Consider the following 57,671-nt stretch of genomic DNA (forward strand, 5'->3'; position numbering starts at 1 on the left):
GGCGTTCGGAGAGCGCGCCGATTTCGGCAATCGCCAGGGCCAGATTATCCGCCGCCATCGCCACCGGTTCGGCGTGGAAGTTTCCCCCGGAGACCACGTCGTTTTCGGCCGCGAACACCAGCGGGTTATCGGAAACGGCGTTGGATTCAACCAGCAATACCTCTGCCACCTGGCGCATCTGGGTCAGGCAGGCGCCCATCACCTGCGGCTGGCAGCGCAGGGAGTACGGGTCCTGCACTTTGTCGCAGTTGTGATGCGATTCGGCAATGGCGCTGGTATCGGTCAGCACGTGACGGAACAGCGCCGCGGCGTCGATCTGCCCGCGCTGGCCGCGCACGTCATGAATACGGGCATCGAACGGACGGCGGGAACCGAGCACCGCTTCGGTGGTGAGCGCCCCGCAGACAACCGCCGAGGCAAACAGATCTTCGGCTTCGAACAGGCCTCGCAGGGCAAAAGCGGTGGAAGCCTGGGTGCCGTTCAACAGCGCCAGCCCCTCTTTTGCCGCCAGCGTGACCGGGGCAAGCCCGGCTTTTTGCAGGGCGGTGGCGGCCGGTAGCCATTCCCCACGGTAACGGGCTTTGCCCTCGCCAAGCAGGGTCAGGGACATGTGCGCCAGCGGGGCCAGGTCGCCGGACGCGCCGACCGAACCCTTGGCCGGGATCCACGGATAAACCCCGGCATTGACCAGCGAGATCAGGGCCTGAATCACGCTCAGGCGGATACCGGAGAAACCGCGCGCCAGGCTGTTAATTTTCAGCACCATCATCAGACGCACAATGTTGTCATCCAGCGGCTCGCCGACACCCGCCGCATGGGACAGCACCAGTGAACGTTGCAGATTTTCCAGGTCGTGGGTGGCGATACGCGTCTGCGCCAGCAGGCCAAAACCGGTGTTGATCCCGTAGGCGGTGCGCCCCTCTGCCACTATCGCTTCCACGCAGGCCACGCTGTCGTTAATCGCCTGGTGGGCTGATTCATCAAGCGTCAGCTGCAGCGGCTGTTGCCAGACCTGGCGCAGCTGGGCCAGCGTCAGTGAACCGGGGATCAGGGTTAAGGCGTTCATCAGTGCTTTCCTTCTCTGGAGGTGATCATCGGCAGGTTCAGGCCCTGCTCTTTCGCGCAATCAATCGCGATGTCATACCCGGCATCAGCATGGCGCATTACGCCTGTCGCCGGATCGTTGTGCAGAACGCGGGCAATACGGGCTGCAGCTTCATCGGTGCCGTCACAGACGATCACCATCCCGGCATGTTGGGAGAAGCCCATCCCTACCCCGCCGCCGTGGTGCAGCGAGACCCAGGTCGCGCCGCTGGCGGTATTGAGCAGGGCGTTCAGCAGCGGCCAGTCGGATACTGCGTCGGAACCGTCCTGCATCGCTTCGGTTTCGCGGTTCGGGCTGGCAACCGAGCCGGAATCAAGATGGTCGCGACCGATGACGATTGGCGCGGAGACTTCCCCGCTGCGAACCATTTCATTGAAGGCCAGGCCCAGCTTCTGGCGCCACTCCAGTCCCACCCAGCAGATACGCGCCGGTAAGCCCTGGAAGCTAATGCGCTCGCGGGCCATATCCAGCCAGTGATGCAGGTGCTCATCATCGGCGACGATCTCTTTCACTTTGGCGTCAGTTTTGTAGATATCTTCCGGGTCGCCTGAGAGCGCCACCCAGCGGAACGGGCCGATGCCGCGGCAGAACAGCGGGCGGATATAGGCAGGGACAAAGCCCGGGAAATCGAAGGCGTTGGTCACCCCCATCTCTTTCGCCATCTGGCGAATGTTGTTGCCGTAATCGAAAGTGGGCACGCCCTGCTGGCTGAAGGCCAGCATCGCGCTGACGTGCTCGGCCATCGAACGCTTCGCCGCCAGAACGGTGCCTTCAGGATCCTGCTGGGCTTTCTGCTGATACTCTTCCCAGCTCCAGCCTTTTGGCAGGTAGCCGTGCAGCGGATCGTGGGCGCTGGTCTGGTCGGTGACCAGGTCCGGGCGCACGCCGCGCGCCACCAGTTCCGGCACGATATCGGCGGCGTTGCCGCACAGGGCAATCGAGACCGCTTTGCCTTGCTGGGTGTATTTATTGATACGTGCGAGGGCGTCATCCAGCGAGTCGGCCTGCTCATCGACGTAACGGGTGCGCAGACGGAAATCGATGCGGCTCTGCTGGCACTCAATGTTCAGGGAGCAGGCACCTGCCAGGGTCGCTGCCAGCGGCTGTGCGCCCCCCATCCCGCCTAAGCCTGCAGTCAGTACCCAACGTCCTTTCAGGGAGCCGTTATAGTGCTGGCGGCCCGCTTCGACAAAGGTCTCGTAGGTGCCCTGGACGATGCCCTGGCTGCCGATATAGATCCAGCTGCCCGCGGTCATCTGGCCATACATTGCCAGCCCTTTCGCATCCAGCTCGTTGAAGTGTTCCCAGGTCGCCCAGTGCGGCACCAGGTTGGAGTTGGCGATCAGCACGCGCGGGGCGTTTTCGTGGGTTTTGAATACGCCGACCGGTTTGCCGGATTGCACCAGCAGGGTTTCGTCGTTTTCCAGTTCGGTGAGGGCGGCAACTATCGCGTCATAACAGGCCCAGTTACGCGCCGCGCGGCCAATCCCGCCATACACCACCAGCTCGTGAGGATTTTCCGCCACGTCGGGATCGAGGTTGTTCATTAACATGCGCAGCGGGGCTTCGGTGAGCCAGCTTTTGGCATTTAACGTGGTGCCACGGGGGGCGCGGATCTCTTGCTGGCGATACTTACCTGACGACATTGTGTGCTCCTCATTGGGGACAGAATATACAGTAAGATATACTTGTATAGACAAGTGCACACAAGGCTGGTTTTAACAATTACGATACATTTTTGTTATATTGCGTCAGCAATCACGCTTTTGGCTTATGACATGAAATGGCCCTGCAGCCGGTAGCGGTTGCCCGGGAACAGCAATCTGGCGTGGGAAACGATGTGCGAGGCTGACCAGGTGCGGCGGTGGATCAGCAGGCAGGGATCGTGCTCTTTAATGCGCAGCAGCTCGCACTCCTGTGGCGTGGCGCGTACCGCTTCAACGATATGCTCCCCTTCCGTCAGCGGCGCAACCTGCGACAGCCAGGCATGAGGCGTGGTGACGGTGTAGTCCTGTTGCAGATAGTCCGGCACCAGCGTGGCGTTTACACAGCGATCTTCTATCTGGACCGGTACGTCGTTTTCGTAGTGCAGCATCAGGGAGTGGAAGATCAGCGTGCCCTCTTTAACATTCAGCGCCACGGCCTGCACGGCGTTGGCCTGCGTCTCTTCGAGGAGCAATACCTCACAACGGTGCTGATGGTTGCGGGAGGCGATCTCATCGGCAATGCTGCGGATCTCAAACAGCGCCGACTGCCCCTTCGGCTCGGCCACAAACGTGCCGACCCCCTGCAGACGCACCAGCAGTCCCTCATCGGTTAGCTCCCGCAGCGCGCGGTTAATGGTCATCCGGCTAAAGCCGAACTGCGCCACCAGCTCGGCTTCAGACGGGATGCGATCGTGCGGACGCCAGACGCCGGTGGCGATCTGATGGCTGATCGCCTGTTTTACCTTTTCATAGAAAGGGGCTGGCGTATTGGCCTGCTGCTGCGGGGCGCGAGAAAACATAGCAATTCCTTAAGCCGGAAGAAAAAGTCGAGTATATACAGCCTTTATGCCCACCAGTGAGCTATTTGCCAGGCAAGCCGCGCGGCGAGCTTCGCGCCCTGACCGTCGCGGTCGAAACCGGGGCTGAACTCCACCAGATCGGCCGCCTGCAGTTTGCCGCTGCGGCAGACCCGCTCAATGACCGGCAGCAGATCCCGGGCGGGAACGCCCAGCGCAGCAGGCGCGGACACGGCGGGCATCTCCCCGGCCGGCATCACGTCAAGGTCGATGGTGAGATAGACCCGATCCGCCTCGTTCAGGATGTTCTCAACTACCCGTAACGCCTGCTGAGGGAAGTCAAGATCCTCGACCAGGGTGACGTTAAGACGGGCCGCTTCATCCCAGAGTGCCCTGGTATTTGCCGCCCGGCTAACCCCCAGGCAGGCATAGTGAAACTCACGCTGCTGTTCCGCGCAGTACATCGCCAGCTGGCGGAAGGGTGTCCCGGAGGTGGCCTGGCTGGCGTTTCGCAGATCGAGGTGCGCATCCAGGTTGATAATCACTACCCGCTCGCCGGGAAAGGCATCCAGCACGCCCCGGCCATGCGCCCAGGCGGTTTCATGCCCGCCGCCAAACACCAGGGTGCGCATTCCCGCCTGCTGACAGGCGGTCACCGTCTTACTCAGCGCCTGCTGGGCGGCCTCCAGCGCCTCCCCTTCAACGCGAATATTGCCCATGTCGGTCAGCCGCTCATGGCCCTCATGGCTTGCCATATTCCCCAGCGCCCGGCGTAACGTATCCGGGGCCTGTGCGGCGCCGGTCCGGCCCTGATTGCGTCTCACCCCTTCGTCACAGGCGAAGCCGATCAGGGCGATGCCGTTCCCGGAAGGCTGCTGCGTGTCGCTTTGCCGTACGGTCTGGAACAGGCGCAGGGCATTGCTGGCCTCGTGACGGTCGTCGCGCCCCTGCCAGATGTCAGGTGAAACGGGCTGCCACAGACTCATTGTACTTTTCCTCTGAATACGCGCTGATAAAGCGGGTTACGCCCCGGCTCATACACCATCTCAACCGGGCTTTTCGCATCCCAGATCGCCAGATCGGCGACAAACCCGGCCTTCAGCTGGCCGTGCGTTTCGCCGCGACCGAGCGCCTGCGCGGCGTGCCGGGTCACCCCTGCCCACGCCTCTTCCGGGGTCAGACCAAACTGGACGCAGGCCATGTTCATCGCCAGATGCAGGCTGGCAAACGGGCTGGTGCCGGGGTTGTAATCGGTGGCGACGGCCATCGGCACCCCCTGCTGGCGCAACAGCGCAACCGGCGGACGCTGGCGCTCCTGTAAGAAATAGAAAGCACCGGGCAGCAACACCGCCACGGTGCCGCTTCGGGACATCGCGCTCACCCCGGCTTCATCAAGATATTCAATGTGATCGGCAGATAGCCCCTGGTAACGGCTCACCAGCGCGGTGCCGCCGAGGTTCGAGAGCTGTTCGACGTGGCCTTTTATCGGGATCCCCCGGGCCTGTGCCGCCTGAAACACCCGCTCGCTCTGTGCTGGGGTAAAGCCGACATTCTCGCAAAACACATCCACGGCTTCGAAAAGCCCTTTTTCCCACAGCTGCGGCAGGGTGTGCTGACAAACATGGTCTATATAAGCATCGGGATCCTGGCGGTACTCTTTCGGCACCGCGTGAGCGGCCAGCAACGTCGGGCTGATCTCAATGGGATGGGTATGCGCCAGACGCTGGACCACGCGCAGCATCTTCTCTTCCGTTTCGTCGTTCAGGCCATAACCGGATTTGATTTCGAGGGTGGTGACGCCTTCGCGCATCAGGCGCTGTAAACGCTGCTGCGCCAGCTGCTCAAGCTGCTCTGGCGTGCTGTTCCGGGTGGCGGTCACCGTGGCATTAATCCCGCCGCCCTGGGCGCTGATGGTCTGATAGGAGACGCCGTTCAGCCGCTGCTCCCACTCGGCGGCGCGCTCGCCGCCGAACACCAGATGGGTGTGGCAGTCGATCAGGCCCGGCGTGACCAGCCGGCCCTGTAAATCGTTGGCATTGGGCAGATCCGCAGGCAGGTCAGATTCAGGCACGATCGCCAGGATGGTCTCACCGCGCACAATTAACGCCCGATTCTCCAGCAGGCCATAGGCTGTGCCGTGGGCAGGATCCAGGGTCGCGAGGCGCAGGTTACGCCAGATTACGTCGTCGGGATGAAGTTGCAGCATCGGGCTTCCGCTTGTCATGAGTTGTATAGACATTTATTTTCATTCCCGGCGGCCTGTCAATCGCCTTTACCGAAATTGTTATTTATTTGTGACAACTTTCCCGCTAAGCGTGGGAAGAAAAAGTAACTTTTTGCCTTTTCATCTTCCCGTTTCGCTCAACTTAGTATAAAAAAGCAGGCTATTTCAGTTATCCCCCTATTGATATGCTTAGCAGGAGCTTCCCTTGAACATTTCCAGGATTTCTCGTCTGGCGCTGGCCCTCGCATTTGGCGTGACGTTGTCTGCGTGCAGCTCTACGCCGCCGGATCAACTGCCTTCAGAGCAGGCCGCGCCAGGCACGGCTTCCCGCCCGATCCTTTCCGCTGATGAAGCGAAAAACTTCCAGCAGGCCCGCTACTTCACGGCCATGGATCCGAACGCGGCGCCGTGGAGTCCTTATGCCATTCGCCTGCCTGCACAGCCAAACTTTGTTGTTGGCCCGGCGGGAACCCAGGGCGTTACGCATACCACTATCCAGGCGGCCATCGATGCAGCCATTGCTAAGCACAGCAGCTCCCGCCAGTACATCGCCATTTTGCCCGGCGAATACGAAGGGACGGTGTATGTACCTGCCGCGCCAGGCAGCGTGACCCTGTACGGTACGGGCGAAAAACCCATTGATGTGAAAATTGGTCTGGCGATCGACTCCGAAATCGATACCACCACCTGGCGTCGTCTGGTTAACCCGGGCGGTAAATACATGCCTGGCAAACCAGCCTGGTACATGTTTGACCGTTGCCAGAGCAAGCAAAGCGCCACCATCGGCGTGATGTGTTCCGCGGTCTTCTGGTCGCAGAACAACGGCCTGCAGCTGCAGAACCTGACGATTGAAAACAATCTGGGTGACAGCGTCGATGCCGGAAACCACCAGGCCGTAGCCCTGCGCAGCGATGGCGATCAGGTGCAGATCGACAAGGTGAATATTCTGGGTCGTCAGAACACCTTCTTCGTCACCAACAGCGGTGTCGAGAATACCCTGAAAAACAACCGCATCACTCGCACCCTGGTGACTAACAGCTACATCGAAGGCGATGTGGATATTGTTTCAGGTCGCGGTGCGGTGGTGTTTGATAATACCGATTTCCGCGTGATGAACAGCCGTACGCAGCAGGAAGGCTATGTCTTCGCACCGGCTACCCTGTCGAACATGTTCTATGGCTTCCTGGCGGTAAACAGCCGCTTTACCGCGATGGGTGATGGTGTGGCGCAACTGGGCCGCTCGCTGGATGTCGATTCTGCCTCTAACGGCCAGGTGGTGATCCGCGACAGCGTGATCAACGAAGGCTTTAATATGGCAAAACCCTGGGGCAACGCCGCGATTTCTCAGCGTCCGTATGCGGGTAACACCGGTGCGGTGGATGATAAAGGCAACGTGCAGCGTAACCTTAACGACGCTAACTTCAACCGCATGTGGGAATACAACAACCGCGGTGTAGGCAGCAAAGTTATCGCCGAACCAAAGCAGTAAGATTCTGGTAACAAGGGGGAGTGACTCCTCCTTATTGCTGCGGCTGGGCACGTCAGGCACCGCGCCTCTGATACGCATCCAGCCGTTGCAAAACAGCAACCCTGCTTATAGCGCATCAGCTCGGGATTAATAGTGGGGTTGATGTTTTCGGTGTGCTCACCCGGTTACCTCCGGGCATAAAAAAACCTCGCATTGGCGAGGTTTTTTATTTTATCGGCCTTAGTGCGCGTTAACCACCACCCACATTGGCCCCTGGCCGACAGCATAACGCCCCTTCTCTTCCAGCAGGCCCTGCTCGCCCTGAATCTCATACAGGGCGATATGGTGCGATTTCTGTCCCGCCGCAATCAGGAATTTACCGCTGTGATCGACGTTAAAGCCGCGCGGCTGGGTCTCGGTTGGCTGGAAGCCTTCGATTGCCAGCACGCTGCCGTCTTCAGAGATGCTGAAGATGGTGATCAGGCTTGAAGTACGATCGCAGGTATAGAGGTGGCGTCCGTCAGGGGTGATGTGAATATCCGCACCCCAGCGCGTATCGGTGAAGTCCGTCGGCATCATGTCCAGGGTCTGCACACACTCGATGTTGCCGTGCGGATCGCGCAGCGCCCAGACGTCCACAGAGCAGTTCAGCTCATTCACGACGTAGGCGTACTGCTGATTCGGGTGGAAGACCATGTGACGCGGGCCAGCGCCTTCTACAGTGGTCACTTCCGCAGGCGTTTGCGCCGCCAGCTTGCCGTCGTCGCCAAGAGTAAACAGGCAGATACGATCCTGTTTCAGCGCCGGTACCCACAGGGTGCGGTTATCCGGGGAGATGTTGGCTGAGTGGCAACCTTCCAGACCTTCAACCACCTCTACGGTCTCGGTCGGAATGCCGTCATCCAGGCGGGTCACGCTAACGCAACCGGCATTGTAGGAGCCGCTAAAGATAAAGCGACCTTGCAGATCGGTTGAGATATGAGTTGGGCTACCCGGCAGGGCGGCTTCGGCCGTCCAGGTCAGAGCGCCATCGTCAGGAGAGATACGGTACGCAAGCACACGGAATTCCGGGCGCACGCCCACATACAGGAAACGTTTATCCGGGCTGATCACCATCGGCTGAACCTGGCCGGGAACATCGACGACCTGTACCAGGGTGAGTGTGCCTTCGGGATTCAGACGCCAGACATGGATCTGCTGGCTTTCAGGACTGGCGGTATAAACGGTTTGTTTCATGAATGCTCCTTTCCTCACTGCGCGTAAAAGTAATGTACCAGGATAGTCTTTTTTAACGGTGAATGCTGAATTTTAATCAGGAATTTTGCAGCGTTAGTTGTGCGGTGTACCATCTGCTCATTCTGCCATTTCAACATTAACCCGGAATATCAAATGACCTCGCGTGTGATTGCACTGGATTTAGACGGTACGCTATTAACCCCGCAAAAAACCCTGCTCCCCTCTTCCCTCGACGCCCTGAAGCGCGCCCGGGAGGTGGGATATCAACTCCTCATCGTGACGGGTCGACATCACGTTGCTATTCATCCTTTTTATCAGGCACTGGCGTTAGATACACCTGCAATTTGTTGTAATGGCACTTATTTGTATGATTATCAAGCTAAAAAGGTTCTGGAAGCCGATCCTTTACCGGTTACGCACGCGCTGCAATTGATTGATCTGCTCGATGAACATGACATTCACGGCCTGATGTATGTTGACGACGCGATGATGTACGAGCGCCCGACCGGCCACGTTATTCGCACCAGCAATTGGGCGCTGTCGCTGCCGGAAGCGCAGCGTCCGGTGTTCACCCAGGTGCCGTCGCTGGCGCAGGCGGCCCGGGAGGTTAACGCCATCTGGAAATTCGCCCTGACCGGTGAAGACACGGTAAAACTGAATACTTTCGCAAAACATGTCGAGCAGACGCTTGGGCTGGAGTGCGAATGGTCCTGGCACGATCAGGTGGATATCGCCCGCAAAGGCAACAGCAAGGGCAAACGCCTTGCGCAGTATGTCGAATCCATCGGCGGATCAATGAAGGATGTGATTGCTTTTGGCGATAATTACAATGATATCAGCATGCTCGAAGCGGCGGGTACAGGGGTGGCGATGGGCAATGCTGACGACGCGGTGAAAGCGCGCGCCAATATCGTGATTGGCGACAACACGACCGACAGCATCGCTCAGTTTATCTATACCCATCTGGTGTAATCAGGTGGTGATCGACACGCTCTTGATTTGCGCGTAAAGCCAGAGGCCAGGTTTGATCCCCAGCTCATCCCTGGCCCACGGGCTGATGCGCGCCCACAGCGTGCGGCTGCCAATTTCCAGTTGGACCTCAACCTGGCCGTTATCGTCGTAACATTGGGCCACTTTGGCGCGCAGAATGTTACGGATACTGCTCTGTAACGGCGGCTGAAGCACCAGCGAAACATCCGACGCCTGAATGCGAATGCGCACGCTGCTTTGCAGGGGTTTATCCAGCTTATTGACCCACACATGCTGATCGCCGATCGCCAGCGCAGTCATTGCGTAGTGCGGATGATGCTCCAGCACGCTCACCTTCAGTATGCTGCTCTGCTGCTCCTGCGGCAGCCACGGATGCATCACGCTGCTGCCCCACACCTCTTCCAGATTCCCGAACGCTTTAACGCTACCGTTTTCCAGCACCAGCACCTTATCAGCCAGATGCAGGATCTCATCCAGCGAGTGGCTGACGTAAAGCATTGGAATATTAATTTCGCGCGCCAGACGTTGCAGGTAGGGCAGTAGCTCACGCTTGCGGGGGATGTCGAGCGAAGCCAGCGGCTCGTCCAGCAGCAGCAGCTCCGGGGCGGTGAGTAACGCCCTGCCTATCGCCACGCGCTGTTTTTCTCCGCCCGACAGCGAGGAGGGCAACCGGTCAAGGAGGTGCTCAATCCCCAGCAGGGCCACCAGCTTATCAAACTGTCCGGCCATGCTTTTCGCCATGCCATAACGCAGGTTACCCAGCACTTTGTAGTGAGGAAACAGCCGCGCATCCTGGAAGACATAGCCAATCCGGCGCTTTTCTGGTGCCAGGTAGATGCGCTTTTCGACGTCATTCAGCACCCGATCGTTGAGCACGATGCGGCCGGACTGCGGCCTGGTCAAGCCGCTTATCGCGTTGATCAATGAGGTTTTCCCCGCCCCGGAGACACCAAAGATGGCGGTGATCCCGCTGGCTGGCAGGGTTTCGTTAAGGGTCAGGCAGTGCTCGCCCAGAGTCTGGGTAAAATTGAGTTCCAGCATGATTATTTTCCCATCCGTTCACGGCTCAGGCGGGCCAGCCACTCAGACACCAGCAGCGAGGCCATCGCCAGCACAATGGAGAGAATGCAAAGACGCGCGGCGGCCCCTTCACCACCGGGCGTCTGAATCAGGGTGTACATCGCCGACGGGATGGTGCGTGTTTCACCGGGGATATTGGAAACAAAGGTAATGGTCGCGCCAAACTCACCCAGCGAACGGGCAAACGCCAGTACGGTACCGACAATAATGCCCGGCAGCGTCAGGGGAAGCGTGATGGTCATAAATACGCGCCAGCGCCCGGCACCCAGCGTGCGGGCCGCCTGCTCGAGTTTGAGATCCACCCCTTCCAGCCCCAAACGGATCGCCCGCACCATTAGCGGGAATGACATTACCGCCGCCGCCATGACGGCCCCGCGCCAGCTGAAGGCAAAGCTGATGCCAAACCACTCGTACAGACGCTCACCGATAAACCCGCGACGCCCCATGGCGATGAGGAGCAAGTACCCTACCACCACCGGCGGTAGCACCAGCGGCAAATGCAGAAGACTGTCGAGCAGCGCTTTGCCGGGGAACTTACAGCGAACCAGTAACCAGGCGAAGAAGATCCCAAAGGGCAAACTGAATGCAACTGCCAGGGAAGAGACTTTCAGGCTCAGCAGCACGGCCTGCCATTCAGGATCGGTTAATATCATTCGTAAGTCGTAAATCCGTAACGTTTAAAGATGGCAGACGCCTGCGGCCCCTTCAGATAGTCGTAAAAGGCGCTGACGGTTGCGTTTTTATGTCCATCGACGATGGCCACAGGATATTCTACTTTCTTATGGGAGTCTTCCGGGAAGGTCCCCACCACTTTTACGCCTTTTCCGGCGACCGCATCGGAACCGTAGACGATCCCCAGCGGGGCTTCGTTGCGCTCCACCAGCGCCAGGGCACCACGCACATCTTCGGCTGGTGCCAGTTTAGGTGACAGCGTCTCCCAGGCACCCAGTTTTTGCAGCGCCTCTTTGGCATAAATGCCTGCCGGAACGTGTTCCGGGTCACCCACCGCCAGCCGCCCCTCTTGCAGCAGGCTGGTCCATGGGGTCTCTTTATTGATGGCAATCTCGCCCTGAGCACTCTCTTTCGGTGCCACAACCACCAGGCTATTGCCCAGCAGGGTTGCGCGACTGCTGTTATCCATCGATTTTTTCTCGACGGCATAATCCATCCACTTCTGATCGGCAGAGATGAACAGGTCGGCAGGTGCCCCCGCTTCAATCTGACGCGCCAGGGTGGAGGAAGAGGCAAACGACGAAACCACCTCGACGTTTTTCTCTTTTTTATACTCCGCAGCAATATCGTGCATCGCATTCGTCAGGGAGGCCGCCGCGAAGACGGTAATTTTGCCCTCATCCGCCAGTGCATGTCCGGTCAGGGTGAGGGCCAGCGTTGCCCCTGCGAAAAGGCGTAACCATGTACGTGCCATTTTGTAGCTCCTGTTGCGTTTCGTTATATACATCGCAATATAACGATAACCCCAGGATTTTCCCAGCGGTAAATCGTACCGATGAGTGAGTAGATCAAATTGATGCCATAAATAATATCGGCGCGGAGGGGGGAAACTTGAGAGCAAAACGCCCGGCGGAACCGGGCGTTTTTAAAGGGAATTAATTCTGTTTTTTCGGCTGTTTTCTGTGGCCGACATTGGAAAAGATGTTGAACACCTCACCCAGACCGTAGATGGCACCGAGGATGATAGCCATCACCACTGGTACCATGATCACGGCGAATACCAGACTTTTCAGCAACTCTAACATGGCTTTCTCCAGACAATGTGAATGCTTTATTCTAACCGGAAAAGCGAGAAATACATCCCCTTTTGTGCGGTACAGTTTGCGCATAAAACGAATTACGTCACAATAGTCCTTTTGCCAGGACATTGTTATGCAGGCCGAAATTCTCCTCACCCTACGTCTTCAGCAAAAATTGTTTGCCGATCCCCGTCGCATCGCCCTGCTCAAACAGATTGCGCAAACCGGCTCCATCAGCCAGGGAGCCAAAAACGCCGGCATTAGCTATAAAAGCGCCTGGGATGCCATCAACGAAATGAACACCCTGAGCGAACATCCCCTGGTCGATCGCGCCACCGGCGGCAAAGGCGGCGGCGGCGCGATCCTGACGCGCTTCGGGCAACGCCTGATCCAGCTCTATGATCTGCTGGCACGGATTCAACAGAAAGCCTTCGACGTCCTGAGCGACGACGATGCCCTGCCGTTAGACAGCCTCCTTGGTGCTATTTCGCGTTTCTCTTTGCAGACCAGCGCCCGTAACCAGTGGTTTGGTACCGTCACCGCCCGCGACAACGACCATGTGCAACAGCATGTGGAGGTTTTACTCGCGGACGGCACCACCCGCCTGAAAGCGGCCATTACCGCCCAGAGCGGCGAACGACTGGGGCTGAATGAGGGCAAAGAGGTGCTGGTGCTGCTGAAAGCGCCCTGGGTCAGCATTACCCGGGACAGTGCAGCGGCGCAACAGGCAGATAACCAGTTACAGGGGATCATCAACCATATCGATCGCGGCGACGAACAATGTGAAGTGCTGATGACCCTGCCCGATGGCCAGACGCTCTGCGCTACCCTGCCGCTGGCGCAGAGCCAGGATTTAGAAGAAGGTGCTAAGGCAACGGCATATTTTAATGCTGACCGGGTGATTATCGCCACGTTGTGCTGAGCGCATTGACATTCGCGCCGACAGTGCGTATCCCTGATGCTTATTGCTGCAAAAAATGGGATAAATCATGTCATCATTGCAAATTTCGCAAGGCACGTTTCGTCTTAGCGACACCCGAACGCTCACGCTCGCAAATTTTACGCTGAATGCCGGCGAAAGCTGGGCATTCGTTGGCAGTAACGGCAGCGGCAAGTCAGCCCTCGCCCGGGCGCTGGCCGGGGAGCTGACGCTGCTGAAGGGCGAACGCCATAGCACTTTTACTCGCCTGACCCGCCTCTCGTTCGAACAACTGCAAAAACTGGTCAGCGACGAGTGGCAGCGCAACAACACCGATCTGCTCAGCCCCGGCGAAGAGGATACCGGCCGTACGGCAGCTGAAATTATCCAGGACGAGATTAAAGATGACGCCCGCTGCCGCCAGCTGGCGGAGCAGTTCGGCATCGCTCACCTGCTGGATCGACGCTTCAAATACCTCTCAACAGGGGAAACCCGCAAGACGCTGCTGTGCCAGGCGCTGATGGCGGAACCCGAACTGCTGATCCTCGATGAGCCTTTCGACGGCCTCGATGTGAAATCCCGCGGGCAGCTGGCGGATCTGCTGGCCTCGCTCAATCAGCAGGGTTACACCCTGGTGCTGGTCCTGAACCGTTTTGATGAAATCCCCGACTTTGTGCAGAACGCCGGCGTCCTCGCGGATTGCACCCTGACGGCCGTAGGCAAAAAAGCGGACCTGCTGAACCAGGCGCTGATTGCCCAGCTGGCGCACAGTGAAAAACTGAATGGCGTTACCCTGCCCGAACCGGATGCCCCTTCGGCGCGTCATGGGCTGCCGCAGAATGAACCGCGTATTGTGCTCAATAACGGCGTCGTGTCGTATGACGATCGGCCGATCCTCGACCAGCTGAGCTGGACGGTGAATCCCGGCGAGCACTGGCAGATTGTCGGCCCCAACGGTGCCGGTAAATCGACCCTGCTGAGCCTGATTACCGGCGATCACCCCCAGGGCTACAGCAACGATCTCACACTCTTTGGCCGCCGTCGCGGCAGCGGCGAAACCATCTGGGATATCAAAAAGCATATCGGCTACGTCAGCAGCAGCCTGCATCTCGATTACCGCGTCAGCACGACGGTGCGCAACGTCATTCTGTCGGGTTATTTCGACTCGATTGGAATTTATCAGGCGGTCTCAGATAAGCAGCACAAGCTGGCGCAGCAGTGGCTGGATATTCTGGGGATGGACAGCCGGGTCGCGGATGCGCCCTTCAGCAGCCTGTCGTGGGGTCAGCAGCGGCTGGCGCTGATCGTTCGCGCCCTGGTCAAGCACCCGACGCTCCTGATCCTCGACGAGCCTTTGCAGGGGCTGGATCCCCTCAACCGCCAGCTCATTCGCCGGTTTGTGGATGTCCTGATTAGCGAAGGCGAAACGCAATTGCTGTTCGTGTCCCATCATGCGGAAGATGCCCCCGCCTGCATCACCCACCGGCTGGAGTTTGTTGCCGACGGCGAGGGCTACCGCTACCAGACGAGCCGGGTCTGATATCCTCACGGGGGCCATGCCCCCGTTTTTTTCGGATAACCTGCAACATCCCACCCCAGGCGCTTTGATCTACAATCGTTTTTTAGCCAGAGAGCTGCTGCGTTTCATACAGTGTAAACGATTCCACTATTTTATCCCATGTCACACTTTCCAGCTCTCTGTTATGCTAGGATTATCTCATACCATAAGCCTAATGGAGCGAAAAATGCGAGTTCTGGTAACAGGTGGTAGCGGTTACATAGGAAGTCATACCTGTGTGCAACTGCTGCAAAATGGCCACGATGTCATCATCCTTGATAACCTGTGCAACAGTAAGCGCAGCGTGCTGCCGGTTATGGAACGCCTGGCCGGTAAACAGCCTGTCTTTGTCGAAGGCGATATTCGTAACGAAGCGCTGATGACGGAGATCCTCCACGATCACGCTGTTGATACAGTGATCCACTTTGCCGGGCTGAAAGCCGTGGGCGAGTCGGTGTCGAAACCGTTGGAGTATTACGATAACAACGTCAACGGTACCTTGCGTCTGGTTTCTGCCATGCGCGCGGCAGGCGTAAAAAACTTCATCTTCAGCTCCTCCGCCACTGTCTATGGCGATCAGCCGCAAATCCCATATGTCGAAAGCTTCCCGACCGGGACGCCGCAAAGCCCGTACGGCAAAAGCAAGCTGATGGTGGAACAGATCCTGACCGACCTGCAAAAAGCGCAGCCGGACTGGAGCATCGCCTTGCTGCGTTATTTCAACCCGGTGGGCGCGCATCCATCCGGGGATATGGGTGAAGATCCGCAGGGTATTCCGAATAACCTGATGCCTTATATCGCTCAGGTAGCGGTAGGCCGTCGTGACTCGCTGGCGGTATTCGGCAACGACTACCCGACCCCTGACGGCACCGGCGTTCGCGACTACATCCACGTCATGGATCTGGCCGACGGTCACGTCGCAGCCATGCAGCAGCTGGCGGATAAACCGGGCGTTCATATTTATAACCTCGGTGCCGGTGTCGGCAGCAGCGTGCTGGATGTGGTTAACGCCTTTAGCGCTGCCTGCGGCAAACCGGTGGCATATCACTTTGCCCCACGTCGCGACGGCGACCTGCCTGCCTACTGGGCGGATGCCACTAAGGCCGACAAAGAGCTTAACTGGCGTGTCTCGCGCACGCTCGATGAAATGGCACAGGATACCTGGCGCTGGCAGTCTCGCCACCCGCAGGGTTATCCAGACTAAGGATCTGTCATGACCCAATTTAATCCCGTCGATCACCCGCATCGTCGTTTTAATCCGTTAACCGGGCAGTGGATCCTGGTCTCTCCGCATCGCGCCAAGCGCCCCTGGCAAGGGGCGCAGGAGACGCCAGCGAAACAAACGCTGCCGCAGCACGATCCAGACTGTTTCCTCTGTCCGGGCAATACCCGCGTGACCGGGGACATTAACCCTGATTACACAGGCACCTACGTTTTCACTAACGATTTTGCCGCCCTGATGACCGACACGCCGGACGCGCCGCAGAGTGACGATCCGCTGCTGCGCTGCGAAAGCGCGCGCGGCACCAGCCGGGTGATCTGCTTCTCGCCGGATCACAGCAAAACCCTGCCGGAGCTGAGCGTTGAGGCCCTGACCGAGGTGGTGAAAACCTGGCAGGAACAGACTGCCGAGCTGGGGCAGAGCTATCCCTGGGTGCAGGTTTTTGAGAACAAAGGCGCGGCGATGGGATGTTCCAACCCCCATCCGCACGGCCAGGTGTGGGCCAACAGCTTCATGCCTAACGAAGTCGAGCGGGAAGATCGCCTGCAAAAAGCCTATTTCGCTGAACAGCAGTCGCCAATGCTGCTGGACTATGTTCAGCGCGAGCTGGCCGACGGTAGCCGCACCGTGGTCGAGACCGAACACTGGTTAGCGGTGGTGCCGTACTGGGCGGCGTGGCCGTTCGAAACCCTGCTGCTGCCGAAAGCGCATGTTCTGCGGATCACCGATCTGAGCGAAGACCAGCGCAGCGATCTGGCCCTGGCGCTGAAAAAGCTGACCAGCCGTTATGACAATCTGTTCCAGTGCTCTTTCCCCTATTCCATGGGCTGGCACGGCGCACCTTTTAATGGCGAAGAGAATCAACACTGGCAGCTGCACGCCCACTTTTATCCGCCGCTGCTGCGCTCCGCCACTGTACGTAAGTTCATGGTCGGCTACGAGATGCTGGCGGAAACCCAGCGCGACCTGACGGCTGAACAGGCCGCAGAGCGCCTGCGTGCAGTCAGTGACGTTCATTTTCGCGAATCTGGAGAATAACAATGAGTCTGAAAGATAAAACCCACGCCCTGTTTGCTGAAAAGTTCGGCTATCCCGCCACTCACGCTATCCAGGCGCCTGGCCGCGTTAACCTGATCGGCGAGCACACTGACTACAACGACGGATTCGTGCTGCCCTGCGCCATTGATTACCAGACGGTGATCAGCTGCGCGAAACGCGATGACCGCAAGGTGCGCGTGCTGGCGGCCGATTACGACAACCAGATCGACGAGTTCTCGCTGGATGCGCCTGTTGTTGCGCACGACAGCCAGCAGTGGTCCAACTACGTTCGTGGCGTGGTAAAACACCTTCAGAAGCGTAACAACAACTTTGGCGGCGCAGATCTGGTGATCAGCGGCAACGTACCGCAGGGCGCGGGCTTAAGCTCATCCGCCTCGCTGGAAGTGGCGGTCGGCACCGTTTTCCAGCAGCTGTATCACCTGCCGCTGGACGGGGCGCAAATCGCCCTCAATGGCCAGGAGGCCGAGAACCAGTTTGTCGGCTGCAACTGCGGCATCATGGATCAGCTGATTTCGGCGCTGGGTAAAAAAGACCACGCCTTGCTGATCGACTGCCGTTCACTGGGCACCAAAGCGGTCAGCCTGCCGAAAGGTGCGGCGGTGATCATCATCAACAGTAATTTCAAACGCACCCTGGTGGGCAGCGAGTACAACACCCGCCGCGAGCAGTGCGAAACCGGCGCGCGCTTCTTCCAACAGCCTGCGCTGCGTGATGTCTCGCTCACTGAGTTCAATAAAGTCGCGCACGAGCTGGATCAGGTGGTGGCAAAACGTGTTCGCCACGTGCTGACCGAAAACGCCCGTACCGTGGAAGCGGCGGCTGCGCTGGAGAAAGGCGACCTGCATCGGATGGGGGAACTGATGGCTCAGTCACACGCCTCCATGCGCGATGACTTCGAAATCACCGTGCCGCAGATCGACACCCTGGTAGAGATTGTCAAAGCGGCGATTGGCGAACAGGGCGGCGTGCGCATGACCGGCGGTGGTTTTGGTGGCTGCGTGGTTGCGCTGGTGCCGGAGGCGTTAGTCCCGGTTGTTCAGCAAGCCGTTGAGCAGCAGTACGAAGCCAAAACCGGTATCAAAGAAACTTTCTACGTCTGCAACGCCTCACAAGGAGCTGGCCAGTGTTAAACGAAACCCCTGTTCTCGCCCCGGACGGCCTGCCGTACCGCCTGATTACCTTGCGCAATAGCGCAGGGATGGTGGTGACGCTCATGGATTGGGGCGCCACCTTACTCTCAGCCCGCGTCCCGATGAGTGACGGCAGCGTGCGCGAGACCCTGCTCGGCTGTGCATCGCCTGAGCAATACGTTGAACAAACCGCGTTCCTCGGTGCCTCTGTGGGCCGTTACGCCAACCGTATCGCTAAAAGCCGCTTTGAGCTGGACGGCGTGCCTTATGCGCTGCTGCCTAGTCAGGGTGAAAACCAGCTGCACGGCGGCCCGGACGGCTTTGATAAGCGTCGCTGGCGCATTATCAAACAGAACGATGGCGAAGCGCTACTGTCCCTCGACTCGCCGGATGGCGATCAGGGCTATCCGGGTAATTGTGCGGCGACCGTGCATTACCGCTTAACGGATGATAACCGGATCGCCATTGAGTACCGCGCCACGGTAGATAAACCCTGCCCGGTCAATCTGACCAACCACGCTTACTTCAACCTCGACGGCGACTGTAGCGACGTGCGCAACCACAGACTGCAACTGCTGGCGCAGGCGTATCTGCCGGTGGATGAGATGGGGATCCCGCATGAAGGGTTAAAAGCGGTGGCGGGCACCAGCTTTGATTTTCGCACCACCAAAGCCATCGCCCAGGATTTTCTGGCAGATGACGATCAGCGCAAGGTGAACGGTTACGATCATGCGTTCCTGCTTGATGCAGAGGGCGATGTCAGCCAGCCAGCGGCGCACCTGTGGTCTGCCGATGAGAAGCTACAGATGACGGTTTATACCACTGCCCCTGCCTTGCAGTTCTACTCCGGGAACTTCCTCGAGGGTACGCCCGCGCGTGAAGACGGAGAGTACCGTGCCTGGCAAGGCCTGGCGCTGGAAAGCGAGTTCCTGCCGGACAGCCCGAACCATGCGGAATGGCCGCAGCCCGACTGTATTCTGCGCCCTGGCGAAGAGTATGTCAGCGTCACGGAATATCACTTTATTGCTCAATAAAAACTGGCCCTCCCACCGGAGGGCTTTTTTTTGCCCAGCTTGCTGAAAATAGCGCCACTCACAGACAAAATCACAACCCCTCATTCACAAGCATCTTACACTGAGACACTATTTTCGCTATGGTTAGGGTTAAGCGTTGCCCGCGGCTTCCCCGCGGCAATATAATGAGAATTGTTATCATTCAAATAATGCTTGTTCTGGAGGAGTAAAATATGGCTGTAACTAAGCTGGTTCTGGTACGTCATGGCGAAAGCCAGTGGAACAACGAAAACCGCTTTACCGGTTGGTATGATGTTGACCTGTCCGAGAAAGGCGTTGGCGAAGCAAAAGCGGCAGGCAAACTGCTGAAAGACGAAGGCTTCAGCTTCGATTTTGCTTATACCTCCGTGCTGAAACGTGCCATCCACACCCTGTGGAACGTACTGGACGAACTGGATCAGGCCTGGCTGCCGGTTGAAAAATCCTGGAAACTGAACGAGCGTCACTACGGTGCGCTGCAGGGTCTGAACAAAGCCGAAACCGCAGAAAAATACGGTGACGAGCAGGTTAAACAGTGGCGTCGCGGCTTCGCGGTAACCCCACCAGAGCTGACCAAAGATGACGAGCGCTACCCGGGCCACGACCCGCGTTACGCGAAACTGACCGATGCTGAACTGCCACAGACTGAAAGCCTGGCGCTGACCATCGATCGCGTTGTGCCTTACTGGAACGAAACCATCCTGCCACGCCTGAAAAGCGGTGAGCGCGTGATCATCGCGGCTCACGGTAACTCCCTGCGTGCGCTGGTGAAATACCTGGACAACATGGGTGAAGACGAGATCCTCGAACTGAACATCCCTACCGGTGTGCCGCTGGTATACGAGTTCGACGAAAACTTCAAACCAATCAAGCACTACTATCTGGGTAACGCTGATGAGATCGCGGCTAAAGCTGCGGCCGTTGCGAACCAGGGTAAAGCCAAGTAATAAAAAAGCCCGGTCGTGATGACCGGGCCTTAGATACAGAATGCCGGATGCTAATCCGGCATTTTTTTAGCCGCGACGGGCTTTTACGGCATCCGCCAGCTGGCGCAGGACCGTTTCGGTATCGTCCCAGCCGATGCAGGCATCGGTGACGCTCTTACCGTAAACCAGCGGCTCGCCGCCTTCCAGATTCTGATTGCCTTCCACAAGGTGGCTTTCAATCATCACCCCGATAATCGCCTTTTCACCGCCCGCAATCTGCTGGCAGACATCGGTGCCGACATCCATCTGCTTTTTGAATTGCTTGCTGGAGTTAGCGTGGCTGAAGTCAATCATGACCTGTGCAGCCAGACCCGCTTTGTCCAGACCCGCCTTCACTTCCGCAACATGTGCCGCGCTATAGTTAGGCTCTTTGCCGCCGCGCAGAATGATATGGCAGTCGCCATTTCCGCTGGTGTTAACAATGGCGGAGTGACCCCATTTGGTCACGGAGAGGAAGCAGTGCGGCGCCCCGGCAGCATTGATGGCGTCGATCGCCACTTTGATGGTGCCATCGGTGCCGTTTTTAAAGCCCACCGGACAGGAAAGCCCTGATGCCAGCTCACGGTGAACCTGAGATTCAGTGGTACGTGCGCCAATGGCACCCCAGCTCATCAGGTCTGCCAGATACTGTGGGGTGATCATGTCGAGGAACTCACCCGCCGCAGGCAAGCCGCTGTCATTGATATCCAGCAGCAGCTTACGGGCAATGCGCAGACCGTCGTTGATCTGGAAGCTGCCGTCCATATGCGGATCGTTGATCAGCCCTTTCCAGCCTACAGTGGTGCGTGGCTTTTCAAAGTAGACGCGCATGACGATTTCCAGCTCATCCTTCAGCGTCTCGCGCAGCGTCAGCAGACGCGCTGCGTACTCTTTCGCCGCTGCGGGATCGTGAATGGAGCATGGCCCGATCACCACCAGCAGACGATCGTCATTACCTTTCAGGATCTTGTGGATCGCTTTGCGGGCATGAGAAACGGTGTTGGCGGCTTTTTCAGTGGCAGGAAACTTCTCAAGGAGTGCGACAGGGGGTAATAACTCGTTGATCTCTTTAATACGTAAATCGTCATTCTGATAATTCATGTTCTTTCCAGCGTTGCCATATTTTTATAAACGAATGCAATCCCTTCAATCTATCTTGTCAGTCAGGAAGTGTAAACTGGCTTTTACACTTCGCACAGATAAATCCTGGAATTCGCTTAAAAAACCTCACAAAGTAGCGAAAAGCAAGATACAACCTAAACTTTTTAACTGTATGCACTGCATTTATTACGTTTATCACGATTCCATACTGATCTAAGTAGGGATCATGGCATCTTTGACCACTGAGCACCGTATCGATTTCGCATATGCACTGTGGAAAGAAGTTATCCAGAACATAACGACCAGAACAGGAGCAGCATGATGAAAATGACTAAACTCGCAACCCTTTTCCTGACCGCTTCCCTCACCATGGCAAGCGGTGCTGCGCTGGCCGCTGATTCTGCCGGCGGCTCTGACAGCAATAACGGCCAGGCGAATGCCGCCGCTGATGCTGGTGCGGTAGCGCCAGATGCACGCCAGAATATTGCGCCAAATAATACCGGCAACAGCCAGATTAATACCGGTTCTGGCACTACGGGTACAACCAGCAGCGGCGGCAGCGGGACTATGTTAAATCCTGACGGTACTAACGCCACCACTAACGGATCAACTACCGGTAGCGGTAATAGTTCTACCACCGGCGGCTCCAATTCCATCATGGGTAATGACGACCCAAGCAAGATGGGCAATGACGGCATGACCAAGGACGATCAGCACAAAAATTCTATGTGTAAAGACGGTAAATGCCCGGATCAGTCCGGTAAAGTGGATTCCGAAAGAACCCCACAAGAGCAGAAAACTGACGGCACTACCCAGTAATTACCGGTAATGCGATGATGATGAAGGAGAGCTAAGGCTCTCCTTTATTTTTTGTGCAAAATGTTAAAAACTCTACACTTACAATAATAATGGACCGGGACATCATTCATGGCGCACACCCACTCACACGCCCCTTCTTCACAGGATGGAAATGCTAAACGCTTAATGCTGGCGTTCGGCGTCACTGCCGCCTTTATGATTATTGAGGTGATTGGCGGCCTGGTTTCCGGCTCGCTGGCGCTACTGGCCGATGCGGGCCATATGCTAACGGACGCAGCGGCACTGCTGTTTGCGCTGCTGGCGGTAGTATTCGCCCGCCGCCCGCCCAGTCACGGACGCACCTTTGGCTGGCTGCGTCTGACGACCCTTGCTGCTTTCGTCAACGCCATCGCGCTGGTGTTGATCACCATTTTAATTGTCTGGGAAGCCATTCAGCGTTTCCGCTATCCGCAGCCTGTCGCGGGCGTCACCATGATGGTGGTAGCCGTCGCCGGGCTTATCGCCAATATCCTGGCGTTCTGGATTTTGCATCGCGGCAGTGAGGAGAAAAACCTTAACGTGCGGGCGGCGGCGCTGCACGTCCTGGGGGACCTGCTGGGATCGGTAGGTGCCATCGTCGCGGCGCTGGTGATCCTGTGGACGGGCTGGACACCGATAGATCCGATCCTGTCGATTGTCGTCTCCTGTCTGGTGTTGCGCAGTGCCTGGCGATTACTGCAGGAGAGTGTGAATGAGCTGCTGGAAGGCGCGCCAGCGACGCTGGATATTCCGGCGCTGAAACGCAACCTGACGCGCTCTATTCCAGAAGTCCGCGACGTGCATCATATTCACGTCTGGATGGTGGGAGAAAAACCGCTGATGACGTTGCATGTTCAGGTCATTCCTCCCCACGATCACGATGCGTTACTGGGGCGTATCCAGCATTTTCTGGAGCATCATTACGCTATCGCGCATAGCACTATCCAGATGGAGTACACCCCCTGTAACGGGCCGGATTGCCACCTCAATGAGATCGCCTCCGGCCACGCCCATCATCATCACCATTAACGTGCCAGCGCGTGGGAACCTCGTTCCCGCGCGCTGTTAATCCACATCCTGCTGCCGTTGAGGGCAATAAAGGTAAGGATCATATACTCCAGCGACATGGCATAGACGCCCTGCAGAGCAAAGATCACCACGCTTATCACATTAATGATCACCCACAGCAGCCAGTTTTCGACATATTTTCGGGTCATCAGGATCATGGCGGCAATCGACAGAACCATCATGCACGAATCCCAGAACGGGAAGGCGTCAGGCTGTAGATCTGGCATGGTAACGTTCAGTCCGAGGCTGCTCATCACCGATACCGCCACGCGGGTCAGGAAGGCAAACACCGGGTCGATATAGACCGTCATCAGGCCGATAGCGACCACGCAAGCTGCCAGCCAGCCGATGGCTTTAGGCAACGGCAACCAGCGGATCTGCAGTTCCGCCTCCTGCTGGCTGTTCTGCCGCGACCAGGCGTACCAGCCATAGATATTGGCCACGAAGAAGAACAGCTGCAACAGCAGGCTGGCATACAGCTGGATCTGAAAGAAGATAATGGCGAACAGCGTGACGTTCACCAGGCCAAACGCGTAGTTGACTATCTTCTCCAGACTGGCGAGCCAGATACAGAGCAGACCCGCAATTGTCCCGACGGCTTCAATCCATGACAAGTCATAGCCGCCGGCACCAATCGGTATATGTACCAGAATGTTTTGCGTGCTAAAAAAATCCATCTTTTTCCCTCAGCGTTACGTTACGTTGCTTAAGCACGTAGTGTAGCCGCAAAATCCAGCATCCGGTTAAGCGGAATTAGCGCCCCTTCACGCAGCGCCGCATCCACATGGATCTCATGCGCCGCGCCGCCGGACTCCAGCCCTTCGGCAATCGCCTTGAGCCCGTTCATCGCCATCCAAGGACAGTGCGCACAGCTGCGGCAGGTTGCCCCCTCGCCCGCCGTTGGCGCTTCCAGCAGCTCTTTCTCCGGCACTGCCTGCTGCATTCTGTAGAAGATGCCGCGATCGGTGGCGACAATAAGCTGACGATGCGGCAGCGTTTTCGCGGCAGCGATGAGCTGGCTGGTTGAACCTACGGCATCCGCCATGTTGACGATCGCCTGCGGTGATTCCGGGTGGACCAGTACGGCGGCCTCCGGGTAAAGACCTTTCATGCGCTCCAGGGCCTGGGTTTTGAACTCGTCATGAACGATACAGGCCCCCTGCCAGCACAGAATATCTGCCCCGGTCTGCTTCTGAACGTAGTTGCCAAGATGTTTGTCTGGTGCCCAGATAATTTTCTCGCCCAGGCTGTCGAGATGCTCGATTAACTCAACAGCGATGCTGGAGGTTACCACCCAGTCGGCACGCGCTTTTACCGCGGCAGAGGTGTTAGCGTAAACCACCACCGTTCTGTCGGGATGGGCGTCGCAGAAGGCGGTGAATTCGTCGATCGGGCAGCCTAAATCCAGCGAGCATTCTGCATTCAGGGTTGGCATCAGGATGGTTTTTTCCGGGCTGAGGATTTTTGCCGTCTCGCCCATAAAGCGGACCCCGGCTACCAGCAATGTCGACGCGGGATGTTTTGCACCGAAGCGCGCCATTTCAAGCGAGTCAGAAATGCAGCCGCCGGTCTCTTCTGCCAGCTGCTGGATTTCCGGGTCAGTGTAGTAATGCGCCACCATCACCGCATCGCGTTCTTTGAGCAAGCGCTTGATCTTTTCGCGGTAAAACTGCTTTTCGTCGAGGCTCAGCGGGACGGGTTTAGGCGGGAAAGGATAGATGGCGGCTTCAGGATCAAACATCACACTCATTTTGGCTTCTCGTTTTACTGGCTTAACAAGTTTGCCGTTATTTTTTGGTGGAAACCAAAGTAATGGCAATTGTGTTTTATATACTAAACAAGATAGCGGATTTGGGAGTCAAAGTCACACCAAAAGCGTGCCAGTAGCATTTGTGGTTGAGTCGTGCGGTGAATTGCTTTTGTAGGCCTGCTAAGCGAAGCGCCATCAGGCATGTTTTTCAGACGCAGGAATAGCAGATAGCAAAAAGGCGCCTTTAGGGCGCCTTTTTACATTGGTGGGTCGTGCAGGATGACTTGCTCCGCTCGCCCTTAGGGCCGTCGCCTTATGGCTCCGGTGCCTCACTGCGTTCGGCCCGAACCTGCTGCAGGTTCGAATCGTTCATATCGCAGATAGCAAAAAGGCGCCTTTAGGGCGCCTTTTTACATTGGTGGGTCGTGCAGGATGACTCGCTCCGCTCGCCCTTCGGGCCGTCGCCTTACGGCTCCGGTGCCTCACTACGTTCGGCCCGAACCTGCTGCAGGTTCGAATCGTCCGGATCGCAGATAGCAAAAAGGCGCCTTTAGGGCGCCTTTTTACATTGGTGGGTCGTGCAGGATTCGAACCTGCGACCAATTGATTAAAAGTCAACTGCTCTACCAACTGAGCTAACGACCCCTTGCGGGATTTACTGCTTATTCTTCGAAGTGGTGGGTCGTGCAGGATTCGAACCTGCGACCAATTGATTAAAAGTCAACTGCTCTACCAACTGAGCTAACGACCCATTCGGGTACTGACTTCGAAGATAATTTTTACTCGGTACCAATCAAAAGATTGGTGGGTCGTGCAGGATGACTCGGCTTCGCCTCGCCCTTTGGGCTGTTGCTAAAGCAACGTTATCCTTCACGTTTAATATCTGAGTAAGACATTATAGTGGTGGGTCGTGCAGGATTCGAACCTGCGACCAATTGATTAAAAGTCAACTGCTCTACCAACTGAGCTAACGACCCGAGTGGTGGGTGATGACGGGCTCGAACCGCCGACCCCCTCCGTGTAAAGGAGATGCTCTACCAACTGAGCTAATCACCCACTCTGTACTGCCGGAACTGCTTTAAGTGGTGGGTCGTGCAGGATGACTCGGCTTCGCCTCGCCCTACGGGCCGTTGCTGACGCAACGTTATCCTTCACGTTAAACTATCGCTATCCACCTAACGATTGGTGGGTCGTGCAGGATTCGAACCTGCGACCAATTGATTAAAAGTCAACTGCTCTACCAACTGAGCTAACGACCCACTATTTTGGCTGCTTTTGGGCTGTTTGATATCCCTTGGCAACGGCGGCATATATTACTGATTTAAGAATTCCGCGCAACTAATATTTTGATGAATATCACTTAACTGCTTAGGAAGTATGCGGCAAGACCAGAAAAAACGCGATTTCTGGTCATCCGGCAATCATCCCATCGCAGCAAGACGTTTTTGCGCTTGTTTCGCACCTTCAGTGCCCGGGAATTTAGTGACCACCTGCTGGAAAACGGCCTTCGCTTTCGCGGTGTCGCCTTTGTCCTGCATGATCACCCCGACCTTATACATCGCATCAGGGGCTTTCGGTGATTTTGGATAATTTTTTACCACGGAAGCAAAATAGAACGCCGCGTCGTCTTTTTTACCCTTGTTGTAATTCAGCTGTCCCAGCCAATAGTTCGCATTGGGTTGATAGGTTGAATCAGGGTATTTCTTCACGAAGTTCTGAAACGCTGCCATCGCGTCGTCCTGGCGTGATTTATCCTGCACCAGGGCAATTGCCGCATTGTAGTCCGTGTTCGCATCACCGCTCTGTACAGGCGCGCCTGTCGAGGCTGAGGCATCAGCCTGAGGCGTTGCCGCTGCACCAGCTGCGCCACTTTGATCGCCTGCGGCGGGTTGCGCTGCTGCGCCGCCATTATTCAGGCTATCCATCTGCAGCAGGATCTGCTTCTGACGCTCCACAACCTGATTGAGCTGATACTGGCTTTCCTGAATCTGTCCGCGCAGTGAGTCAATATCGGTTTGGTTGTCAGAGAGTTGCTGCTGAAGTTGGGTTAAAAGCTGGCTGTGAGCATTAGAAATACGCTCGAGTTGGGTGACCCGGTCTTCTACCGAGCCTGAGCCGACACTACTGATTGGTGCCTGAGCAAAAGCGGCCCAGGGGGCCGCTATACCAACCAGTAACGACAGACTCAACAGATGATGTCTGAAGTTACTGCTCATGCAATTCTCTTAGTAAACCAGTACGGCACGACGGTTTTTGGAGTAAGCCGCTTCGTCGTGGCCCAGTACTGCAGGTTTTTCTTTACCGTAAGAAACGATGGAGATCTGGTCAGCAGAAACGCCTTTACCCTGCAGGTACATTTTAACGGCGTTAGCACGACGCTCACCCAGGGAGATGTTGTACTCAGGAGTACCACGTTCGTCCGCGTGACCTTCTACGGTGACTTTGTAAGACGGGTTGCTACGCAGGAAGTTAGCGTGTGCATCCAGCATTGCAGCGAAGTCAGAACGAATGTCGAACTTGTCCAGATCGAAGTAAACAATGTTGTTCTGCTGCAGCTGCTGCATCTGAAGACGCGCCTGCTCTTCAGAAGACATATTGCCGTTGCCGTTTGCGTCCATACCAGTGCCGGCACCCATCATGCCTTCGCCGCTCTGGTCGTTGCTGGCGTTCTTGTTAGAAGAACACGCTGCGATTGCCATAACAGGCAGAGCGATCATCAGCCCTTTCAGCACTTTGTTCAGTTGCATTTCTATGATTCCTATATTATTCAATTAATTATTATTACAGGTACGGCGACCAGGCAGGTGATTTTACCTGTCCATCAGTTGCCGGAATACGCGCTTTGAAACGCCCATCGGTAGAAACCAGATTCAGCACGGATCCCATCCCCTGAGAAGAGCTGTAGATAACCATAGTGCCGTTAGGTGCCAGACTTGGCGTTTCATCCAGGAAAGTCGACGACAGAACTTGTACGCCGCCCCCGCCCAGATCTTGTTTAGCAATGTGCTGCTGACCACCGGCCGAGCTAACCATTACCATAAACTTACCGTCAGCACTCACGTCTGCGTCCTGGTTCTGAGAACCTTCCCAGGTGATACGCTGCGGAGCACCGCCGTTAATATTGACTTTATAAACCTGTGGACGACCGGCCTGGTCAGAGGTAAAGGCCAGGTTTTGGCTGTCCGGGAACCAGGTTGGTTCGGTGTTGTTGCTACGACCATCGGTCACCTGACGGATCTGGCCGGAGCCGATGTCCATCACGTACAGGTTCAGGCTACCGGTTTTAGACAGCGCAAACGCCAGTTTAGAGCCGTCTGGTGAGAATGCCGGCGCCCCGTTGTGACGCGGGAAGGAAGCCACCTGCCGAACCGCACCGTTAGACAGCGTCTGGATTACCAGTGCTGAACGGCCGCTTTCGAAGGTTACGTAAGCCAGTTTTGAACCGTCCGGCGACCAGGCTGGAGACATCAGCGGCTGCGGTGAACGGTGAACGGTGAACTGGTTGTAGCCATCGTAGTCAGAGACGCGCAGCTCATACGGGAACTGGCCGCCGTTGGTCTGCACGACATAAGCGATACGGGTGCGGAATGCGCCTTTGATGCTGGTCAGCTTCTCAAATACTTCATCACTTGCGGTGTGACCGGCATAACGCAGCCATTGCTTGTTCACTTTATAGGTGTTCTGCGCCAGTACAGTACCCGGTGCGCCACCGGTATCTACCAGCTGGTAAGCAACGGTATATCCACCGTCCGGGTTAGGGGTAACCTGACCCACAACCACTGCATCAATACCCAGTCCAGACCATGCAGCAGGCTGTACTTCCTGCGCGCTGCCCGGCTGCTGCGGCAGACGAGAACGATCTAATGGGTTGAATTTACCGCTGTTGCGCAGGTCAGCGGCAACAATGCCACCAACATCTTCCGGCGCAGCGCCTGGCCCTTTCCACTGGAACGGAACCACACCAATCGGACGTGCCGAGTCCACCCCCTGGGTGATCTCGATACGCACTTCTGCGTGCAGCACCGCTGCCCACAGCACTAAGAAACTCATTGCAACACGTAATGCCTGCTTCATCATATCTCCCATATCCGGGTAACCTTACCCGCGATAATTTAGCAGAATGTTAACAAACCCAAATAAACAAAACTACTAATCCACAGCCTCAAACGTAGACTGTTTTGCTAACTTTAGCGGGAAAATCGCTACAGTTTGAAGTCCAGTTTGGCATCTTTTACTTTTTCATAAACAGCCTGGCTAGGCGGTTTAGGAATTCTGGCAGTTTTTGCCGCCGTCAGGGCAGCCTGACATAAAGCAGGATCACCACCTTCTTCAGTCACGTCCAGCAGCAGACCGTCTGGTGCCAGTTTAATATGTAGCACACAGGACTTACCGGCATACAGATCAGCGCCATATAAGCGGCTCTGAATTGCGTTACGGATTTGCGAAGCATACGCACTAATATCAGCGCCTGACGCGCCACCATTAGCACCACTTGTTCCGCTATCTTTTGCCGGCTGACCGTTACCTTTAGCCCCACCCGATTTCGGCGCATTCTTACCTGAACTCAGATCGCCGAACAGGTCATCAACGTCCGATGCGGCTGCTTTTTCCGCGGCAGCTTTTTTAGCTGCTGCGGCTTTTGCAGCGGCCGCTTTGTCAGCAGCAGCTTTATCGGCAGCGGCTTTCTTCTCTGCAGCGGCTTTTTTATCAGCGGCGGCTTTTTCTGCGGCGGCGGCCTTCTTCTCAGCAGCCGCTTTTTCTGCGGCAGCAGCTTTCTCTGCGGCAGCCTTTTCAGCAGCAGCCTTTTCAGCAGCGGCGGCTTTTTCTGCCGCAGCGGCCTTTTTAGCTGCTTCGGCAGCCGCTTTCTTCTCGGCTTCCTGAGCTGCTTGTTTGGCAGCTTCAGCTTCCGCTTTTTTCTGTGCGTCGGCAGCAGCTTTCTTCGCGGCTTCAGCTTCTGCTTTTTTCTTCGCATCAGCAGCCGCTTTGGCGGCTTCAGCTTCAGCCTGTTTTTGCGCATCGGCAGCGGCTTTTTTCGCGGCTAATGCAGCGGCATCCGCGGCCTGTTTTGCCGCCTCGGCAGCTTGTTTAGCCTGCGCATCGGCCTGCGCTTTGGCATCGGCTGCGGCTTTGGCTGCCGCCTCTTCTGCCTGCTTCTGCTGCTCTTGCGCTTTCTTCGCTGCGGCTTCAGCCTGTTTCTGCTGCTCCGCCTGCTCTTTCGCCGCTTCCTGCGCCTGCAAACGCTCTTTCTCGAGCTGCTTCAGACGTTCCTGCTCGGCGGCCTGCTTTTCACGCAGCTCTTCCGCCTGCTGTTGCGCCTGCTTTTCGCGTTGCTCTTCAGCACGTTTTGCACTCGCCTGCTGTTGTTGCTGGCGGTTATAGTTTTGCACCACCGCGCCGGGATCGACCATCACGGCATCGATGGATGAACCTCCCCCACCGCCGGCAGCGGTATCGAGATGCTCATCGAACGAACTCCAGATCAGTGCTGCAAAAAGAATGACATGCAGCACCGCCGAGATAATGATCGCCCGCTTAAGCTTATCGTTTTGTTCGGTTGCCTTTGACACTATGGGTTCCCAAAAACTCTGTTGTGTACGCAGATGATCAAATAGGCTGCGTCATCAAGCCGACTGACTTAACGCCCGCGCTATGCAACAGGTTCAGCGCCTTTATTATTTCATCGTAAGGCACGTCTTTCGCCCCACCGATTAAGAAGACCGTTTTCGGATTGGACTGCAGACGTCGTTGCGCTTCGGCAATAACCTGCTCCGGCGGCAGTTGATCAAGACGATCTTTTTCAACCACCACGCTGTACTGCCCAACGCCGGATACCTCAATGATGACCGGTGGATCGTCATTGGTGCTTACAGCCTGAGATTCTGTCGCATCCGGTAGATCAACCTCAACGCTCTGGGTGATGATGGGTGCTGTCGCCATAAAGATCAGCAGCAGCACCAGCAGCACGTCCAGCAGCGGTACAATGTTGATTTCGGACTTCAGTTCGCGACGACCCCGTCCACGCTGTCTGGCCATGGTTTACCCCTTGTTGCTCTCGGTGCTGGTAAACGCCTGGCGGTGCAGAATCGCGGTGAACTCTTCCATGAAGTTGTCGTAGTTCAGTTCCAGTTTGTTCACGCGCTGGTTAAGGCGGTTATACGCCATAACGGCAGGAATAGCGGCGAACAGACCGATAGCGGTCGCAATCAACGCTTCTGCGATACCCGGCGCAACCATCTGCAGCGTCGCCTGTTTTACCGCGCCCAGGGCGATAAAGGCATGCATGATCCCCCAGACCGTACCAAACAGACCGATATACGGGCTGATGGAACCCACGGTGCCCAGGAATGGAATGTGCGTTTCCAGCGTTTCCAGTTCACGGTTCATTGAAATGCGCATCGCACGGGATGCCCCTTCAACGACCGCTTCCGGCGCATGGTTGTTAGCGCGGTGCAAACGGGCAAACTCTTTAAAGCCGCTATAGAAAATTTGTTCGGAGCCGGAGAGGGTTTCACGACGCCCCTGGCTTTCCTGATACAAACGGGAGAGTTCAATACCGGACCAGAACTTGTCTTCAAAGGCTTCCGCTTCGCGGCCAGCTGCATTGAGGATACGGGTTCTCTGGATGATGATGGCCCAGGATGCGATTGAAAAACCAATCAAAATCAACATGATAAGTTTAACCAGAAGGCTTGCCTTCAGGAACAAATCAAGGATATTCATGTCAGTCACTGCTTAAACTCCGCGACAATAGACTTAGGAAGCGCACGAGGCTTCATGATGAGTGGATCAACACAGACAATCAGGACTTCAGCTTCGTTCAGTACCGTATTCTCTGCATTGACGATCCGCTGCGTGAAAACCAGTGAGGTTCCGCGCATTGATGTTATTTCTGTTTGGACTTCGAGCATATCGTCGAGTCTGGCAGGCGCAAAATACTCCAGCGTCATCTTGCGTACCACGAAGGCAACTCGCTCCGCCAGCAAGACCTGCTGGCTAAAGTGATGATGGCGCAGCATTTCAGTGCGTGCTCGTTCATAAAAGGCAACGTAGCTGGCATGGTAAACCACACCACCGGCATCCGTATCTTCGTAGTAGACACGAACCGGCCATCGAAACAGCGTTGTATTCACTTTACATCCCGGTAATACAAAAAGAGTTAGAGCTTTTAAACTTCGCTACTATACGCGCGGGAATGGTGCTTTGGAATGGGGGAAAGTAAACGGAGAGTAAATATTTATGGGCCAGGGTAAGCCCATAATATTAACGGATAGTTCTTATTCAGCTGAAAAAGAAAATCAGGCCCACAAGAAGGACCACATCAGCGATCAGGGGGCAGAAGATGCCCTGCCAGAGAACGGCTTTAGGGCGAAAGCCAACGCCGTGGATCACACCGGCGCATACCGCCCACATGATGAGAAAACCGTGCCAGATTTCAAGCTCACTGGTCTTCGCCGCAAAACGCGACGGGTCCCAGAAGATGCAACCCGCCAGCAGTAACGCCATCACTAAGGAAAGCGCCCTGAGCGGGCGCTTGTCCATGATCCCGTAAAGATACGCGATCATCAGTGCTTTTCTTCACCGGCTTTGGTCGCTTCAACGTGCTCAAGCGCCAGGGCGGTAATCACACCAAATGCACAGGCAAGAAGCGTTCCTAAAATCCATGCGAAATACCACATATTCAGCTCCTTCCTTAATACATAGAGTGAGTATTGCTTTCGATATGTTCTTTCGTGATACGACCGTACATTTTCCAGTAACACCAGGTGGTGTAAGCCAGAATAAGCGGGACGAACACGGCAGCCACAAACGTCATCAGGTTCAGCGTCATCTGACTGGAGGTGGAATCCCACATCGTCAGGCTAGCATTCATCATGGTGCTGGATGGCATCACGAACGGGAACATCGCGATACCGGCCGTCAGGATGATGCACGCCAGCGTCAGCGAAGAGAAGACGAATGCCCATGCGCCTTTTTCCATGCGGGAAGTCAGCAGGGTCAGCAGCGGCAGCACCACACCCAGCGCCGGGATAGCCCACAGAACCGGCGTATTATTGAAGTTCACCAGCCAGGCACCAGCCTGACGTGCAACTTCTTTGGTCAGCGGGTTAGACGGCGCAGTATGGTCAATCGCAGAAGTCACCACGTAACCGTCGATACCGAACATCACCCAGACGCCTGCCAGCGCGAAGCCGACCAGAGTTACCAGCGCCGCAATCTGCGAGACGGCGCGAGAGCGCAGGTGCAGTTCACCTACGGTACGCATCTGCAGATAAGTCGCTCCCTGGGTCAGGATCATCGCCACGCTAACCACGCCTGCCAGCAGACCGAACGGGTTCAGCAGCTGGAAGAAGTTACCGGTGTAGTACAGACGCATGTATTCATCGAGGTGGAACGGTACGCCCTGCAGCAGGTTGCCGAACGCCACGCCGATCACCAGCGGCGGCACGAAGCTACCGATGAAGATGCCCCAGTCCCACACATTGCGCCAGCGGGTGTCTTCGATCTTCGAGCGGTAGTCAAAACCGACCGGACGGAAGAACAACGATGCCAGCACCAGGATCATCGCCACATAGAAGCCGGAGAACGCAGCCGCGTAGACCATCGGCCAGGCAGCGAACAGCGCGCCGCCTGCGGTGATCAGCCACACCTGGTTACCGTCCCAGTGCGGGGCGATGGAGTTAATCATAATTCGACGCTCGGTATCATTACGACCGAGGAAGCGGGTGAGCATGCCCACCCCCATGTCGAAACCGTCAGTGACCGCAAAACCAATCAGTAAGATCCCGACCAGCAGCCACCAGATAAAACGCAATACTTCATAATCGATCATTTGACGACTCCTGTCTTAGCGTGCCGGCTGAGAAGCGACGGTGGACTGCTCGTAGTGGTAGCGACCCGTTTTCAGGCTGCTTGGACCAAGGCGCGCAAACTTGAACATCAGGAACAGTTCAGCCACCAGGAACAGGGTGTACAGGCCACAAATCAGCAGCATGGAGAAAATCAGGTCCCCAGGGGTCAGGGATGAGTTCGCCACCGCAGTTGGCAACACCTCACCGATAGCCCATGGCTGACGGCCATATTCCGCAACAAACCAGCCGGATTCGATGGCGATCCACGGCAATGGCATGCCGTACAGCGCAGCACGCAGCAGCCATTTACGCTGGCCGATACGGTTACGAATGACCGACCAGAAGGAGGCGCCAATGATCAACAGCATGATGATGCCGCAGCCAACCATGATACGGAACGCGAAGTACAGCGGCGCAACGCGTGGAATCGAGTCTTTGGTCGCCAGCTGAATCTGCTCTTCCGTCGCGTCAGAGACGTTCGGGGTATAGCGTTTCAGCAGCAGGCCGTAACCAAGGTCTTTTTTCACGTCGTTGAACTGATCGCGAACGGACTGATCGGTAGAGCCGGAACGCAGCTGCTCCAGCAGGGAGTAAGCTTTCATCCCGTTACGGATACGCTCTTCATGCTGCACCAGCAGATCTTTCAGACCGATAACCGGCGTATCCACGGAGCGGGTGGCAATGATGCCCAACGCATAAGGGATCTGAATAGCAAAGTGGTTTTCCTGTGCATCCTGATCGGGAATACCAAACAGGGTGAAGGCTGCCGGAGCCGGTTGGGTTTCCCACTCTGCTTCGATGGCGGCCAGTTTGGTTTTTTGTACGTCTCCCATCTCGTAACCGGATTCATCACCCAGCACGATAACAGAGAGGATAGCTGCCATACCGAAGCTCGCCGCGATGGCGAAGGAGCGCTTCGCAAAGCCGAAGTCACGACCACGCAGCATATAGTAGGCGCTGATGCCCATAATGAACATTGCACCGCAGACATAGCCAGAAGCCACAGTGTGAACGAATTTCACCTGAGCGACCGGGTTCAGCACCAGCTCGGAGAAGCTGACCATCTCCATGCGCATGGTTTCGAAGTTAAAGTCTGACGCGATAGGGTTCTGCATCCAGCCGTTGGCCACCAGGATCCACAGCGCGGACAGGTTAGAGCCTAACGCGACGAGCCAGGTTACCGCCATGTGCTGGACTTTGCCCAGACGATCCCAGCCGAAGAAGAACAGACCTACAAAGGTGGATTCGAGGAAGAAGGCCATCAGACCTTCAATAGCCAGCGGCGCACCGAAGATATCCCCAACATAGTGAGAATAATAAGACCAGTTAGTCCCGAACTGGAACTCCATGGTCAGACCGGTTGCCACGCCCAGTGCAAAGTTGATTCCAAACAACTTGCCCCAGAACTTGGTCATATCTTTATAAATCTGTTTGCCGGAAAGAACGTAGACCGTCTCCATAATGGCCAGCAGGAACGCCATACCGAGCGTCAGTGGCACAAACAGGAAATGGTACATAGCGGTCAAGGCAAACTGTAAGCGCGACAGTTCGACTACATCTAACATCATGACTCCTTGCTCATCGCATGAAGACTTCGAGAGTGAAACCTGTTAGATAAGGATTCACACACATGCCCCAAAACAAATTATTCGCATCCTTATCGTCACGCCTGCCTCTGAAAAGAAAAAAGCGAGAGTGAAAGGTTACAAATAGGTTAAGAAAAAAGAAATTGATCTCGCAAATATAATACGCTGCAAACCCCTTACAATAAACAGGTTTTATTGAATCAGATTTACATTTTTCGACGATGATCAATTTATAGCAAAACTACCACTTTTGGTGCGTTTTGATCGCGAACAATTTAGCGCCTTTTGACGCCTTTTTCCAGGCATTAAACATTGATTTAAATCAAAAACGCGCCTGATTGTTAACGATGTTTAATTGTGGGTTAAATAGTAAAAACCATGTTAATGATATGTATATTCCGAGGTGTTAATGGTTATCGAATTCTGGAAATAATATAAATAAAAGTGATTTTTATTAACGAGGAAGGATGAACCGGTTTTGCTTTAAGAAAAACACCGCCTGTTTATTGCCGCAAAGCGTTATTCATTGCGGGTGTGCAATTTTGCACAATTACATTTAACTTACCTTTATCCACCTTAAAATTAACACCGCGATGTGACTATTTAATGAAACAAAAGGTCACATGCGCTGTGACCTTTTAATTGCTGGAAAGGTTATTTGCCTATTTCGAGACTAAAGGTTCGCGATTGCCCCGGCTGCAAAGCCTCTACAATCTCTTTACCTCCTTGCAGCGGCGCCTTTATCACCTCATTCATGTCCGTTTCGCTGCCCCCTTTGATAGCCCGGCTCATGGAGAATGCGACATCACAGGAGTGGGTCTGAGAAGGGTTGAACACACGAAGAACAAGCTCATCACGATCTTCAGCCTTCTTCAGGGCGCTGAGAACACATCCATTCGGTGCGAGCGTTAACAGGCTATAGTGACCAGGGGTTGTGAACGTGGTGCGGTTCAGCTTCATCGCGTCCCACGGGATTTTGTTATAGCACTGCACGGGGGTAAGCCATGACTTCGCCTGCTGCGCAATACCCGCGCTCACTGGCGAACCGCTAAAACTCAACAGGCTGAAACGGCAACGCATCTCGCCACGCATTTGGGAATCAGGAACAGGCATTTTGATGCCGGATGGCCGGCCCGGACGCAGGAGTAAATCCTCTTTCCCAAGCAGCCCTACCCCGCGAAGTAAAGTCAGGGCAAACGTTTTTTGGCCCTCCCCCACCACTTCAAATTCACGCAGCCCCTCGGTAAACAGCGCCATCCCGTTACGCTTTTCCTGGAGAACTGCGTAATTAAGGAGATTCCAGATTGGCAGCGGCGCTTCCTTCCAGCCCTCCTCCTGCCAGTTTGTCATGGCGTCATCCTGCACAGGGCGCGTCAGCGATCCAAACTGCGTGTCGGATAACACCTCTTCGGTGTTAAACGGCGTGGGGATCAGTACCCGAACCCGGTGGTCGTCGGCCTGATTGTCCAGCCGCACCGCCACGTCGATGCGTCTGCTATTGTGGCTAAGCGTCACCTCAATCTCGGCCTCAAGAGAGCCATGTTGTTGGCGTGCCGAGCGTTCGGCCAGATTCGCCGGAACGGCCATCCGATGCCGGATAACCGCCCTGCTCTGCCAGCCTTCATGAATCACCTCGACGTCATGCTCTCCTTGCGCTGAAGTGAGTCGCCACTCTTCGCGTGAAGGGGAGTAGTCGTACTCATCGCCATCATCAGAACTCTCTTCAATTTCCAGCACCCGGTCATAGACCAGGCCGGACTCTTTGTCGCGCAAACGCAGCGTGCCGTCGCGGTTCAGATCGATTTGCCAGAACGTATTTTCCAGCAACGCCCCGGTAGGTTTTACCGATGGCAGTATCTTACCGGCGACATGCGGCTCAATGTAGAGCGTGCAATAGCCCATCGACGGCAGGATCTGGCGGAACTGAATATCAAATTCCATAAAAGGGTCGTAATTCCCGTAATGCACGATCTGCCGGTCAATCAGTCCGGGGTCGATTTCACGGGCGTGACGGATAAAACTGGGGATCGTATTGCCCTTATCGTCCAGCAAACGGAACTGACTGGCGCGCAGACGGATGGTGGTGTTAACCACTTCTTCACGTGGCCAGGGCATCAGATTGAACATCACCAGCTTGTCTTCATCGCTTTGTGGCATGTTGTCGACAATCTTACGCATATAAAAAAGAGTCAGGTTGTCGGCCATGTCTTCAGCCAGTTCGAACCGGGAGACAATCTCGCGATGAACCTTGTCGCTACAGCAGCAGCCGATGCTGTCGTGGGCATGGTTTTTGAGGATCTCTTTCCACATTTTTTCCAGCAGACCGTGGTGATACTCAAAGCCCAGCGTCCAGGCGAGCGTCGCCAGCGGCTCAAGGATGTTGACGATTTTATTCTCAATGCGGGCGTGGGCAATTTTGATATCCATGCGCGTGGAGCCAATTGTCCGGTGCACACGCATGTATTTGCCGTCGATAAACTCCCCTTTCAGCGTCGCCAGTTCATCACGGTGCGCATCAATGTGCCGGAACACCTCCTCGAACCGGCTCATTACAAATTTACGCTGCGGGTAAATTTCACGAAGCTTATCCATCACCGCGAAAATGTTCTGCTGCAATGGCATCTGGTCATGCCCGTTAGGCAGCAAAATCTCTTGGGTCACAGAGGCGTTTTCCAGCACCTCAAAGTAATTGTCGAGTCGTTTACGTAGCCCGGCTTCGTCCTCCGGTAAGTACTTACCAATTGCGTAACCCAGCGGCAGCACCTGTGCCGTTACTTCGCTGCCGTCCATGCTCTGCCACAGGAATTCGGTTTTATCGGTGCCGTGACGTTCGGAGCAGCCGCGCCAGAACATCGTGCGCGTAATACCGAAACCGTTATAAATGTGGGGGAGCTGCGCGGACATCCCAAAGGAGTCCGGCAGGTAGCCAATTTTCATTGGCTCGCCAAACGCCATGCAGTCACGAATGCCGTACATCAGGTTACGTACAATCGACTCGCCGGAGACGATAGTGGTATCGGTCTGGGTATACCAGGGGCCGATAATCAGCTTACCGGCTTCTACCATCGCCTTTACGCGGGGCCGGTTTTCCGGCTTCACCGCGAAGTAGTCTTCCAACACCGCCGTCTGGCCATCAAGAACGTAATATTTATACTCCTCATCTTGTTCGAGGCGGGTGAGGATCTCCTCCATATTATTGACCAGTAGAATACGTGACGCTTCGGTGGTGAAGTACCACTCACGGTCCCAGTGCATATGTGGCGTGATATGAACGCGAGATACAGCTTTCATCTTCGTTTCCTGTTAGTGAGTGTTTATGGCGTAACGTCTTCAGTGAGGTAGTTGCCCTTCTTCACCGCCTGGCGTCGCCAGAGCAGTAAAATGAGCGTGGAGATGGCGGTGCCCACCAGCGCCGCGCCAAACCAGCCCGCCGCAGCGGTCATGCCGCCCATGCCAGCATCATGAAGTAAAAAGAGGGAGAAAATGCCTGCCCCCGGCGTGGACAAACCAATGCCCATCGCGCCCACAATCGCGCCCGTTGCCATCGAGCCGAGAACAAACGAGCCAATCACCCGCAGCGGATCTTCGATCGCCATCGGAATCGCCCCTTCGGTGATACCCGCCAGCCCCAGCAGCCACGTTGATTTGCCGGTTTCAATTTCAAACTGCTTAAAGAGATGCGGGGCCAGCATTGTTGACGCGGTAACGGTAAAGGCCGACACCATTTTGACGGAGGCAAAAATCGCATAGGGACCGTACACGCCGTTCGCCATTGCCCCCAGGCAGAACGCATAAGAGGCTTTGTTGACCGGCCCACCCAAATCGAATGAGCACATAAACCCGAGGATCGCCCCCAGGAGCAGGGCATTTGCGCCGGAAAGACCGTTAAGCCAGGCGGTGAGCGTGTTATTAAGCCAGGCCACCGGTTCGCCGATGACAAACAGCATCAGGCTGCCCGCGCCCAGCACACCAATGACCGGATAGAGATAAAAGGTTAGAAAGCCGTTGAAGCGGCTGCTCAGGCGGATGTGACTTTTCACCCAGCGCATCAGGTAGCCCGCAATCAGCCCACCGATGATCGCGCCCAGAAAACCGGAGCCAATCATATTGGCTGCAAGACCGGCCGCAAAGCCCGGCGTCAGGGCGGGTTTATCTGCCAGCGAGTAAGCGGTATAGGCCGCAAGGACAGGCACCATCAGGATGCCAAGCATGCCGCCGCCGAGCTTGCGATACATCCACAGCCACGAGTTTTCCTGGTCGAACAGGTGCTGCAGGCCCAGGATTTGCGCCAGCAGTACCGACACGGCCAGCACCGTACCGCCGGCAACGATCAGCGGCACCGCAAAAGAGATACCGCTAAGGAGCGCCTGCTTGAGCTCGGTTTTAACGCTCTTTTTCGTTTCGGTATCGCCATGCGCATGACGCGCATCGGTTGAGGGCTTGAGCGCCAACGCGCGCTCGATGAGTGCTTCAGCATGGCGCAGCGGTTCCGCAACCGGTACGGAAATGGCGGGGATCCCCTGAAAACGCTCATGCTCTTTGATGGCCACCTCCGCCGCAAAGATGCACGCTTTGGCCTCCTGTAACTGCTGCGCGGTGAGACGCCCCTCAATGCCGTTCGCCCCCTGCTTCTCGACCACCACGTTGACGCCGAGCTTCCGCCCTGCTTTTTCCAGGTATTCAGCCGCCATATAGGTATGGGCGATCCCCGCTGGACAGGCGGTCACACAGACCACGGTTGGCGCATCCACCAACGCTGTAGCCTCTTCTGCCTGGGGGACATCGTCCAGCGCAGCCAGCAGAGCATCTGCCGTGGTAGCTGCCATCACTCTTGCTCGCAGGGCATCATCAGCCAGTCTGGACGTCAGCTCCGTCAACAGCTGAATATGCGTTGAACCTGCTTCGGCAGGCGGAATGGCGAGCAGGAAAATTAGCTCTATGTCCTCCGGGCCATCCACGCCCTCCCATGTAAGCGGCGTGCTTAAGGTGGCTACGGCGAAGGCCGCCTCTTTCACGGCAGACGATTTGCCATGGGGCACCGCCAGTCCTTCGCCCAACGCGGTGGGGCCAAGCGATTCACGTTGCAGCACTTCTGTTAAAAATGCCTCCCCGTCGGTAATTTTGCCCAAATCCAGTAGCCGCAGGGTGAGCTGGCGTATGGCTTCATCGCGGCTGGCATAGTGCGCCTGCACGCAGATGGCGTTGGGGTGGGTCAGGGTCGTCAGGTTCATCAAGATCCTCACATGGATGTTGTTATTGTCTGCGGGGAATTGTGGCAGACCAAATAATACATTTATGTGATCACTTTCACTAACGACGATAATTTGTATCTAACTTGTATTATTTACAATTTAGATGCTGAAGGCATAATTCGATGAAAAGGTATTAAACGGGCACTGCAAATGGGTAATAAACCGATGTACCGGCAGATAGCCGATGCGCTACGTGAAAAAATTAACACCGGTGTTTTACAGCCTGGAGACGCGTTGCCAACGGAATCCACGCTACAGGAGGCGTTCAGCGTCAGCCGGGTGACGGTTCGCCAGGCGCTAAAACTGCTGACCGAAGAGCAGATTATTGAAAGCATTCAGGGCAGCGGCTCTTACGTCAAAGAAGAGCGCGTCAATTATGATATCTACCAGCTCACCGGCTTTTACGAGAAGCTCGCCGACAGAAACGTGGATACGCATAGCGATGTAAAAATTTTTGAAGTGGTAAAAGCCGACACCAAGCTGGCAGAAAAACTGGATATCAATCCCGATGACAACGTCTGGCATGTCAAACGGGTGCGCTTTATTAAGCGAAAACCGGTGAATCTGGAAGAAACTTGGATGCCGCTGGCCATGTTCTCTGACCTCACCTGGGAAGTGATGGAAAACTCCAAATATCACTACATCGAGCAGATTAAAAAGATGACGATCGATCGCAGCGAGCAGGAGCTGGTGCCGATCATGCCATCGCAGGAGGCGATCGCCGCGCTGGCGCTCGATCCGGCAAAACCGATCCTGGAAAAGGTGTCGCGCGGATTTTTAAAAGACGGTCGCGTGTTTGAATACAGCCGCAACGTGTTTAACAGCGACGATTATAAATTCACGCTGGTTGCCAAACGCAGGCAATAAAAAAGGCCGCTGTGTAGCGGCCAACCATGTCGAAACAGACATTTTATTATGTCAAAGCTCCCCACTCGGGGAGCAGAGAGGATTTACTTGATGATGGACTTCAGCGCTTCGCCGATGTCAGCCAGGCTGCGAACGGTTTTCACGCCTGCTGCTTCCAGCGCCGCGAATTTCTCATCCGCAGTACCTTTGCCGCCCGCGATGATGGCGCCCGCGTGGCCCATACGCTTGCCTTTCGGCGCAGTCACACCCGCGATGTAGCCAACAACTGGCTTAGTCACGTGGTCTTTGATGTAAGCAGCCGCTTCTTCTTCCGCGCTGCCGCCGATTTCACCGATCATCACGATCGCTTCAGTCTGCGGGTCTTCCTGGAACAGCTTCAGGATGTCGATGAAGTTAGAACCCGGGATTGGGTCACCGCCGATGCCCACACAGGTGGACTGGCCGAAACCGTAGTCGGTGGTCTGCTTAACCGCTTCATAGGTCAGCGTACCAGAGCGGGAAACGATACCCACTTTGCCTGGCTTGTGAATGTGGCCCGGCATGATGCCGATTTTGCATTCGCCTGGGGTGATCACGCCCGGGCAGTTTGGCCCGATCATGCGCACGCCGGCTTCGTCCAGCTTCACTTTCACAGTCAGCATATCCAGGGTCGGGATGCCTTCGGTGATGGTGATGATCAGTTTGATGCCTGCGTCGATGGCTTCCAGAATGGAGTCTTTGCAGAACGGCGCCGGAACGTAGATCACGGTGGCGGTTGCGCCGGTCGCTTCTACCGCTTCACGTACGGTGTTGAACACCGGCAGGCCCAGGTGGGTGGTGCCGCCTTTACCTGGCGTCACGCCGCCAACCATCTGCGTACCGTAGGCAATCGCCTGCTCAGAGTGGAATGAACCCTGGCTACCGGTGAAGCCCTGGCAGATGACTTTGGTATCTTTATTAATTAAAACGGACATTATTTCCCCTCCACTGCGGCAACTACCTGCTGAGCGGCATCCGTCAGACTTTTCGCTGCAATAATATTCAGGCCGCTGTCAGCCAGTTTTTTCGCGCCGAGTTCAGCGTTGTTCCCTTCCAGACGCACAACCACCGGGACGTTCACGCCCACTTCTTCTACCGCACCGATGATGCCGTCAGCGATCAGGTCGCAACGTACGATGCCGCCGAAGATGTTCACCAGAACCGCTTTCACGTTGTCGTCAGAGAGGATGATTTTGAAGGCTTCGGTCACGCGCTCTTTGGTTGCGCCGCCGCCCACATCGAGGAAGTTTGCCGGCTCGCCGCCGTGCAGCTTAACGATGTCCATGGTGCCCATTGCCAGGCCCGCACCGTTAACCATGCAACCGATGTTGCCATCGAGTGCCACGTAGTTCAGTTCCCACTGTGCAGCCTGCGCTTCACGTGGATCTTCCTGAGACTGGTCGCGCATTTCGCGCAGATCCGCCTGGCGGAAGAGTGCGTTGCCGTCAGCGCCCAGTTTGCCGTCGAGGCAGATCAGATCGCCCTGTTTGGTGATAACCAGCGGGTTGATTTCGATCAGCGCCAGGTCGCGCTCCAGGAAGATGGTCGCCAGGCCCATGAAGATCTTGGTGAATTGCTGCACCAGTTTGCCTTCCAGACCCAGTTTGAATGCCAGCTCACGTCCCTGGTAAGGCATTGGGCCTGCCAGCGGATCGATAGCGACTTTGTGGATCAGGTGCGGGGTCTCTTCCGCTACTTTCTCGATTTCCACGCCGCCTTCGGTAGAGGCCATAAACACCACGCGACGGGAGCTACGGTCTACCACTGCGCCGAGGTACAATTCTTTTGCAATGTCGGTCGCCGCTTCAACCAGGATCTGGTTAACCGGCTGGCCGCCTGCGTCTGTCTGGTAGGTCACCAGACGTTTGCCGAGCCAATGTTCAGCAAAGGCGCGGATCTCTTCTTTACTGTTAACAACTTTCACACCGCCCGCTTTACCGCGGCCGCCAGCGTGAACCTGACATTTCACTACCCAAGGACCGGCGCCGATTTTAGATGCGGCTTCTTCTGCTTCACGAGGGGTATTGCAGGCATAACCCACCGGAGCCGGCAAGCCATACCGGGCAAACAGCTGTTTTGCCTGATATTCATGTAAGTTCATGTGTTCTATCCATCCTTCAGGGTAATCGTTAGGTCATGCTTTTGTAGGCCCGGCAGTCAAAGTGCCGCCGGGCAGTACGGCTAAAAACTAAACGTCCAGCAGCAGACGGGTTGGATCTTCCAGCAGCTCTTTAATCGCCACCAGGAAGCCCACAGACTCGCGGCCGTCGATCAGACGGTGATCGTAGGAGAGCGCCAGGTACATCATCGGCAGGATCTCGACTTTACCGTCAACCGCCATAGGACGATCTTTGATGGCATGCATGCCCAGGATCGCGCTCTGTGGTGGGTTGATGATCGGGGTAGACATCAGCGAGCCGAATACGCCGCCGTTGGTAATGGTGAAGTTACCGCCGGTCAGGTCTTCTACGGTCAGCTTGCCGTCACGGCCTTTCACGGCCAGTTCTTTGATTTTCTTCTCGATGTCAGCCATGCCCAGGGTGTCTACATCACGCAGAACCGGGGTCACCAGGCCACGCGGGGTAGAAACGGCCATGCTGACATCGAAGTAGTTGTGATAAACCACATCATCGCCATCGATGGAGGCGTTCACTTCCGGGAAGCGTTTCAGGGCTTCAACAACGGCTTTCACGTAGAAGGACATAAAGCCCAGACGGATACCGTGACGTTTTTCAAACGCGTCACCGTACTGCTTACGCAGGTCCATGATTGGCTTCATGTTCACTTCGTTGAAGGTGGTCAGCATCGCGGTGGAGTTTTTCGCTTCCAGCAGACGCTCGGCCACGCGCTTACGCAGGCGAGTCATCGGCACGCGTTTTTCGCTGCGAGCGCCCAGTGCAGGCTGTGCTGCTGGTGCGGCTGCCGGTGCTTTCGCTTCTGCTTTTGCGTCAGAAGGCGCTTTCGCCAGGTGTTTTTCAATGTCTTCACGGGTCAGACGACCACCCACACCGGTGCCTTTAATGGCAGCCGCGTCGAGAGTGTGCTCTGCCAGCAGGCGACGGATCGCCGGGCTGAGTGCGTCGTTCGTCTGCTCTTCCAGAGAAGCCTGTTGGCGCTGGGCCGGTGTAGAGGCTTTTTCTTCAGATTTGGCGCTGGACTCTTTGCCCGCGCTGTTGCCTTCACGCAGGCGACCCAGCAGCTGACGAGAGGTCACGGTCGTGCCTTCATCTTCCAGCACTGCATCCAGAATGCCGTCCGCTGAAGCCGGTACTTCCAGTACCACTTTGTCAGTTTCGATTTCTACCAGCACTTCATCGCGTTTTACCGCGTCGCCTGGTTTTTTATGCCAGGTTGCAACGGTCGCATCAGCGACGGATTCAGGCAGGTCGGGAACAAGAATATCTACGCTACTCATTATTTATCCTTTAATTAATCGACGTTCAGCGCGTCATTAACCAGATCTTGTTGCTGCTTCTGGTGAACGGACATATACCCTACTGCCGGAGAGGCAGAGGCCGGGCGACCTGCGTAACGCAGAGCAGACCCAAATGGAATCACTTCACGGAAATGATGCTGGCTGCAGTACCATGCGCCCTGGTTGAGCGGCTCTTCCTGGCACCAGACAAAATCATGTACGTGAGCATAAGGTTTTAACGCTTCCTGCATCGCCTGATGCGGGAACGGATAAAGCTGTTCGATACGCACGATGGCGACATCTTTCTGATCGTTCTTACGGCGCTGTTCCAGCAGGTCGTAATAAACCTTACCAGAACACATCACGACGCGCTTAACGCCCTGCGGATCCAGGTCGTCAATTTCACCGATGGCCGGCAGGAAAGTGCCATTTGCCAGTTCATCCAGTGAAGAGACCGCCAGCGGGTGACGCAGCAGCGATTTCGGCGACATCACCACCAGCGGACGACGCATCCCGCGCAGCGCCTGACGACGCAGCATGTGGTAGACCTGAGCCGGGGTAGACGGCACGCAGACCTGCATGTTCTGCTCGGCGCAGAGTTGCAGATAACGCTCCAGACGCGCGGAGGAGTGCTCCGGGCCTTGCCCTTCGTAACCGTGCGGCAGCAGCATCACCAGGCCACACATACGGCCCCACTTCTGCTCGCCGGAGCTGATGAACTGGTCGATAACGACCTGCGCACCGTTGGCGAAGTCACCGAACTGCGCTTCCCAGATGGTCAGGGTGCGTGGTTCAGCAGTGGCGTAACCGTATTCAAACGCCAGAACCGCTTCTTCAGAGAGCACGGAGTCCCAGACCTTGAACTGGCCCTGACCGTTATGCACGTGCTGCAGCGGGGTGTAGGTGGAACCGTTAGTCTGGTTATGGATCACCGCATGGCGGTGGAAGAAGGTGCCGCGGCCCGCATCTTCACCGGACAGACGCACAGGAATACCTTCGTCAACCAGGGTCGCGTAGGCCAGGTTCTCTGCACCGCCCCAGTCGAACAGCTTCTCACCTGACGCCATTGACTGACGGTCAGCGTAGATCTTCTGCACGCGGGACTGCATTTCGATAGCTTCTGGTACGGTGCTGATGCGTTTTGCCAGCTCCTGCAGACGCTTCATCTCGACCTTGTTCGGGTAGCTCTCATCCCACTCGTGGTTGAGGTACGGCGACCAGGTGAAGGAGTGCATGTTCATTGGACGCAGCTCTTTCACCACGCATTCGCCCGCATCCAGCGCATCGCGGTAGAGGTTGACCATCTCGGTCGCATCTTCCAGCGTCACAACCTTGTCCGCTTCCAGCTTGTCAGCGTAGATTTTGCGCGGGGTCGGATGCTTTTTGATTTTCTGGTACATCAGCGGCTGGGTTGCGCTTGGCTCATCTGCTTCGTTATGGCCATGACGGCGGTAGCAGAACAGGTCGATCAGCACATCGCGTTTAAAGGTATTACGGAAGTCCAGCGCCAGACGGGTCACGAAAGCAACGGCTTCCGGGTCATCCGCGTTCACGTGGAAAATTGGCGCCTGAACCATCTTGCCGATGTCGGTGCAGTATGGGGTAGAACGCGCATCCAGTGGGTTAGAGGTGGTGAAGCCCACCTGGTTGTTGATCACGATGCGAACGGTACCGCCCACTTCGTAACCACGCGCTTTAGACATGTTCAGGGTTTCCTGAACCACGCCCTGACCGGTAATGGCCGCATCGCCGTGAATGGTAATTGGCAGCACTTTGTTGCTGCTCGGCTCGTCCAGACGATCCAGACGGGCGCGCACGGAACCGATAACCACCGGGCTAACGATCTCAAGGTGCGACGGGTTGAACGCCAGCGCCATGTGAACCAGGCCGCCGTTGGTTTCGATATCTGATGAGAAGCCCATGTGGTACTTCACGTCACCGGTACCGAGGTGTTCTTTATGTTTGCCTGCGAATTCGTCGAACAGATCCTGTGGTTTTTTACCCAGCACGTTGATCAGTACGTTCAGACGACCACGGTGGGCCATGCCCAGTACCACTTCGCGGGTGCCGCTATTACCTGCATGGCGGATCAGCTCTTTCAGCATTGGCACCAGCGCATCGCCGCCTTCCAGCGAGAAGCGTTTTGCACCCGGGAATTTGGCACCGAGGTAGCGCTCCAGCCCTTCTGCTGCGGTCAGTTCGCTAAGGAAGCGTTTTTTCTCTTCCGCATTGAAGGTGGATTTACCGGCAACCGATTCAATACGCTGCTGGATCCAGCGTTTTTCTTCGGTGGAGGTGATGTGCATATATTCCGCACCGATGGAGCCGCAGTAGGTTTGCTTCAGCGCCTCCAGCAGATCGCCCAGCTTCATCGTGTCTTTGCCGATAGCGAAAGAACCCACGTTAAAGGTTTCCTGGAAATCAGCTTCGGTCAGATCGTGATAAGCCGGGTCGAGATCTGCCACACGCTCCTGCTGCCACAGTCCCAGCGGATCCAGATTCGCATGCTGGTGGCCACGGAAACGGTAGGCGTTAATCAGCTGCAGGACTTTAACCTGCTTTGCATTGGTGTCAGGATCGGAGATGGCGGAAGAGTAACGTGAGGCATCCTTCGCCAGACGACGGAAATAATCACGTGTTTTGGAATGAAATTGATCCGGTTTGACTCCTGTTCCAGGTAACTGCTGGAACATCGAACGCCAGTTAGCGTCCACTGAGTCAGGGTCGGTTAAGAAGTCTTCATAGAGCTGTTCAATCCAGCTCTGGTTCGCACCAGAGAGGAATGAAGAGTCCAGCCAGGCTTTCATTGCGCCGTTCTGCATCGTGATCCCTTAAGCATTTTTATGCTTACTTTCGCCGTAGAAACTACCACGCACACCACGTGTACGTGCCGGGGTTCACCTGCGAGCTCTTTTCATTTGGCTCGCGAAGGAACCTTTAGAAACTGTCTAAATAATCTTCGTCGTTCCGGCTGCGATTGCGTTGCGGCTTTCACTCACCCCATTCACATAGTCACTATGCTATGGGGATTCATTCAACCGCGCCTTGTCTCGCGCTGAACGTCTCGATTATTTATTCATCTGGCAGTTTTTAAAGGTTTCTGCAATCTATCCCCTCTCCCCTGTGGGGAGAGGGTTAGGGTGAGGGGAACCGCGTTCCCCTCTTATGACTTACGCACTGCGCTGCAGCAGCATCGACTTGATGTGGCCGATAGCGCGCGTCGGGTTCAGCCCCTTAGGACATACACTGACGCAGTTCATGATGCTGTGGCAGCGGAATACGCTGAAAGCGTCACTCAGCCCTTCCAGGCGGTTGTCGGTTTCGGTATCACGGCTGTCAATCAGGAAGCGGTATGCTGCCAGCAGGCCAGCCGGGCCGATAAACTTGTCCGGGTTCCACCAGAACGACGGGCAAGAGGTCGAACAACATGCACAGAGAATACACTCATACAGGCCATCGAGTTTTTCACGCTGCTCTGGCGACTGTAAATGCTCGCGAGCGGGTGGATTTTGCCCATTATTCAATAAGTAAGGCTTAATCTTCTCATATTGTGCATAGAATTGCCCCATGTCCACCACCAAATCACGAACAACCGGCAGACCTGGCAGAGGCCGGATCACAATCTTCTGTCCCGCACGCTGTAGCGCAGAGATAGGGGTGATGCAGGCCAGACCGTTTTTGCCGTTCATGTTCAGGCCGTCGGAGCCACACACGCCTTCACGGCAGGAACGACGGAATGACAGTGTCGGATCTTTTTCTTTCAGCTGCATTAACGCATCAAGCAGCATCATGTCCCGGCCTTCTTCCGCTTCCAGGGTGTAATCCTGCATATGCGGAGCGTCATCAACATCCGGGTTATAACGATAAACTGAGAATTCGAGTTTCATTGTCCTGTCTCCGCATTAATAAGTACGAATCTTCGGCGGGAACGCCGGACGCAGTTTCGGTTCCATATTGACGCTACGACGTGTCATGGATTCCGACTCTGGCAGGTACAGGGAATGGCACAGCCAGTTTTCGTCGTCACGATCCGGGAAGTCGAAGCGGCTATGCGCGCCACGGCTTTCGGTACGGAAGTTTGCAGAGACCGCAGTCGCGTAAGCGGTTTCCATCAGGTTATCCAGCTCCAGACACTCCACGCGCTGGGTGTTGAACTCGCTGGAAGTATCGTCCAGACGGGCATTTTTCAGACGCTCGCGGATCGCTTTCAGCTGCTCAAGCCCTTTCGCCATCGCATCACCTTCACGGAATACCGAGAAGTTGTGCTGCATGCACTCCTGCAGCGCCTTACGAATCTCTACTGGATCTTCGCCGTTGCGGTTACCGTTCCAGCGATTCAGACGTTCCAGAGAGGCGTCGATATTCGCGTCGGTGGCATCACGCAGCGGCCCCTGCTCAGCAATAGACTCTTGCAGATGCAGACCCACCGCACGACCAAACACCACCAGGTCGAGAAGCGAGTTGCCGCCCAGACGGTTGGCGCCGTGTACGGATACGCAGGCAATTTCGCCTACCGCGAACAGGCCCGGGATCACCACGTCTTCGCCCTGCTCGTTCACGGTCAGCGCCTGGCCGGTCACTTTGGTCGGAATACCGCCCATCATGTAGTGGCAGGTTGGGATTACCGGGATCGGCTCTTTAACCGGGTCGACGTGAGCAAAGGTACGGGACAGCTCCAGGATGCCTGGCAGACGTGATTCCAGAACCTCTTTACCCAGGTGGTCAAGTTTCAGCTTCGCGTGCGGCCCCCACGGACCGTCGCAGCCACGACCTTCACGGATTTCGATCATGATGGAACGCGCCACCACGTCACGACCCGCCAGATCTTTCGCATTCGGGGCATAACGCTCCATGAAGCGCTCGCCATGTTTGTTCAGCAGGTAGCCACCTTCACCGCGGCAGCCTTCTGTAACCAGCACGCCCGCACCGGCGATACCGGTTGGGTGGAACTGCCACATCTCCATATCCTGCACCGGCACGCCAGCGCGGATCGCCATACCGACGCCGTCACCGGTGTTGATATGGGCGTTAGTGGTGGACTGGTAAATACGGCCTGCACCGCCGGTTGCCAGCACGGTTGCGCGGGCTTTGAAGTAGACGACTTCACCGGTTTCGATGCACAGCGCGGTACACCCTACGATCGCGCCATCTTCGTTTTTCACCAGATCCAGGGCATACCACTCGGAGAAGATGGTAGTTTTGTTCTTCAGGTTCTGCTGATACAGGGTATGCAGAAGCGCGTGACCGGTACGGTCGGCCGCTGCTGCGGTACGGGCCGCCTGCTCGCCGCCGAAGTCCTTCGACTGGCCGCCAAACGGACGTTGATAGATGGTGCCGTTCTCCAGGCGGGAGAAAGGCAGACCCATATGGTCCAGCTCCAGAATCGCTTCCGGGCCGGTTTTACACATATATTCAATGGCGTCCTGGTCACCGATGTAATCGGAGCCTTTCACCGTGTCGTACATATGCCATTCCCAGTTATCATCATGGGTATTACCGAGCGCGACGGTGATGCCACCCTGCGCAGATACGGTATGGGAACGGGTCGGGAAGACTTTAGAGAGCAGCGCACAGCTCTGGCCGCTCTGGGAAATTTGCAGCGCCGCGCGCATACCTGCGCCACCGGCTCCAATCACTACAGCATCAAATTCTCTGACTGGCAGTTTCATTACACACCCCATACCACAACGAATCCATAAATAACGTAAACCGCCAGGGCAACCACGATTGCCAGCTGCAGCGTCAGACGAATCGCCACGGGTTTAACGTAATCGGTCAATACCTGCCACATGCCAATCCACGCATGGATAAGGATGGAGGCCAACGCCAGCAGGGTGAAGACTTTGGTGAATGCCGAACCGAAGAAACCGGTCCAGATTTCCCACGTCAGGTCGCCGCTGGTGGCAAAGAAACCGATCATGTAGATGATGTAGAGGGTGAGAACGATAGCGGTAGCACGGACCAGAATGAAGTCATGTACGCCGTTGCGTCCCAATGCGGAGGCGTTGCTTACCATACGAGGACTCCTGCGAGAAGTGAAAGCACGACAGTGATGACAAATGAAATGTTAGCGGTGCGTTTGCCGGATTCGAAGGTCTCTTCCAGGTAACCAACGTCCATCAGCATATGGCGAACACCGCCGACGACGTGATAGGCCAGCGCGGTCAGGATGCCCCACATGATAAATTTCACGAAGAAACCGTTCATGATGTCGGAGGCCTGCTGGAATCCTGCTGGAGACGAGAGGCTGGTACCCAGCAACCATAACAGGATACCCACCGCGACAAACGTGATCACACCGGATACACGATGAAGGATGGACGCTATTGCCGTTACAGGGAATCGGATCGTTTTCAGATCCAGATTGACAGGTCTTTGTTTTTTCACATTTCTTATCATGAATAACGCCCACATGCTGTTCTTATAGTTTCCTTCCTCCGGACTGCGATGCGGGTCAGACAGCGTGCCTTTTATATAACTGTGCGTCATGCAAAACATTGCTTCCAGATGCTCAAATGACACGTTACAACGCTGGTTGGCTCGGGATTGCAGGGTTTTCCGGAGACCTGGCGGCAGTATAGGCCGTTCACAAAATCATTACAATTAACCTACATACAGTTTGTCTGGTTTTATGCGGAACAGTGATCAGGGTCACGATAACAACATCTTTTTAATTTTTAATCATCTGATTTGACAAATGTTAAACATTATTGTTACAAACATCACCAGAAAAGGCATATAATGCGCAAAAGTTATGAGGTCTCTCTTTCACCTGAGAATAAGTTATGTAACAGTGTGATGGTATTGACCGAAGTTATCAGGACAGTTATTAGTGATATACAGGTTTGAATAATTCGGACTGCGCAAACACTGATTTGCTGTTATTTCTCTGGTTTCTCATTTGTTTACCTGCTAGCGCCATTGCTCTGTACCCTGGTTTCTCCTCGTGAGCTGAGCGGCGAGCCAAATAACAAACTGGTAACAATGATAAATCAGCTGAATGCAAATCCGGTTAAGGGCAGTCTTAAGCAATAAGGCGCTAAGGAGACCGTAAATGGCTGATACTAAGGCAAAAATCACCCTAAATGGTGATGATGCTATCGAACTGGATGTGCTAAAAGGCACGCTCGGTCAGGATGTTATTGATATCCGTAGTCTTGGTTCAAAAGGTATGTTTACCTTTGACCCTGGTTTTACCTCCACCGCATCTTGCGAATCCAAAATCACCTATATCGACGGTGACGAAGGTATCCTGCTGCACCGCGGTTTCCCCATCGATCAGTTAGCCACTGAATCCAACTATCTGGAAGTGTGCTACATCCTGCTGAACGGCGAAAAGCCGACTCAGGAACAGTACGATGAGTTCAAAACCACCGTTACCCGCCACACCATGATTCATGAGCAGATTACCCGTCTGTTCCATGCGTTCCGTCGTGATTCCCATCCGATGGCGGTCATGTGTGGGATCACCGGTGCGCTGGCTGCGTTCTACCATGACTCGCTGGATGTAAATAATCAGCGTCATCGCGATATCGCTGCATTCCGTCTGCTGTCCAAAATGCCAACCATGGCTGCGATGTGTTACAAATACTCCATCGGACAGCCGTTTGTTTATCCACGCAACGACCTCTCCTACGCCGGTAACTTCCTGCGCATGATGTTCGCCACGCCGTGTGAAGAGTATGAAGTGAACCCGGTTCTGGAACGCGCCATGGATCGTATTCTGATCCTGCACGCTGACCACGAGCAGAACGCCTCTACCTCTACCGTGCGTACCGCTGGCTCCTCTGGCGCCAACCCGTTCGCCTGTATCGCAGCAGGTATTGCCTCCCTGTGGGGACCGGCACACGGCGGCGCGAACGAAGCGGCACTGAAGATGCTGGAAGAGATCAGCTCCGTTGAGCACATTCCTGAGTTCGTGCGTCGCGCGAAAGACAAGAATGACTCCTTCCGTCTGATGGGCTTCGGTCACCGTGTTTACAAAAACTACGATCCGCGTGCAACCGTGATGCGTGAAACCTGCCATGAAGTGCTGAAAGAGCTGGGCACTAAAGATGACCTGCTGCAGGTGGCGATGGAGCTGGAACACATCGCGCTGAACGACCCGTACTTCATTGAGAAGAAACTCTACCCGAACGTCGATTTCTACTCCGGTATCATCCTGAAAGCGATGGGTATTCCGTCTTCCATGTTTACCGTGATCTTCGCGATGGCGCGTACCGTGGGCTGGATTGCGCACTGGAACGAAATGCACACCGAAGGGATGAAAATTGCGCGTCCACGTCAGCTGTACACCGGCTACGAGCAGCGTAATTTCGAAACGGCGATCACCAAACGCTAAACGCATGAGGGCAGCCTGATGCCCTCCCCCTCTCTTACAGGGAGAGGAGGCAAAATAAAAAACGGTAACCCAAGGGTTACCGTTTTATTTTTACCTTCGCCACCCGGCTTTTATACCTGGCACCCAGGGCACCAGTAAAAGGGGCGTGAAGAGAGCGTGGTCTTCTCTATCTTCCCGCCGCACCGTTCACACTTTTTCCCTGCGCGATGAAAAACCTTAAAACGGAACAACGCCCCGTGATGCTTATTGTCATTCACTACGCCGCGGGTGTTGTACGACAGGCGCGGGATCGCCAACAGCGCGTGCGCCAGCGCATCGAGCTGTCGGTCAGTTAACTGTGACGCCTTGTGCTGGGGTGCCAGCCCTACCTCCCACAGGATCTCAACCCGCAGATAATTCCCTAACCCCGCCAGAAACGCCTGATCCAGCAATAGCCCGGAAAACTGGCGATTGCGGAATTTTGCTGATAGTAACCGCGCTTTGACATCTTCTGCCGTCAGGCTTAAATCCAGCACATCCGGCCCCACCCGCTGCAGGAAGGGATGGGTGGCAAGCTGCTCCGGCATCAGCATTTCGATATCCGAGGCGCTGTAAAGCAGGATGGTTTTTTCTGCGGTCTGTAACTTAACGCGCAGCACCCGCGTGGTCTGCGGCTCCTGGCCGGTTTCCACCACCCGCCAGACGCCGTAAAGCTGGTTATGGCTGTAGAGCGTCAGCTGGTTAGAGAAGTGGGTAAGAAGCGCTTTGCCCCGTGTCTCCACATGCGTAACCCTCTCCCCGATAAGCCGGGATTCAAAGGGTTTTAGCTGAGGAAAAGCAAACCACACGTCGGTGAGCGGTTTGCCTTTTATCGCCGCCTCAAGGCTGTCCGCCGCGCGGCGGATCTCCGGTCCTTCTGGCATCGTAATGTCCTGTATTAGTGCGTTGCGCCGCCAACCACCTTGATGTCGTGCGCTTGTCGCAACGCCACCGTAATGGCAATCTCCAGCGCCTGCTTCACGGTTTGCGCGGCCATGCTCGGGGCGCCAGGATGCGCCGCGGCCTGCTCGGGCAGGTATGGAATATGGATAAATCCGCCTTTTACCTCCGGCCAGTCCGCCAGCTTGTGCAGCACGCCATACATCACATGGTTGCAGACGAATGTGCCAGCCGTTTGCGAAACCGAAGCAGGAATACCGGCCTCGCGGAGCGCCGTCACCATCGCTTTGATCGGCAGGGTGCTAAACCAGGCCGCCGGACCATCCGGTACGATAGCGACGTCCACCGGCTGCTGCCCACGGTTATCCGGGATACGGGCATCATCGACGTTGATCGCCACCCGTTCCACGGTCACATCCACGCGCCCACCGGCCTGGCCTATCGCCAGCACTACTGACGGCTGCAGGGCATCAATGGCCGCATTCAGAACTTCTAACGACTCGCCGAACACGCAGGGCAACTGCCGCGCCACTACGCGGCAGTCGTCAATAATGGTCCCATCCAGCAGCTTTACCACTTCCCATGACGGGTTAACGGTTTCGCCGCCAAAGGGTTCAAATCCCGTGATTAATACGGTTTGCATCATTTCTCCTTACAGGAACATCAGGAAGTAGAGCAGGAAAACGTTGGCAATCAGCAGCAGCACCCCGGTAGGCACCTGCGCTTTGATAACCGCATTTTTATCCGGCAACTCCAGCAGGGCGGCGGGCACAATGTTGAAGTTGGCCGCCATTGGCGTCATCAGCGTACCGCAGTAGCCGGAGAACATGCCAATCGCCGCCATCACCGCCGGGTTGCCGCCGTGCTGCAACACCAGAATCGGAATGCCGATCCCGGCCGTGACAATCGGGAAAGCGGCAAAGGCGTTGCCCATCACCATGGTCAGCAGCGCCATACCGATGGCATAGACCGCCACCGCGATAAACCGGCTATCGACCGCCAGATACGTCTGGGTAAGATACGAAATCCCCTCCCCGACCCCGGCGGCGGTAAACAGCAGGCCAAGGGTGGCGAGGATCTGCGGCAGAATAAAGGCCCAACCGATGGAGTCGAGCAGACGGCGAGCCTCCTGCAGCGGCTGATGCACGTTTTCGTGGGTCATTTTGATCGCCATCGCCAGACCTATCAGCGAACCGACCGTCATCGAGAAGAGCGTCACCAGCGTTGCGTGGTTGCCCGGCCCGAACAGGGTTTCCTGGAGGCCCGGAATGTGGTTAAACATCAGCACGCCCACCACCGTCACTACCGGAATGGCCAGCGCCGGTAAGAACAGGCGATTACCCAGACGCTTCGCGCTGCTCTCACGCTCTTCCGCCGTGCGCTGGTGATAGCTGCCCAGACGCACCCCACCAAAACCGGCAATCAGCGCCAGCACGACAACCGCCACCCCTACCGCGATATGAACGGTTCGCTTGTCACCCACCAGATCGTAAGTCCAGGTGCCGAGCAGGAACAGCAGACCGTAAATGCCCCAGAACAGGCCAGTCGTGATGCGTCGCGGGTTGGCTTTATCGCGAAACGACATCAGCGCCACGATCAGCAGGATCAGCCCTGCCAGCCAGTAGAGATAACTTTGCTGGAAATTCATTTCACTTCTCCCTGCACTTTGGCCAGCTCACGCTCCAGATGCTTATCCAGGCGGTACAGGCGGGTCGCGTGGATCGCAAAGGCGCAGAGCGCGGTCGGGATCCCCCACAGGGCAATATGCAGCGGTTCCGTCTGGATCCCGCCGGATTCGAGCATAAAGTTATGCATAAAGATGATGGCACCAAAGGCGACAAAGATATCTTCGCCAAAGAACAGCCCGACGTTATCGGTGGCCGCCGACATCGCCCGCAGGCGATAACGCACCGCGCCCGGCAGTTCGCCATACTTCTTCTCTGCTGCCCCTTCCGCCATCGGTGCCAGCAAAGGGCGCACCATCTGCGGGTGACCGCCGAGACTGGTCAGCCCCATCGCCGCCGAGGCTTCGCGGACAAACAGATAGACGATCAGCAGACGACCGGCGGTGGCGCTGTGGATCTTCGCGATCCACGCCTGCGCCCGCTCTTTCAGGCCGTGACGCTCCAGCAGGCCGATAACCGCCAGCGGGATCAGCAGGATAAAGGGCAGGTTGCGGGTATTCAGGAACCCTTCACCCAGTTTTTCCAGAATGGTGGCAATCGGCATATGCGCCGCAAGGCCGGTGACGATCCCGGCGACAATGACCACCAGCACCGGGTTAAAGCGTAAAAGAAACCCGACCACAATCACCGCGATACCGATGAGTGGCCAGAGGGATAGCGTCTCTGCCATGTTCTCTTTCCTGTTGTTGTGTTTGCAAGTGTGCGTTATGCACTGATTTTTATATTATTTGCTTCAAATTCTGTACGCAGGCGACGGGCAAAGGCCAGCGCGTGTTCCCCGTCACCGTGGATGCACACCGTCTGCGCGTGCACGGTTGCCCATTCACCGGTAATACTCTTCACCCGTCCGTGCTGGAGCATCTCCAGGGTTTGCGCCAGGGCCTGATTTTCATCGGCGATCAGCGCTCCGGCCTGGGTGCGCGGCACCAGGCTGCCGTCAGCCTGATAACCCCGATCGGCAAAAACCTCCTCGCGGGTAATCAGGCCAAAGCGCGTCCCTGCCCGGATCAGCTCGCTGCCCGCCAGCCCCACCAGAATTAAATCCGGGTCGATGGTAACGGTAGCGCGGGCAATGGCATCGGCCAGCTCACGATCTTTTGCCGCCTGGTTATAGAGCATGCCGTGCGGTTTCACATGACGCAGCTGCCCCCCTTCGGCGCGAACAATCGCCGCCAGGGCGCCAATCTGGTACAGCATTTGCGCGTAGACCGTGTCCGGCGGCAGGGTCATGGCCGTGCGGCCAAAGTTTTCCCGGTCCGGGAAGCTGGGGTGCGCCCCAATGGCCACGCCGTTTGTCAGCGCCTCACGCACGCAGGCCAGCATGGTCCGGGCATCACCGGCGTGAAAGCCGCAGGCAATGTTCGCAGACGATACCAGCTTTAACAGCGCAGCATCGCTGCCGCAGCCTTCGCCTAAATCAGCATTTAAATCAACCGCGATCATGTAACCTCCACGCCAGTTGTTCGATGTATTGCTTCTGGATCCGCCGCGCGTCGAGCGCCTCTTCCAGCGTACAGGGGACAAAGTGGATCGGCTGCCCGAGTGGGGCCTGTGCCAGGTGGTACATATCGGCCTCGATGATGCAGGCGATCCGTGGATACCCCCCGGTGGTCTGCGCATCGTTCATCAGCACGATCGGCTGCCCGTTGTGCGGCACCTGAATGACGCCCGGCAGCAGACCGTGCGACAGCATTTCACGCTCGGTATTGCGCACCAGCTTCT

The 57,671-nt window shown here is 56.0% G+C and carries 54 protein-coding genes, 5 tRNA genes and 1 other RNA gene (2 of these 60 only partly in view); 14 read left to right on the top strand and 46 right to left on the bottom strand.

Features of this window, described 5'->3' with window-relative positions; translation table 11 throughout:
* The 5 genes from hutH to hutI form a co-directional block, all read right to left on the bottom strand.
* A protein-coding gene (hutH, locus tag ABIE02_RS04655; RefSeq protein WP_336994761.1) for a histidine ammonia-lyase crosses the window boundary here: on the bottom strand, window positions 1-1,066 show its 5' portion. It extends 455 nt beyond the left edge of the window; 1,066 of the gene's 1,521 nt are visible here — the first part of the coding sequence; the start codon lies at window positions 1,064-1,066; the stop codon falls past the left edge of the window.
* Window positions 1,066-2,751, bottom strand: coding sequence for a urocanate hydratase (gene hutU / locus ABIE02_RS04660; protein WP_032617122.1), 1,686 nt, complete (start codon window positions 2,749-2,751; stop codon window positions 1,066-1,068). Before hutU ends, hutH begins: the two co-directional genes overlap by 1 nt.
* 125 nt (window positions 2,752-2,876) lie before the next feature.
* Window positions 2,877-3,611 carry a histidine utilization repressor gene (locus ABIE02_RS04665; protein ID WP_032617121.1) on the bottom strand — a complete coding sequence of 245 codons (735 nt, stop codon included), beginning with the start codon at window positions 3,609-3,611 and terminating at the stop codon, window positions 2,877-2,879.
* 44 nt (window positions 3,612-3,655) lie between these two features.
* A complete protein-coding gene (gene hutG / locus ABIE02_RS04670; protein WP_148568840.1) occupies window positions 3,656-4,594 on the bottom strand; it encodes a formimidoylglutamase in 939 nt (312 codons plus the stop codon).
* On the bottom strand, window positions 4,591-5,814 hold the full coding sequence (gene hutI / locus ABIE02_RS04675; RefSeq protein WP_336994872.1) for an imidazolonepropionase: 1,224 nt from the start codon (window positions 5,812-5,814) through the stop codon (window positions 4,591-4,593). Before hutI ends, hutG begins: the two co-directional genes overlap by 4 nt.
* A gap of 223 nt (window positions 5,815-6,037) precedes the next feature.
* Here hutI and ABIE02_RS04680 point away from each other — a divergent pair, with 223 nt between their 5' ends.
* Entirely contained in the window at window positions 6,038-7,321 is a 1,284-nt protein-coding gene (locus ABIE02_RS04680) for a putative acyl-CoA thioester hydrolase (RefSeq protein WP_336994762.1), read from the top strand.
* 219 nt (window positions 7,322-7,540) lie between these two features.
* Here the strand turns inward: ABIE02_RS04680 and pgl are convergent, their stop codons facing one another.
* On the bottom strand, window positions 7,541-8,536 hold the full coding sequence (pgl, locus tag ABIE02_RS04685) for a 6-phosphogluconolactonase (RefSeq protein ID WP_200143028.1): 996 nt from the start codon (window positions 8,534-8,536) through the stop codon (window positions 7,541-7,543).
* Between the two features lie 153 nt (window positions 8,537-8,689).
* Here pgl and ABIE02_RS04690 point away from each other — a divergent pair, with 153 nt between their 5' ends.
* Window positions 8,690-9,508, top strand: a complete 819-nt coding sequence (locus tag ABIE02_RS04690) for a pyridoxal phosphatase (RefSeq protein WP_077226607.1) — start codon at window positions 8,690-8,692, stop codon at window positions 9,506-9,508.
* On the opposite strand, the gene modC is transcribed toward ABIE02_RS04690, so the two are convergent.
* The 4 genes from modC to ABIE02_RS04710 form a co-directional block, all read right to left on the bottom strand.
* A complete protein-coding gene (modC, locus tag ABIE02_RS04695) occupies window positions 9,509-10,567 on the bottom strand; it encodes a molybdenum ABC transporter ATP-binding protein ModC (RefSeq protein WP_032617115.1) in 1,059 nt (352 codons plus the stop codon).
* 2 nt (window positions 10,568-10,569) lie between these two features.
* Window positions 10,570-11,259, bottom strand: a complete 690-nt coding sequence (modB, locus tag ABIE02_RS04700) for a molybdate ABC transporter permease subunit (RefSeq protein ID WP_032617114.1) — start codon at window positions 11,257-11,259, stop codon at window positions 10,570-10,572.
* On the bottom strand, window positions 11,256-12,032 hold the full coding sequence (gene modA / locus ABIE02_RS04705) for a molybdate ABC transporter substrate-binding protein (protein ID WP_336994763.1): 777 nt from the start codon (window positions 12,030-12,032) through the stop codon (window positions 11,256-11,258). Before modA ends, modB begins: the two co-directional genes overlap by 4 nt.
* A gap of 181 nt (window positions 12,033-12,213) precedes the next feature.
* Window positions 12,214-12,363, bottom strand: coding sequence for an AcrZ family multidrug efflux pump-associated protein (locus ABIE02_RS04710; protein ID WP_032617112.1), 150 nt, complete (start codon window positions 12,361-12,363; stop codon window positions 12,214-12,216).
* Between the two features lie 127 nt (window positions 12,364-12,490).
* Here ABIE02_RS04710 and modE point away from each other — a divergent pair, with 127 nt between their 5' ends.
* From modE to gpmA, 7 genes are all read left to right on the top strand, one after another.
* On the top strand, window positions 12,491-13,279 hold the full coding sequence (modE, locus tag ABIE02_RS04715; RefSeq protein WP_155166450.1) for a molybdenum-dependent transcriptional regulator: 789 nt from the start codon (window positions 12,491-12,493) through the stop codon (window positions 13,277-13,279).
* A 67-nt stretch (window positions 13,280-13,346) separates the two neighbouring features.
* Window positions 13,347-14,816: a molybdate ABC transporter ATP-binding protein ModF gene (modF, locus tag ABIE02_RS04720; protein ID WP_338534430.1), complete on the top strand. Its 1,470-nt coding sequence runs from the start codon at window positions 13,347-13,349 to the stop codon at window positions 14,814-14,816.
* A gap of 205 nt (window positions 14,817-15,021) precedes the next feature.
* A complete protein-coding gene (galE, locus tag ABIE02_RS04725; protein WP_032617109.1) occupies window positions 15,022-16,038 on the top strand; it encodes a UDP-glucose 4-epimerase GalE in 1,017 nt (338 codons plus the stop codon).
* A gap of 9 nt (window positions 16,039-16,047) precedes the next feature.
* A complete protein-coding gene (gene galT / locus ABIE02_RS04730) occupies window positions 16,048-17,094 on the top strand; it encodes a galactose-1-phosphate uridylyltransferase (protein ID WP_144883826.1) in 1,047 nt (348 codons plus the stop codon).
* Between the two features lie 2 nt (window positions 17,095-17,096).
* Window positions 17,097-18,245, top strand: coding sequence for a galactokinase (galK, locus tag ABIE02_RS04735; protein ID WP_032617107.1), 1,149 nt, complete (start codon window positions 17,097-17,099; stop codon window positions 18,243-18,245).
* Window positions 18,239-19,279 carry a galactose-1-epimerase gene (gene galM, locus ABIE02_RS04740; RefSeq protein ID WP_059308487.1) on the top strand — a complete coding sequence of 347 codons (1,041 nt, stop codon included), beginning with the start codon at window positions 18,239-18,241 and terminating at the stop codon, window positions 19,277-19,279. The genes galK and galM overlap by 7 nt, the downstream gene beginning before the upstream one ends.
* A gap of 212 nt (window positions 19,280-19,491) precedes the next feature.
* Window positions 19,492-20,244, top strand: coding sequence for a 2,3-diphosphoglycerate-dependent phosphoglycerate mutase (gpmA, locus tag ABIE02_RS04745; protein WP_032617105.1), 753 nt, complete (start codon window positions 19,492-19,494; stop codon window positions 20,242-20,244).
* A gap of 66 nt (window positions 20,245-20,310) precedes the next feature.
* On the opposite strand, the gene aroG is transcribed toward gpmA, so the two are convergent.
* The gene (gene aroG, locus ABIE02_RS04750; protein WP_032617104.1) at window positions 20,311-21,363 is read right to left on the bottom strand and encodes a 3-deoxy-7-phosphoheptulonate synthase AroG; all 1,053 of its coding nucleotides are present in this window, start codon (window positions 21,361-21,363) and stop codon (window positions 20,311-20,313) included.
* A gap of 321 nt (window positions 21,364-21,684) precedes the next feature.
* Here aroG and ABIE02_RS04755 point away from each other — a divergent pair, with 321 nt between their 5' ends.
* Both ABIE02_RS04755 and zitB read left to right on the top strand, forming a co-directional pair.
* Complete coding sequence (locus ABIE02_RS04755) at window positions 21,685-22,182, top strand: protein YbgS (protein WP_032617103.1); 498 nt, start codon at window positions 21,685-21,687, stop codon at window positions 22,180-22,182.
* 108 nt (window positions 22,183-22,290) lie between these two features.
* Complete coding sequence (gene zitB / locus ABIE02_RS04760; RefSeq protein ID WP_059308490.1) at window positions 22,291-23,229, top strand: CDF family zinc transporter ZitB; 939 nt, start codon at window positions 22,291-22,293, stop codon at window positions 23,227-23,229.
* Here the strand turns inward: zitB and pnuC are convergent.
* The 21 genes from pnuC to mngA all read right to left on the bottom strand — a co-directional run bounded on the left by pnuC (window position 23,226) and on the right by mngA (window position 40,684).
* The gene (gene pnuC, locus ABIE02_RS04765; RefSeq protein WP_032617101.1) at window positions 23,226-23,945 is read right to left on the bottom strand and encodes a nicotinamide riboside transporter PnuC; all 720 of its coding nucleotides are present in this window, start codon (window positions 23,943-23,945) and stop codon (window positions 23,226-23,228) included. The two genes, zitB and pnuC, sit on opposite strands and share 4 nt — an antisense overlap.
* 29 nt (window positions 23,946-23,974) lie before the next feature.
* A complete protein-coding gene (gene nadA, locus ABIE02_RS04770) occupies window positions 23,975-25,018 on the bottom strand; it encodes a quinolinate synthase NadA (protein WP_336994765.1) in 1,044 nt (347 codons plus the stop codon).
* A gap of 416 nt (window positions 25,019-25,434) precedes the next feature.
* Window positions 25,435-25,561, bottom strand: a non-coding RNA gene (locus tag ABIE02_RS04775) — RtT sRNA.
* 26 nt (window positions 25,562-25,587) lie between these two features.
* Window positions 25,588-25,663, bottom strand: a tRNA-Lys gene (locus ABIE02_RS04780).
* 30 nt (window positions 25,664-25,693) lie between these two features.
* Window positions 25,694-25,769 (bottom strand) — tRNA-Lys (locus ABIE02_RS04785).
* A gap of 150 nt (window positions 25,770-25,919) precedes the next feature.
* Window positions 25,920-25,995, bottom strand: a tRNA-Lys gene (locus tag ABIE02_RS04790).
* A 3-nt stretch (window positions 25,996-25,998) separates the two neighbouring features.
* Window positions 25,999-26,074: transfer RNA gene (locus ABIE02_RS04795), tRNA-Val, on the bottom strand.
* A 127-nt stretch (window positions 26,075-26,201) separates the two neighbouring features.
* A tRNA-Lys gene (locus ABIE02_RS04800) sits at window positions 26,202-26,277 on the bottom strand.
* Between the two features lie 162 nt (window positions 26,278-26,439).
* On the bottom strand, window positions 26,440-27,234 hold the full coding sequence (gene cpoB / locus ABIE02_RS04805) for a cell division protein CpoB (RefSeq protein WP_059308492.1): 795 nt from the start codon (window positions 27,232-27,234) through the stop codon (window positions 26,440-26,442).
* Window positions 27,235-27,243: 9 nt separating this feature from the next.
* Window positions 27,244-27,765, bottom strand: a complete 522-nt coding sequence (gene pal, locus ABIE02_RS04810) for a peptidoglycan-associated lipoprotein Pal (protein ID WP_032617096.1) — start codon at window positions 27,763-27,765, stop codon at window positions 27,244-27,246.
* Window positions 27,766-27,799: 34 nt separating this feature from the next.
* Window positions 27,800-29,092: a Tol-Pal system beta propeller repeat protein TolB gene (gene tolB / locus ABIE02_RS04815; protein WP_032617137.1), complete on the bottom strand. Its 1,293-nt coding sequence runs from the start codon at window positions 29,090-29,092 to the stop codon at window positions 27,800-27,802.
* Between the two features lie 128 nt (window positions 29,093-29,220).
* Window positions 29,221-30,585: a cell envelope integrity protein TolA gene (tolA, locus tag ABIE02_RS04820; protein ID WP_032617095.1), complete on the bottom strand. Its 1,365-nt coding sequence runs from the start codon at window positions 30,583-30,585 to the stop codon at window positions 29,221-29,223.
* 37 nt (window positions 30,586-30,622) lie between these two features.
* A complete protein-coding gene (gene tolR / locus ABIE02_RS04825) occupies window positions 30,623-31,051 on the bottom strand; it encodes a colicin uptake protein TolR (protein ID WP_032617094.1) in 429 nt (142 codons plus the stop codon).
* A 3-nt stretch (window positions 31,052-31,054) separates the two neighbouring features.
* The gene (gene tolQ, locus ABIE02_RS04830; RefSeq protein ID WP_071886480.1) at window positions 31,055-31,747 is read right to left on the bottom strand and encodes a Tol-Pal system protein TolQ; all 693 of its coding nucleotides are present in this window, start codon (window positions 31,745-31,747) and stop codon (window positions 31,055-31,057) included.
* Window positions 31,744-32,148, bottom strand: coding sequence for a tol-pal system-associated acyl-CoA thioesterase (gene ybgC / locus ABIE02_RS04835; RefSeq protein WP_032617092.1), 405 nt, complete (start codon window positions 32,146-32,148; stop codon window positions 31,744-31,746). Before ybgC ends, tolQ begins: the two co-directional genes overlap by 4 nt.
* A gap of 148 nt (window positions 32,149-32,296) precedes the next feature.
* A complete protein-coding gene (gene ybgE / locus ABIE02_RS04840) occupies window positions 32,297-32,581 on the bottom strand; it encodes a cyd operon protein YbgE (protein ID WP_032617091.1) in 285 nt (94 codons plus the stop codon).
* On the bottom strand, window positions 32,581-32,694 hold the full coding sequence (gene cydX, locus ABIE02_RS04845) for a cytochrome bd-I oxidase subunit CydX (protein ID WP_003858598.1): 114 nt from the start codon (window positions 32,692-32,694) through the stop codon (window positions 32,581-32,583). The genes ybgE and cydX overlap by 1 nt, the downstream gene beginning before the upstream one ends.
* Window positions 32,695-32,708: 14 nt before the next feature.
* Window positions 32,709-33,848, bottom strand: coding sequence for a cytochrome d ubiquinol oxidase subunit II (cydB, locus tag ABIE02_RS04850; RefSeq protein ID WP_032617090.1), 1,140 nt, complete (start codon window positions 33,846-33,848; stop codon window positions 32,709-32,711).
* Window positions 33,849-33,863: 15 nt separating this feature from the next.
* Complete coding sequence (cydA, locus tag ABIE02_RS04855; protein WP_032617089.1) at window positions 33,864-35,432, bottom strand: cytochrome ubiquinol oxidase subunit I; 1,569 nt, start codon at window positions 35,430-35,432, stop codon at window positions 33,864-33,866.
* A gap of 675 nt (window positions 35,433-36,107) precedes the next feature.
* A complete protein-coding gene (gene mngB / locus ABIE02_RS04860) occupies window positions 36,108-38,744 on the bottom strand; it encodes a mannosylglycerate hydrolase (RefSeq protein ID WP_336994766.1) in 2,637 nt (878 codons plus the stop codon).
* Window positions 38,745-38,767: 23 nt separating this feature from the next.
* Window positions 38,768-40,684: a PTS 2-O-a-mannosyl-D-glycerate transporter subunit IIABC gene (mngA, locus tag ABIE02_RS04865; RefSeq protein ID WP_336994767.1), complete on the bottom strand. Its 1,917-nt coding sequence runs from the start codon at window positions 40,682-40,684 to the stop codon at window positions 38,768-38,770.
* 171 nt (window positions 40,685-40,855) lie between these two features.
* Here mngA and ABIE02_RS04870 point away from each other — a divergent pair, with 171 nt between their 5' ends.
* Window positions 40,856-41,572, top strand: a complete 717-nt coding sequence (locus tag ABIE02_RS04870; protein ID WP_032617086.1) for a GntR family transcriptional regulator — start codon at window positions 40,856-40,858, stop codon at window positions 41,570-41,572.
* 83 nt (window positions 41,573-41,655) lie between these two features.
* Here the strand turns inward: ABIE02_RS04870 and sucD are convergent, their stop codons facing one another.
* From sucD to sdhC, 8 genes are all read right to left on the bottom strand, one after another.
* Complete coding sequence (gene sucD, locus ABIE02_RS04875; RefSeq protein ID WP_032617085.1) at window positions 41,656-42,525, bottom strand: succinate--CoA ligase subunit alpha; 870 nt, start codon at window positions 42,523-42,525, stop codon at window positions 41,656-41,658.
* A complete protein-coding gene (gene sucC, locus ABIE02_RS04880; RefSeq protein ID WP_032617084.1) occupies window positions 42,525-43,691 on the bottom strand; it encodes an ADP-forming succinate--CoA ligase subunit beta in 1,167 nt (388 codons plus the stop codon). The genes sucD and sucC overlap by 1 nt, the downstream gene beginning before the upstream one ends.
* A gap of 87 nt (window positions 43,692-43,778) precedes the next feature.
* Window positions 43,779-45,005, bottom strand: a complete 1,227-nt coding sequence (gene odhB / locus ABIE02_RS04885; protein WP_032617083.1) for a 2-oxoglutarate dehydrogenase complex dihydrolipoyllysine-residue succinyltransferase — start codon at window positions 45,003-45,005, stop codon at window positions 43,779-43,781.
* 14 nt (window positions 45,006-45,019) lie between these two features.
* Window positions 45,020-47,827, bottom strand: coding sequence for a 2-oxoglutarate dehydrogenase E1 component (gene sucA / locus ABIE02_RS04890; RefSeq protein WP_059308497.1), 2,808 nt, complete (start codon window positions 47,825-47,827; stop codon window positions 45,020-45,022).
* 348 nt (window positions 47,828-48,175) lie between these two features.
* Window positions 48,176-48,892: a succinate dehydrogenase iron-sulfur subunit gene (locus ABIE02_RS04895; protein ID WP_032617081.1), complete on the bottom strand. Its 717-nt coding sequence runs from the start codon at window positions 48,890-48,892 to the stop codon at window positions 48,176-48,178.
* A 15-nt stretch (window positions 48,893-48,907) separates the two neighbouring features.
* Window positions 48,908-50,674 carry a succinate dehydrogenase flavoprotein subunit gene (gene sdhA / locus ABIE02_RS04900; protein ID WP_059308498.1) on the bottom strand — a complete coding sequence of 589 codons (1,767 nt, stop codon included), beginning with the start codon at window positions 50,672-50,674 and terminating at the stop codon, window positions 48,908-48,910.
* Window positions 50,674-51,021, bottom strand: a complete 348-nt coding sequence (sdhD, locus tag ABIE02_RS04905) for a succinate dehydrogenase membrane anchor subunit (RefSeq protein ID WP_032617079.1) — start codon at window positions 51,019-51,021, stop codon at window positions 50,674-50,676. The genes sdhA and sdhD overlap by 1 nt, the downstream gene beginning before the upstream one ends.
* Window positions 51,015-51,419, bottom strand: coding sequence for a succinate dehydrogenase cytochrome b556 subunit (gene sdhC, locus ABIE02_RS04910; RefSeq protein ID WP_032617136.1), 405 nt, complete (start codon window positions 51,417-51,419; stop codon window positions 51,015-51,017). The genes sdhD and sdhC overlap by 7 nt, the downstream gene beginning before the upstream one ends.
* 327 nt (window positions 51,420-51,746) lie before the next feature.
* Between sdhC and ABIE02_RS04915 the strand changes: the two genes are divergently transcribed.
* Both ABIE02_RS04915 and ABIE02_RS04920 read left to right on the top strand, forming a co-directional pair.
* Window positions 51,747-51,854, top strand: coding sequence for a hypothetical protein (locus ABIE02_RS04915; RefSeq protein WP_418936630.1), 108 nt, complete (start codon window positions 51,747-51,749; stop codon window positions 51,852-51,854).
* Between the two features lie 205 nt (window positions 51,855-52,059).
* Window positions 52,060-53,346: a citrate synthase gene (locus tag ABIE02_RS04920; RefSeq protein WP_032617078.1), complete on the top strand. Its 1,287-nt coding sequence runs from the start codon at window positions 52,060-52,062 to the stop codon at window positions 53,344-53,346.
* 110 nt (window positions 53,347-53,456) lie between these two features.
* Here the strand turns inward: ABIE02_RS04920 and nei are convergent, their stop codons facing one another.
* The 6 genes in view from nei to pxpC are tightly spaced (at most 35 nt apart) and all read right to left on the bottom strand, a layout consistent with a single transcriptional unit that may run on beyond the window.
* Window positions 53,457-54,248 carry an endonuclease VIII gene (gene nei / locus ABIE02_RS04925; protein ID WP_144884674.1) on the bottom strand — a complete coding sequence of 264 codons (792 nt, stop codon included), beginning with the start codon at window positions 54,246-54,248 and terminating at the stop codon, window positions 53,457-53,459.
* A 14-nt stretch (window positions 54,249-54,262) separates the two neighbouring features.
* Window positions 54,263-54,907, bottom strand: coding sequence for a pyroglutamyl-peptidase I (gene pcp / locus ABIE02_RS04930; RefSeq protein ID WP_059308500.1), 645 nt, complete (start codon window positions 54,905-54,907; stop codon window positions 54,263-54,265).
* A gap of 9 nt (window positions 54,908-54,916) precedes the next feature.
* Entirely contained in the window at window positions 54,917-55,912 is a 996-nt protein-coding gene (locus tag ABIE02_RS04935; RefSeq protein ID WP_032617074.1) for a DUF979 domain-containing protein, read from the bottom strand.
* Window positions 55,909-56,619, bottom strand: coding sequence for a DUF969 domain-containing protein (locus ABIE02_RS04940; RefSeq protein WP_032617073.1), 711 nt, complete (start codon window positions 56,617-56,619; stop codon window positions 55,909-55,911). The genes ABIE02_RS04935 and ABIE02_RS04940 overlap by 4 nt, the downstream gene beginning before the upstream one ends.
* A gap of 35 nt (window positions 56,620-56,654) precedes the next feature.
* Window positions 56,655-57,389 carry a 5-oxoprolinase subunit PxpA gene (gene pxpA / locus ABIE02_RS04945; protein WP_262658457.1) on the bottom strand — a complete coding sequence of 245 codons (735 nt, stop codon included), beginning with the start codon at window positions 57,387-57,389 and terminating at the stop codon, window positions 56,655-56,657.
* On the bottom strand, window positions 57,379-57,671 hold the 3' portion of the coding sequence (gene pxpC, locus ABIE02_RS04950; protein ID WP_032617071.1) for a 5-oxoprolinase subunit PxpC. Its footprint extends 640 nt past the window's final position; the window shows 293 of its 933 coding nt (coding positions 641-933); the start codon falls outside the window, past its right edge; it ends in the stop codon at window positions 57,379-57,381. The genes pxpA and pxpC overlap by 11 nt, the downstream gene beginning before the upstream one ends.

The organism is Leclercia sp. 1548, assembly GCF_050435045.1.
GTDB classification, from domain to species: Bacteria; Pseudomonadota; Gammaproteobacteria; order Enterobacterales; family Enterobacteriaceae; genus Enterobacter; species Enterobacter adecarboxylatus.

Coding starts and splice junctions, on each gene's coding strand:
- hutU (WP_032617122.1), bottom strand. CDS start 2,751: ATGTCGTCAGGTAAGTATCGCCAGCAAGAGATCCGCGCCCCCCGTGGC.
- ABIE02_RS04665 (WP_032617121.1), bottom strand. CDS start 3,611: ATGTTTTCTCGCGCCCCGCAGCAGCAGGCCAATACGCCAGCCCCTTTC.
- hutG (WP_148568840.1), bottom strand. CDS start 4,594: ATGAGTCTGTGGCAGCCCGTTTCACCTGACATCTGGCAGGGGCGCGAC.
- hutI (WP_336994872.1), bottom strand. CDS start 5,814: ATGCTGCAACTTCATCCCGACGACGTAATCTGGCGTAACCTGCGCCTC.
- pgl (WP_200143028.1), bottom strand. CDS start 8,536: ATGAAACAAACCGTTTATACCGCCAGTCCTGAAAGCCAGCAGATCCAT.
- ABIE02_RS04690 (WP_077226607.1), top strand. CDS start 8,690: ATGACCTCGCGTGTGATTGCACTGGATTTAGACGGTACGCTATTAACC.
- modC (WP_032617115.1), bottom strand. CDS start 10,567: ATGCTGGAACTCAATTTTACCCAGACTCTGGGCGAGCACTGCCTGACC.
- modB (WP_032617114.1), bottom strand. CDS start 11,259: ATGATATTAACCGATCCTGAATGGCAGGCCGTGCTGCTGAGCCTGAAA.
- modA (WP_336994763.1), bottom strand. CDS start 12,032: ATGGCACGTACATGGTTACGCCTTTTCGCAGGGGCAACGCTGGCCCTC.
- ABIE02_RS04710 (WP_032617112.1), bottom strand. CDS start 12,363: ATGTTAGAGTTGCTGAAAAGTCTGGTATTCGCCGTGATCATGGTACCA.
- modE (WP_155166450.1), top strand. CDS start 12,491: ATGCAGGCCGAAATTCTCCTCACCCTACGTCTTCAGCAAAAATTGTTT.
- modF (WP_338534430.1), top strand. CDS start 13,347: ATGTCATCATTGCAAATTTCGCAAGGCACGTTTCGTCTTAGCGACACC.
- galE (WP_032617109.1), top strand. CDS start 15,022: ATGCGAGTTCTGGTAACAGGTGGTAGCGGTTACATAGGAAGTCATACC.
- galT (WP_144883826.1), top strand. CDS start 16,048: ATGACCCAATTTAATCCCGTCGATCACCCGCATCGTCGTTTTAATCCG.
- galK (WP_032617107.1), top strand. CDS start 17,097: ATGAGTCTGAAAGATAAAACCCACGCCCTGTTTGCTGAAAAGTTCGGC.
- gpmA (WP_032617105.1), top strand. CDS start 19,492: ATGGCTGTAACTAAGCTGGTTCTGGTACGTCATGGCGAAAGCCAGTGG.
- aroG (WP_032617104.1), bottom strand. CDS start 21,363: ATGAATTATCAGAATGACGATTTACGTATTAAAGAGATCAACGAGTTA.
- ABIE02_RS04755 (WP_032617103.1), top strand. CDS start 21,685: ATGAAAATGACTAAACTCGCAACCCTTTTCCTGACCGCTTCCCTCACC.
- zitB (WP_059308490.1), top strand. CDS start 22,291: ATGGCGCACACCCACTCACACGCCCCTTCTTCACAGGATGGAAATGCT.
- pnuC (WP_032617101.1), bottom strand. CDS start 23,945: ATGGATTTTTTTAGCACGCAAAACATTCTGGTACATATACCGATTGGT.
- nadA (WP_336994765.1), bottom strand. CDS start 25,018: ATGAGTGTGATGTTTGATCCTGAAGCCGCCATCTATCCTTTCCCGCCT.
- cpoB (WP_059308492.1), bottom strand. CDS start 27,234: ATGAGCAGTAACTTCAGACATCATCTGTTGAGTCTGTCGTTACTGGTT.
- pal (WP_032617096.1), bottom strand. CDS start 27,765: ATGCAACTGAACAAAGTGCTGAAAGGGCTGATGATCGCTCTGCCTGTT.
- tolB (WP_032617137.1), bottom strand. CDS start 29,092: ATGAAGCAGGCATTACGTGTTGCAATGAGTTTCTTAGTGCTGTGGGCA.
- tolR (WP_032617094.1), bottom strand. CDS start 31,051: ATGGCCAGACAGCGTGGACGGGGTCGTCGCGAACTGAAGTCCGAAATC.
- ybgE (WP_032617091.1), bottom strand. CDS start 32,581: ATGATCGCGTATCTTTACGGGATCATGGACAAGCGCCCGCTCAGGGCG.
- cydX (WP_003858598.1), bottom strand. CDS start 32,694: ATGTGGTATTTCGCATGGATTTTAGGAACGCTTCTTGCCTGTGCATTT.
- cydB (WP_032617090.1), bottom strand. CDS start 33,848: ATGATCGATTATGAAGTATTGCGTTTTATCTGGTGGCTGCTGGTCGGG.
- cydA (WP_032617089.1), bottom strand. CDS start 35,432: ATGTTAGATGTAGTCGAACTGTCGCGCTTACAGTTTGCCTTGACCGCT.
- mngB (WP_336994766.1), bottom strand. CDS start 38,744: ATGAAAGCTGTATCTCGCGTTCATATCACGCCACATATGCACTGGGAC.
- mngA (WP_336994767.1), bottom strand. CDS start 40,684: ATGAACCTGACGACCCTGACCCACCCCAACGCCATCTGCGTGCAGGCG.
- ABIE02_RS04870 (WP_032617086.1), top strand. CDS start 40,856: ATGGGTAATAAACCGATGTACCGGCAGATAGCCGATGCGCTACGTGAA.
- sucD (WP_032617085.1), bottom strand. CDS start 42,525: ATGTCCGTTTTAATTAATAAAGATACCAAAGTCATCTGCCAGGGCTTC.
- sucC (WP_032617084.1), bottom strand. CDS start 43,691: ATGAACTTACATGAATATCAGGCAAAACAGCTGTTTGCCCGGTATGGC.
- odhB (WP_032617083.1), bottom strand. CDS start 45,005: ATGAGTAGCGTAGATATTCTTGTTCCCGACCTGCCTGAATCCGTCGCT.
- sucA (WP_059308497.1), bottom strand. CDS start 47,827: ATGCAGAACGGCGCAATGAAAGCCTGGCTGGACTCTTCATTCCTCTCT.
- ABIE02_RS04895 (WP_032617081.1), bottom strand. CDS start 48,892: ATGAAACTCGAATTCTCAGTTTATCGTTATAACCCGGATGTTGATGAC.
- sdhA (WP_059308498.1), bottom strand. CDS start 50,674: ATGAAACTGCCAGTCAGAGAATTTGATGCTGTAGTGATTGGAGCCGGT.
- sdhD (WP_032617079.1), bottom strand. CDS start 51,021: ATGGTAAGCAACGCCTCCGCATTGGGACGCAACGGCGTACATGACTTC.
- sdhC (WP_032617136.1), bottom strand. CDS start 51,419: ATGTGGGCGTTATTCATGATAAGAAATGTGAAAAAACAAAGACCTGTC.
- ABIE02_RS04915 (WP_418936630.1), top strand. CDS start 51,747: ATGCGCAAAAGTTATGAGGTCTCTCTTTCACCTGAGAATAAGTTATGT.
- ABIE02_RS04920 (WP_032617078.1), top strand. CDS start 52,060: ATGGCTGATACTAAGGCAAAAATCACCCTAAATGGTGATGATGCTATC.
- nei (WP_144884674.1), bottom strand. CDS start 54,248: ATGCCAGAAGGACCGGAGATCCGCCGCGCGGCGGACAGCCTTGAGGCG.
- pcp (WP_059308500.1), bottom strand. CDS start 54,907: ATGCAAACCGTATTAATCACGGGATTTGAACCCTTTGGCGGCGAAACC.
- ABIE02_RS04935 (WP_032617074.1), bottom strand. CDS start 55,912: ATGAATTTCCAGCAAAGTTATCTCTACTGGCTGGCAGGGCTGATCCTG.
- ABIE02_RS04940 (WP_032617073.1), bottom strand. CDS start 56,619: ATGGCAGAGACGCTATCCCTCTGGCCACTCATCGGTATCGCGGTGATT.